The sequence below is a fragment of the Nonomuraea sp. NPDC003727 genome, assembly GCF_053586935.1.
Genome location: NZ_JBSFNE010000001.1, coordinates 1 through 55,599 on the forward strand (window position 1 = coordinate 1; position 55,599 = coordinate 55,599).

At 69.9% G+C, this 55,599-nt stretch carries 56 protein-coding genes, 1 tRNA gene and 1 pseudogene (1 of these 58 only partly in view); 19 read left to right on the forward strand and 39 right to left on the reverse strand.

The window, feature by feature from the left end:
- Positions 1-514: 514 nt before the first annotated feature.
- The 4 genes from ACWDLG_RS00005 to ACWDLG_RS00020 all read right to left on the reverse strand — a co-directional run bounded on the left by ACWDLG_RS00005 (position 515) and on the right by ACWDLG_RS00020 (position 3,240).
- Positions 515-1,012: a hypothetical protein gene (locus ACWDLG_RS00005; RefSeq protein ID WP_449914205.1), complete on the reverse strand. Its 498-nt coding sequence runs from the start codon at positions 1,010-1,012 to the stop codon at positions 515-517.
- Positions 1,009-1,524 (reverse strand): hypothetical protein, encoded by a 516-nt coding sequence (locus tag ACWDLG_RS00010; RefSeq protein WP_449914207.1) that lies wholly within the window; start codon positions 1,522-1,524, stop codon positions 1,009-1,011. Before ACWDLG_RS00010 ends, ACWDLG_RS00005 begins: the two co-directional genes overlap by 4 nt.
- A gap of 88 nt (positions 1,525-1,612) precedes the next feature.
- Positions 1,613-2,614 (reverse strand): ABC transporter ATP-binding protein, encoded by a 1,002-nt coding sequence (locus ACWDLG_RS00015; RefSeq protein ID WP_354913842.1) that lies wholly within the window; start codon positions 2,612-2,614, stop codon positions 1,613-1,615.
- Between the two features lie 98 nt (positions 2,615-2,712).
- The gene (locus tag ACWDLG_RS00020) at positions 2,713-3,240 is read right to left on the reverse strand and encodes a TetR family transcriptional regulator (protein WP_449914211.1); all 528 of its coding nucleotides are present in this window, start codon (positions 3,238-3,240) and stop codon (positions 2,713-2,715) included.
- A 56-nt stretch (positions 3,241-3,296) separates the two neighbouring features.
- On the opposite strand from ACWDLG_RS00020, the gene ACWDLG_RS00025 reads away from it, so the two are divergent.
- A complete protein-coding gene (locus ACWDLG_RS00025) occupies positions 3,297-3,695 on the forward strand; it encodes a nuclear transport factor 2 family protein (RefSeq protein WP_449914212.1) in 399 nt (132 codons plus the stop codon).
- Here the strand turns inward: ACWDLG_RS00025 and ACWDLG_RS00030 are convergent.
- From ACWDLG_RS00030 to ACWDLG_RS00070, 9 genes are all read right to left on the reverse strand, one after another.
- The gene (locus ACWDLG_RS00030) at positions 3,644-3,952 is read right to left on the reverse strand and encodes a hypothetical protein (protein ID WP_449914214.1); all 309 of its coding nucleotides are present in this window, start codon (positions 3,950-3,952) and stop codon (positions 3,644-3,646) included. The two genes, ACWDLG_RS00025 and ACWDLG_RS00030, sit on opposite strands and share 52 nt — an antisense overlap.
- Before the next feature lie 1,892 nt (positions 3,953-5,844).
- Positions 5,845-6,231, reverse strand: a complete 387-nt coding sequence (gene rplL, locus ACWDLG_RS00035) for a 50S ribosomal protein L7/L12 (RefSeq protein WP_354913847.1) — start codon at positions 6,229-6,231, stop codon at positions 5,845-5,847.
- 72 nt (positions 6,232-6,303) lie between these two features.
- Complete coding sequence (gene rplJ / locus ACWDLG_RS00040) at positions 6,304-6,828, reverse strand: 50S ribosomal protein L10 (RefSeq protein WP_354913849.1); 525 nt, start codon at positions 6,826-6,828, stop codon at positions 6,304-6,306.
- 248 nt (positions 6,829-7,076) lie between these two features.
- The gene (locus ACWDLG_RS00045; RefSeq protein WP_449914216.1) at positions 7,077-7,913 is read right to left on the reverse strand and encodes an LppX_LprAFG lipoprotein; all 837 of its coding nucleotides are present in this window, start codon (positions 7,911-7,913) and stop codon (positions 7,077-7,079) included.
- Between the two features lie 1,198 nt (positions 7,914-9,111).
- Complete coding sequence (gene rplA, locus ACWDLG_RS00050; protein ID WP_449914218.1) at positions 9,112-9,831, reverse strand: 50S ribosomal protein L1; 720 nt, start codon at positions 9,829-9,831, stop codon at positions 9,112-9,114.
- 108 nt (positions 9,832-9,939) lie between these two features.
- A complete protein-coding gene (rplK, locus tag ACWDLG_RS00055; RefSeq protein ID WP_327087736.1) occupies positions 9,940-10,371 on the reverse strand; it encodes a 50S ribosomal protein L11 in 432 nt (143 codons plus the stop codon).
- Between the two features lie 184 nt (positions 10,372-10,555).
- Positions 10,556-11,335 (reverse strand): transcription termination/antitermination protein NusG, encoded by a 780-nt coding sequence (gene nusG, locus ACWDLG_RS00060; RefSeq protein WP_449914220.1) that lies wholly within the window; start codon positions 11,333-11,335, stop codon positions 10,556-10,558.
- A 51-nt stretch (positions 11,336-11,386) separates the two neighbouring features.
- The gene (secE, locus tag ACWDLG_RS00065) at positions 11,387-11,635 is read right to left on the reverse strand and encodes a preprotein translocase subunit SecE (protein ID WP_449914222.1); all 249 of its coding nucleotides are present in this window, start codon (positions 11,633-11,635) and stop codon (positions 11,387-11,389) included.
- 76 nt (positions 11,636-11,711) lie between these two features.
- A tRNA-Trp gene (locus tag ACWDLG_RS00070) sits at positions 11,712-11,784 on the reverse strand.
- 164 nt (positions 11,785-11,948) lie between these two features.
- Between ACWDLG_RS00070 and ACWDLG_RS00075 the strand changes: the two genes are divergently transcribed.
- Positions 11,949-13,151 (forward strand): pyridoxal phosphate-dependent aminotransferase, encoded by a 1,203-nt coding sequence (locus ACWDLG_RS00075; protein ID WP_449914225.1) that lies wholly within the window; start codon positions 11,949-11,951, stop codon positions 13,149-13,151.
- A 111-nt stretch (positions 13,152-13,262) separates the two neighbouring features.
- Here ACWDLG_RS00075 and ACWDLG_RS00080 read toward each other — a convergent pair whose 3' ends face one another.
- The 5 genes from ACWDLG_RS00080 to ACWDLG_RS00100 are packed head-to-tail and all read right to left on the reverse strand — an operon-like array spanning position 13,263 to position 17,162.
- Positions 13,263-14,609 carry a hypothetical protein gene (locus ACWDLG_RS00080; RefSeq protein ID WP_449914228.1) on the reverse strand — a complete coding sequence of 449 codons (1,347 nt, stop codon included), beginning with the start codon at positions 14,607-14,609 and terminating at the stop codon, positions 13,263-13,265.
- Positions 14,602-15,096: a SigE family RNA polymerase sigma factor gene (locus ACWDLG_RS00085; RefSeq protein WP_449914230.1), complete on the reverse strand. Its 495-nt coding sequence runs from the start codon at positions 15,094-15,096 to the stop codon at positions 14,602-14,604. The genes ACWDLG_RS00080 and ACWDLG_RS00085 overlap by 8 nt, the downstream gene beginning before the upstream one ends.
- A gap of 56 nt (positions 15,097-15,152) precedes the next feature.
- On the reverse strand, positions 15,153-15,731 hold the full coding sequence (locus ACWDLG_RS00090; protein WP_449914232.1) for a hypothetical protein: 579 nt from the start codon (positions 15,729-15,731) through the stop codon (positions 15,153-15,155).
- A 31-nt stretch (positions 15,732-15,762) separates the two neighbouring features.
- A complete protein-coding gene (locus ACWDLG_RS00095; protein ID WP_449914234.1) occupies positions 15,763-16,671 on the reverse strand; it encodes a PASTA domain-containing protein in 909 nt (302 codons plus the stop codon).
- Entirely contained in the window at positions 16,668-17,162 is a 495-nt protein-coding gene (locus ACWDLG_RS00100) for a SigE family RNA polymerase sigma factor (RefSeq protein ID WP_354913866.1), read from the reverse strand. The genes ACWDLG_RS00095 and ACWDLG_RS00100 overlap by 4 nt, the downstream gene beginning before the upstream one ends.
- A 62-nt stretch (positions 17,163-17,224) precedes the next feature.
- Between ACWDLG_RS00100 and ACWDLG_RS00105 the strand changes: the two genes are divergently transcribed.
- Positions 17,225-18,262 carry an adenosine deaminase gene (locus ACWDLG_RS00105; protein ID WP_449914237.1) on the forward strand — a complete coding sequence of 346 codons (1,038 nt, stop codon included), beginning with the start codon at positions 17,225-17,227 and terminating at the stop codon, positions 18,260-18,262.
- Here ACWDLG_RS00105 and ACWDLG_RS00110 read toward each other — a convergent pair.
- Together ACWDLG_RS00110 and ACWDLG_RS00115 are read right to left on the reverse strand one after the other, a co-directional pair.
- A complete protein-coding gene (locus ACWDLG_RS00110) occupies positions 18,251-19,168 on the reverse strand; it encodes a hypothetical protein (RefSeq protein ID WP_449914238.1) in 918 nt (305 codons plus the stop codon). The genes ACWDLG_RS00105 and ACWDLG_RS00110 overlap by 12 nt on opposite strands.
- A complete protein-coding gene (locus ACWDLG_RS00115; protein ID WP_449914241.1) occupies positions 19,155-19,712 on the reverse strand; it encodes an RNA polymerase sigma factor in 558 nt (185 codons plus the stop codon). Before ACWDLG_RS00115 ends, ACWDLG_RS00110 begins: the two co-directional genes overlap by 14 nt.
- A gap of 94 nt (positions 19,713-19,806) precedes the next feature.
- Here ACWDLG_RS00115 and ACWDLG_RS00120 point away from each other — a divergent pair, with 94 nt between their 5' ends.
- From ACWDLG_RS00120 to ACWDLG_RS00145, 6 genes are all read left to right on the forward strand, one after another.
- The gene (locus ACWDLG_RS00120; protein WP_354913874.1) at positions 19,807-20,541 is read left to right on the forward strand and encodes a class I SAM-dependent methyltransferase; all 735 of its coding nucleotides are present in this window, start codon (positions 19,807-19,809) and stop codon (positions 20,539-20,541) included.
- A 468-nt stretch (positions 20,542-21,009) separates the two neighbouring features.
- Positions 21,010-22,875 (forward strand): acyl-CoA dehydrogenase family protein, encoded by a 1,866-nt coding sequence (locus ACWDLG_RS00125; RefSeq protein ID WP_449914243.1) that lies wholly within the window; start codon positions 21,010-21,012, stop codon positions 22,873-22,875.
- Positions 22,876-23,136: 261 nt separating this feature from the next.
- The gene (locus ACWDLG_RS00130) at positions 23,137-24,414 is read left to right on the forward strand and encodes an extracellular solute-binding protein (protein ID WP_449914246.1); all 1,278 of its coding nucleotides are present in this window, start codon (positions 23,137-23,139) and stop codon (positions 24,412-24,414) included.
- Between the two features lie 63 nt (positions 24,415-24,477).
- Positions 24,478-25,362 carry a carbohydrate ABC transporter permease gene (locus tag ACWDLG_RS00135; RefSeq protein ID WP_354913880.1) on the forward strand — a complete coding sequence of 295 codons (885 nt, stop codon included), beginning with the start codon at positions 24,478-24,480 and terminating at the stop codon, positions 25,360-25,362.
- A complete protein-coding gene (locus ACWDLG_RS00140) occupies positions 25,362-26,207 on the forward strand; it encodes a carbohydrate ABC transporter permease (protein ID WP_354913882.1) in 846 nt (281 codons plus the stop codon). The genes ACWDLG_RS00135 and ACWDLG_RS00140 overlap by 1 nt, the downstream gene beginning before the upstream one ends.
- 325 nt (positions 26,208-26,532) lie before the next feature.
- Positions 26,533-27,678, forward strand: coding sequence for an acetyl-CoA C-acetyltransferase (locus ACWDLG_RS00145; protein WP_449914248.1), 1,146 nt, complete (start codon positions 26,533-26,535; stop codon positions 27,676-27,678).
- Positions 27,679-27,851: 173 nt separating this feature from the next.
- Here the strand turns inward: ACWDLG_RS00145 and ACWDLG_RS00150 are convergent, their stop codons facing one another.
- On the reverse strand, positions 27,852-27,989 hold the full coding sequence (locus ACWDLG_RS00150; RefSeq protein ID WP_354913885.1) for a hypothetical protein: 138 nt from the start codon (positions 27,987-27,989) through the stop codon (positions 27,852-27,854).
- A gap of 250 nt (positions 27,990-28,239) precedes the next feature.
- Between ACWDLG_RS00150 and ACWDLG_RS00155 the strand changes: the two genes are divergently transcribed.
- The gene (locus ACWDLG_RS00155; protein WP_449914250.1) at positions 28,240-29,172 is read left to right on the forward strand and encodes an ADP-ribosylglycohydrolase family protein; all 933 of its coding nucleotides are present in this window, start codon (positions 28,240-28,242) and stop codon (positions 29,170-29,172) included.
- A 146-nt stretch (positions 29,173-29,318) separates the two neighbouring features.
- On the opposite strand, the gene ACWDLG_RS00160 is transcribed toward ACWDLG_RS00155, so the two are convergent.
- The 4 genes from ACWDLG_RS00160 to ACWDLG_RS00175 form a co-directional block, all read right to left on the reverse strand.
- Positions 29,319-30,065 (reverse strand): class F sortase, encoded by a 747-nt coding sequence (locus tag ACWDLG_RS00160; RefSeq protein ID WP_354913889.1) that lies wholly within the window; start codon positions 30,063-30,065, stop codon positions 29,319-29,321.
- A gap of 5 nt (positions 30,066-30,070) precedes the next feature.
- Positions 30,071-31,408, reverse strand: coding sequence for a hypothetical protein (locus tag ACWDLG_RS00165; RefSeq protein ID WP_449914253.1), 1,338 nt, complete (start codon positions 31,406-31,408; stop codon positions 30,071-30,073).
- A 159-nt stretch (positions 31,409-31,567) separates the two neighbouring features.
- Positions 31,568-32,335 carry a class F sortase gene (locus ACWDLG_RS00170; protein ID WP_354913893.1) on the reverse strand — a complete coding sequence of 256 codons (768 nt, stop codon included), beginning with the start codon at positions 32,333-32,335 and terminating at the stop codon, positions 31,568-31,570.
- 13 nt (positions 32,336-32,348) lie between these two features.
- Entirely contained in the window at positions 32,349-33,770 is a 1,422-nt protein-coding gene (locus tag ACWDLG_RS00175) for a hypothetical protein (RefSeq protein WP_449914255.1), read from the reverse strand.
- Between the two features lie 340 nt (positions 33,771-34,110).
- Here ACWDLG_RS00175 and ACWDLG_RS00180 point away from each other — a divergent pair, with 340 nt between their 5' ends.
- From ACWDLG_RS00180 to ACWDLG_RS00190, 3 genes are all read left to right on the forward strand, one after another.
- Entirely contained in the window at positions 34,111-35,538 is a 1,428-nt protein-coding gene (locus ACWDLG_RS00180) for an ATP-binding protein (protein ID WP_449914258.1), read from the forward strand.
- A 103-nt stretch (positions 35,539-35,641) separates the two neighbouring features.
- The gene (locus ACWDLG_RS00185; RefSeq protein WP_449914261.1) at positions 35,642-36,787 is read left to right on the forward strand and encodes an acyl-CoA dehydrogenase family protein; all 1,146 of its coding nucleotides are present in this window, start codon (positions 35,642-35,644) and stop codon (positions 36,785-36,787) included.
- A gap of 15 nt (positions 36,788-36,802) precedes the next feature.
- Positions 36,803-36,964 carry a hypothetical protein gene (locus ACWDLG_RS00190; protein ID WP_354913900.1) on the forward strand — a complete coding sequence of 54 codons (162 nt, stop codon included), beginning with the start codon at positions 36,803-36,805 and terminating at the stop codon, positions 36,962-36,964.
- On the opposite strand, the gene ACWDLG_RS00195 is transcribed toward ACWDLG_RS00190, so the two are convergent.
- From ACWDLG_RS00195 to ACWDLG_RS00205, 3 genes are all read right to left on the reverse strand, one after another.
- On the reverse strand, positions 36,927-37,727 hold the full coding sequence (locus tag ACWDLG_RS00195; RefSeq protein WP_449914264.1) for an alpha/beta fold hydrolase: 801 nt from the start codon (positions 37,725-37,727) through the stop codon (positions 36,927-36,929). The two genes, ACWDLG_RS00190 and ACWDLG_RS00195, sit on opposite strands and share 38 nt — an antisense overlap.
- 16 nt (positions 37,728-37,743) lie before the next feature.
- On the reverse strand, positions 37,744-39,972 hold the full coding sequence (locus ACWDLG_RS00200) for a SpoIIE family protein phosphatase (RefSeq protein WP_449914267.1): 2,229 nt from the start codon (positions 39,970-39,972) through the stop codon (positions 37,744-37,746).
- 120 nt (positions 39,973-40,092) lie between these two features.
- A complete protein-coding gene (locus ACWDLG_RS00205) occupies positions 40,093-40,797 on the reverse strand; it encodes a metal-dependent transcriptional regulator (protein WP_354913906.1) in 705 nt (234 codons plus the stop codon).
- A gap of 77 nt (positions 40,798-40,874) precedes the next feature.
- Between ACWDLG_RS00205 and ACWDLG_RS00210 the strand changes: the two genes are divergently transcribed.
- Positions 40,875-41,504 (forward strand): UdgX family uracil-DNA binding protein, encoded by a 630-nt coding sequence (locus ACWDLG_RS00210; protein ID WP_449914269.1) that lies wholly within the window; start codon positions 40,875-40,877, stop codon positions 41,502-41,504.
- Here the strand turns inward: ACWDLG_RS00210 and ACWDLG_RS00215 are convergent.
- A complete protein-coding gene (locus tag ACWDLG_RS00215; protein ID WP_449914271.1) occupies positions 41,467-42,708 on the reverse strand; it encodes an MFS transporter in 1,242 nt (413 codons plus the stop codon). The genes ACWDLG_RS00210 and ACWDLG_RS00215 overlap by 38 nt on opposite strands.
- Positions 42,709-42,718: 10 nt before the next feature.
- Positions 42,719-43,360, reverse strand: a complete 642-nt coding sequence (gene pdxH, locus ACWDLG_RS00220; protein ID WP_354913912.1) for a pyridoxamine 5'-phosphate oxidase — start codon at positions 43,358-43,360, stop codon at positions 42,719-42,721.
- A 232-nt stretch (positions 43,361-43,592) separates the two neighbouring features.
- Between pdxH and ACWDLG_RS00225 the strand changes: the two genes are divergently transcribed.
- From ACWDLG_RS00225 to ACWDLG_RS00235, 3 genes are all read left to right on the forward strand, one after another.
- Complete coding sequence (locus ACWDLG_RS00225; RefSeq protein ID WP_354913914.1) at positions 43,593-44,699, forward strand: citrate synthase 2; 1,107 nt, start codon at positions 43,593-43,595, stop codon at positions 44,697-44,699.
- 135 nt (positions 44,700-44,834) lie between these two features.
- Positions 44,835-45,944, forward strand: coding sequence for a phosphoserine transaminase (gene serC / locus ACWDLG_RS00230; RefSeq protein ID WP_449914276.1), 1,110 nt, complete (start codon positions 44,835-44,837; stop codon positions 45,942-45,944).
- Positions 45,945-46,169: 225 nt separating this feature from the next.
- Complete coding sequence (locus ACWDLG_RS00235) at positions 46,170-46,775, forward strand: TIGR00645 family protein (protein WP_449914278.1); 606 nt, start codon at positions 46,170-46,172, stop codon at positions 46,773-46,775.
- Between the two features lie 93 nt (positions 46,776-46,868).
- Here the strand turns inward: ACWDLG_RS00235 and ACWDLG_RS00240 are convergent, their stop codons facing one another.
- From ACWDLG_RS00240 to ACWDLG_RS00275, 8 genes are all read right to left on the reverse strand, one after another.
- Positions 46,869-47,492, reverse strand: a complete 624-nt coding sequence (locus tag ACWDLG_RS00240) for a rhomboid family intramembrane serine protease (RefSeq protein ID WP_354913920.1) — start codon at positions 47,490-47,492, stop codon at positions 46,869-46,871.
- 145 nt (positions 47,493-47,637) lie between these two features.
- Positions 47,638-48,405, reverse strand: a complete 768-nt coding sequence (locus ACWDLG_RS00245) for a crotonase/enoyl-CoA hydratase family protein (protein WP_449914279.1) — start codon at positions 48,403-48,405, stop codon at positions 47,638-47,640.
- A gap of 10 nt (positions 48,406-48,415) precedes the next feature.
- Positions 48,416-49,192, reverse strand: a complete 777-nt coding sequence (locus ACWDLG_RS00250; protein WP_354913922.1) for an SDR family NAD(P)-dependent oxidoreductase — start codon at positions 49,190-49,192, stop codon at positions 48,416-48,418.
- 85 nt (positions 49,193-49,277) lie between these two features.
- Positions 49,278-49,616 carry an STAS domain-containing protein gene (locus ACWDLG_RS00255; protein WP_354913924.1) on the reverse strand — a complete coding sequence of 113 codons (339 nt, stop codon included), beginning with the start codon at positions 49,614-49,616 and terminating at the stop codon, positions 49,278-49,280.
- A 135-nt stretch (positions 49,617-49,751) separates the two neighbouring features.
- Positions 49,752-50,513: an energy-coupling factor ABC transporter ATP-binding protein gene (locus ACWDLG_RS00260; RefSeq protein ID WP_449914283.1), complete on the reverse strand. Its 762-nt coding sequence runs from the start codon at positions 50,511-50,513 to the stop codon at positions 49,752-49,754.
- The gene (gene cbiQ, locus ACWDLG_RS00265; protein ID WP_354913927.1) at positions 50,507-51,265 is read right to left on the reverse strand and encodes a cobalt ECF transporter T component CbiQ; all 759 of its coding nucleotides are present in this window, start codon (positions 51,263-51,265) and stop codon (positions 50,507-50,509) included. The genes ACWDLG_RS00260 and cbiQ overlap by 7 nt, the downstream gene beginning before the upstream one ends.
- Before the next feature lie 2 nt (positions 51,266-51,267).
- Positions 51,268-52,275: an energy-coupling factor ABC transporter permease gene (locus ACWDLG_RS00270; protein ID WP_449914287.1), complete on the reverse strand. Its 1,008-nt coding sequence runs from the start codon at positions 52,273-52,275 to the stop codon at positions 51,268-51,270.
- A gap of 73 nt (positions 52,276-52,348) precedes the next feature.
- Positions 52,349-54,145: a glycosyltransferase family 2 protein gene (locus ACWDLG_RS00275; RefSeq protein ID WP_449914289.1), complete on the reverse strand. Its 1,797-nt coding sequence runs from the start codon at positions 54,143-54,145 to the stop codon at positions 52,349-52,351.
- Between the two features lie 342 nt (positions 54,146-54,487).
- Between ACWDLG_RS00275 and ACWDLG_RS00280 the strand changes: the two genes are divergently transcribed.
- Together ACWDLG_RS00280 and ACWDLG_RS00285 are read left to right on the forward strand one after the other, a co-directional pair.
- Entirely contained in the window at positions 54,488-54,856 is a 369-nt protein-coding gene (locus ACWDLG_RS00280) for a hypothetical protein (RefSeq protein ID WP_449914291.1), read from the forward strand.
- 18 nt (positions 54,857-54,874) lie between these two features.
- Positions 54,875-55,027 (forward strand): annotated as a pseudogene (locus ACWDLG_RS00285) (ClpX C4-type zinc finger protein); the annotation flags it as partial.
- Between the two features lie 469 nt (positions 55,028-55,496).
- On the opposite strand, the gene ACWDLG_RS00290 reads toward ACWDLG_RS00285, so the two are convergent.
- Positions 55,497-55,599 carry the end of a helix-turn-helix domain-containing protein gene (locus ACWDLG_RS00290; RefSeq protein WP_354913935.1) on the reverse strand. It continues 869 nt past the right edge of the window, so only the last 103 of its 972 coding nucleotides appear in the window; its start codon lies beyond the right edge, outside the window; its stop codon occupies positions 55,497-55,499.

The window sequence follows — 55,599 nt, forward strand, 5'->3', positions numbered from 1 at the left end:
TCGAGGGGCTCCTGGATGCGCGAAAAGGAAACGCGACGGGGACCGGCGGGTACGGCGGAGGCGTTGCGCGAGGCTGCCAACAGATGTCCTTCCGAGGGCTCGCGGCGGACTGACTACACGCACGCCAGACAACCTCGCAACGTGAGCAAGAGAAGCGGGTCGTCAAAGGGCAGCGCAAAGGGGCAGTGTAGCCGAACGGCACACGCCTGTCCACTTCGCTCTCGCTGCATGCTCCACGTTGTCCGCAGCATCGCCCGTCCGAGCGGAAACGTCAAGCCCGCGAGCCGGACTTTCGGCCAACTCAAAGCCTGGACGCTGGGATTTCTTCCCTTGGTGACAGATGGCTAGCCGTAGGCCCCAAGACGATACCCGCGAGCCGGGGCCGCTAACGCTCTGTCACACCGAGGTCTGAACCCATGCCGACGATCGGTGGAACCGTGACGGATGTACCCGTCTCACAAGGCTCGCTAAACCTGGAATTTGATAACAATTGAATGTCGGGACATGCCCGACATCAACTGCTGCCTACCAAAGTGGAGAGATCGCCCACCAACCACCGCGAACCATCCTTCACCATGACGAGCCGTACCCGATTCTGGATCACCTGCTGCCGTGGTTCGGCATCGCTCTGCGCCTGCTTGGTCGTCCCCATGTTCACGAACAGGAGAACCGACACCCTGTCCGGCGTGGCGTCCTGCACGGCGGCCCCCGCGACGGAGACCTCCTGGACCGTCCGCTGCTCGGTGGCCCGGGGCACGAGCGACCTGCGCAGCTCCTGGTAGCGGCCGGCCAGCTCGCCGGTGGTGAGGGCCTGCGCCCTGGTGAGATCATCCTCGATCGTCCGGTAGTTGTACGACAGCAGGTCGGGCGCCAGCGCCCGGGCCGCGGCCAGCGCCTGCTCCCCCGCCGCCCGCCCCTCGCGCAGCTCGCTCAGCTCCCCGTGCATCCGCAGCGAGACCCAGCCGAGGAAGGTCACGGCCGCGGCGAGCATCGCCGCCATGACGACTCTCACAGCACCTGCTCCGCTTTCGCGACAAGCCAACGGCCGCCGACCTTGGACAGGTCCATCGACCAGCGGTAGTAGCGGTCCTGCTGGGGCGTCCCCGTGCCCTCCCAGCTGATCGTGGAGTCGGCGACGACCAGCACCTTCGCGGCGTCGCCCGCCATCGAGACCATCCCCGAGGCGCGCACGACCCCGGTCTGGACGACCTTGTTGGCGATCGTGGTCTCCCTCAGCTTGGGCGCCCCTGCGTGGTACTCCGCGTAGGCGACACCCGTGGAGGTCGCGAGGATCTTGGCGATGCTGGCGTCGGCGCTCTTGTAGTTGAGCGAGAGCAGGTTGAGCGCGTGGGCCGCCGCGGCGTCGATCGCCGCCCGGCGGTCGGTCGCCGCCGCCTCCTCGTCGCGCAGCTGCGCGCTCAGCCAGAAGGCAAGCCCCGTGACCAGCACGAGGATCGCCGCCAGCGCGACGATCAGCGCGCGCACCACGGTCGCCGACCGGGAGGAGTCAGCACTGCCTGCCATATCGCGGGATCATAACGCTCGACCCATTCGTCCAGGCCCCGAACATCCGGGTGGGCATCGGTGGAGCGTCCCGCCGCACAGCGCCGCGTCAGCGCACGCCGTTCATGTGCGCGTTGACGAGCCGGGGATACTCCTCCAGCCAGTTGCGGCCGCGCTCGTCGACGAAGGAGCCCTGCGGCGGGATCACTCCGTTGGCGGCCAGCCACGAGCCGGGCGGCTTCTGCGTCCGGCGGATGCCGTTGCCGCTGGGCATCAGCTGCGGCGGGATCGGCGGCAGCGCGCCGGGGTCGTGACCCATCTGCGCCTCGGCCTCCAGCTCGGAGACGTCCTTCTCCTCCGACATGCCGATCGGGCCGTGCCTGCGCGCGTTGAGGAACTGCCTGACCACCGGCTCGTCGCTCGACAGCAGCATCTCGCGCGGGCCGAACATCACCAGCTCACGCCGGAACAGCAGCCCGATGTCGTCGGGCACCGTGCGGGCGGTGTTGATGTCGTGGGTGACGATGAGGAACGTCGCCTCGATCTCGGCGTTGAGGTCGACGATAAGCTGGTTGAGATAGGCGGTCCGGACCGGGTCGAGGCCCGAGTCTGGCTCGTCGAACAGGATGATCTCGGGGTCGAGCACCAGGGCGCGGGCCAGCCCGGCGCGCTTGCGCATGCCCCCGGAGATCTCGCCGGGCAGCTTGCCCTCCGCGCCCACCAGGCCCACCAGCTCCATCTTCTCCATGACGATCTGGCGGATCTGCGACTCGCTCTTCTTGGTGTGCTCGCGCAGCGGGAAGGCGACGTTGTCGTAGAGGCTGAGCGAGCCGAACAGCGCACCGTCCTGGAAGAGCACCCCGAACAGCCTGCGCAGCTCGTAGAGCTTGTTCTCGCTGCAGTTGGCCAGATCGTAGCCGTCGATCCAGATGTGGCCGCGGTCGGGACGCAGCAGGCCCACGAGGGTCTTGAGGAAGACCGACTTGCCGGTGCCGGACGGCCCGAGCAGCACGGAGATCTCGCCGGCGGGGAGGGTCAGCGAGACGTCCTCCCAGATGACCTGCCGACCGAACGACTTGGTCAGCCCATCGACCACGACCTCGACGCCCACAGTCACCTTCCCATCGCCGGTGGTAAGGGATCGCTGTTACGGAGCTTCCCGTGAATTGGAATCCATTCCAATAAAACGCCGAGATTGTTACTGGGCGGTTATGTCAGCGCCTGCAACGCCGGGCGGAGCAGCCTGGCCACCTCGTCGGGCGGGACGTCACGCAGCTCGTCGAGGTCGAGGAGCTGATGGCCGATGGTGACGCCGAGCAGTACCAGCGTGATGAGCGCGGCCTTGGGCCTGGCGTCCCCGCCCTCGATCGCCGCGGCGATCCGCTCGATCTGCCCGCTGAACGTGGCCCGCGCCGACGCGGCGGCCTCCGGATGGGTGAGCATCGAGCGCATCACGGCCAGCGAACTCTGGGGCAGCTCGCCCAGCTTGACGCCGAGCGAACCCAGCAGGTCGTCGACCAGCCGCTCGGCGTCGTCGCCCGCCACCTGGACGGCCCGCTCGAACAGGCCCTGCTTGCTGCCGAAATGCTGCATGACCAGGGCCGGGTCGACGCCTGCCGCGCCGGCGACGGCCCTGATCGTGGTGCGTTCGAAGCCTCTTTCGGCGAACAGCGCGCGAGCCGCCTCGAGGATCCGCCGTTCGGTCCTGGCCCTGCGTTCGGCCCGCGTCAGCGTCACGCCGTCACTCTACTGGCCCCTTGTTCGCTCAACGGTTGTTGAGTAAGTTGGCCGGCATGACAGAGATCGTCACGCGCTTCCACGACGCCATGCGCCACATGTCGGCCGACGAACTCGCCGACCTCTACGCCGAGGACGGCGTCCACGAGTTCCCCTTCCGGATGGCGGGGATGGTGCCGCGCTACAACGGCAGAGAGGAGGTCAGGGCCGGATACACGGCCTCATGGGGCGCCAGCCCGGCCGTCGTCGAGGACATCCGCAACGTCGTCGTCCACCAGAGCGTCGACCCCGAGGTGCTCGTGGTCGAGCACGAGACCGCCGTCACGGTGAACGGCCGGCCGTACACGGTGCCCGGACTGCTCGTCCTGCGGGTGCGCGACGGGAAGATCGTCCACACCCGCGACTACATGGACGCCACCGCGGTCTCCGGCCTGCGCTCAGGCCGAACAGGGTGACGCCGCGCCGACCGCGCGCGGTGCAGCTCTCCCGCACCCCGGGCGGTCATCCTGACGGCCCCGCTGCCACCGGTGCGGGCGCTCGGCTCCATGCCGCCGACGAAAGGGTGGATCCTCCCCTCCCGGACCTCCTGCTGGAACCGGGCGAGGGTCGGCGCGGGGTCGGCGCCGTTGCAGCCGCCGGCCACCATGACGGATAGCCCGGCGCCGGCTGCGTTCGTGCCACCAACGACCGCGGTGGGCGCGGTGGCAGCCAATAGCGGTCCCGGCGGTCGTGCCGGTCGTGCCGGTCGTGCCGGTCGTGCCGGTCGTGCCGGTCGTGCCGGTCGTGCCGGTCGTGCCGGTCGTGCCGGTCGTGGCGGTCGTGGCGACGGTGGCGGTGGCGGCGATCAATGGCGGTCGCGGCGATCGGTGGCGGCGATGGCGGCGGTGGCGACCCAAGGTGTACGGCTCGGCGCCCGCCTTGAGCAGCGCGGCGGCCTCGATCGCTGGGTGTCGGAGGAACAGCACCCCGCCCCCGCCTCCGGTCGAGGAGGCCCGGAGCCGTTGCCGCCTAAGAACCCGTGCGGCGGCGCGCCGAATGCCCAGGGATCCGGAAGCACACCGCCCTCGCCGCACATCACCGTCCTCCAGATCTCCCCGTGCTCCCGGACCTCGCCACTCCCCCGGACTTCGCCACCCTCGAACCTAACCATCCGCCGGACTTCGCCACCCTCGGGACCTCACCATCCGCCGGACCTGGCCACCCTCGGAACCTCACCATCCGCCGACCATCGAGACCATCGCCACCGCGAAAATCACTGGAACCACCGCCATCCGGGGTCTACGAGCAACGCCGGAGCCACTCCCGGGGAACAGGGCACGCGCGGGAACCGTCCCCGTCCGGCGCGCTGTGGGGCGCCGGACCGTCGTGGGGGCGGCCGGGCTTTTCGTCGCCATCCCGAAGGATCCACGGGCCGACGTCGCCATCTCAGGGTCGCCCAGGCCGGGGCCATCCCGAAGAGCCCACGAGCCGACGCCACCATCCCCGGACCGCCCACACCGAGGCCATCCCAAAGAGCCCACGAGCCGACGCCGCCATCGCAGGATCGCCGGGGGCTGCCCGTCGAGGGGCCCGCGGTGGGGATCCCGCCCGTGTATGGCGAACCTGCGGTCTCCACCGCATACGCCGCGGCACCCACACCGCGCCCTAGTGCCGTCGGGCCGGCCGAGGCATACGGCCACCAGCGGGCCCGGCTCTCCGCAGAGCTGGAGATCGCGTCCGTACCCCGAACCTATGGAGTCCAACGCTCATGACCCGCCAAACACACCGCCACAGCCACCACTGCGGCCACGCTCACGACCCGGCCTCGGCCTCCCGCCACACCCCAACGACCGTCACCAGCTGGCCGTGGACCCGTCCAGCGGCTCCGACTCCTGACCCCGCGGCGCGAGCCCGCCCCACGTCCTCAACTCCCCGTCGCGCCCCACGCCCCGCCACGCGGCCCGAACCCGCCTCACGACCCTCCCGTAGCCCGAACGCACCCCCAGGCATCGCCGGACAACGCACGGCCGAGACAACGCAGGGCCGAGACAACACGCTGCCGGAAGACAACCGGCGAGCGAAGCGAGCGCCTCACACAACAACGGACGGAATGCGGCCCGGACGGCGTGTGGGCGAGACGACGTGCGACCTGAACGGCAGCGGGCGAGACAGACCGCAGGACGGACGACGTGCGGGCGAGACAGACCGCAGGACGGATGGCGTGCGTGCGAGACAGCGCACAGGCAGGACGGCGCACAGGCGCGACGGCGCGCAGCCTGGACGGCGTGCGGGCAGGACACTCCGCAGGCCGGGCAGCGCACAAGCGGGACAGCGCACAAGCGGGATGGAAGGCAGGCAGGACAGCGCGCCCTGCCGAGAAAGAGGCGGGCTGAGACGGCGAGCGTCACCGGGCAACGCGCGGACGGGACCGGCGGATGACCAGCACCACGGGTGACCAGCACCGCGAGTGGCTAGGACCACGAGTGGCTAGGACCACGAGCGGCCAAGACCGCAAAAGCCGGGACAACCAAAGCCGGGACGAACGAAAAGGCCGGGACAAACAAAAAGAGCGGAACCCACCCGGCACCAGGGTGTGTTCCGCTCTTTTCAGAAAGACGCGCCGTCTTACTTGACGGTGACGGTGGCGCCGGCGCCCTCGAGGGCAGCCTTGGCCTTCTCCGCCTGGTCCTTGTTGACCTTGCCGTCGAAGACCGGCTTGGGAGCGCCGTCGACCAGGTCCTTGGCCTCCTTCAGGCCGAGGGAGGTCAGCGCGCGGATCTCCTTGATGACCTGGATCTTCTTGTCGCCGGCGGCCTCGAGGATGACGTCGAACTCGTCCTGCTCCGCGGCCTCCTCAGCGGCGGCGACCGGGGCGGCAGCGGCGGCGACGGCGACCGGGGCGGCAGCCTTGACGTCGAAGGTGTCCTCGAACAGCTTCACGAACTCGGAAAGCTCGAGGAGGGTCATCTCCTTGAACGCGTCGAGCAGCTCGTCGGTGCTGAGCTTCGCCATGATGTTTCCTCCGTATGGATCTTGCTAAATGGTGTTACGGGACCGCGGTTGAAGTTGCGGCAATCCCCGGTCTTACTCGCCCGCCTCGGCGCGCTTGGCGCGGAGGGCGTCGGCCAGCTGAGCCATGTTGGTGGGCAGCGCGGCGAACACGGCGGCAGCAGCGGACTGCTTCGCCTTCATCGCGCCGGCCAGCTTCGCGAGGAGAACCTCGCGGGACTCGAGGTCAGCGAGCTTGGTGATCTCGGCGGCGTCGAGGGCTTTGCCCTCCATGAAGCCGCCCTTGATCACCAGAAGGGGATTGGCCTTGGCGAAGTCACGCAGACCCTTGGCGGCCTCGACCACGTCGCCCGTCACGAAAGCGACGGCCGTCGGGCCGACCAGCAGCGAGTCGAGACCCGTCACGCCGGCCTCGTTGGCCGCGATCTTGGTCAGGGTGTTCTTCGCCACGGCGAACTTCGCGTTCCCACCGAGCGACTTACGCAGCTCCTTGAGCTGTGCGACGGTGAGACCGCGGTACTCGGTCAGAACGGCGGCGCTGCTGCCCTCGAACTCACTCTTGAGCTCGGCAACCGCTGTCGCCTTGTCCGCCCTCGCCATGGGCCTCCTTCCAGATGTGCCGCCGGCGAAGGTCTCCGAACATGGAACAAGCCCCGGCGCAGGCGCACGGGGCTCACCCATATGGCAGGAACCACACGGGAAGAACTCGCATCTCACCTACGCGGGCCGTCCACATGACGTGGATCCTTCGGTCACCGGGCCTTGAGGCACCCGGCGACGACCGGCGGTCTTTGGCAAGGACCAGAATAGGGGGCGACTCGTCAAGATGCCAAATCGCCCCCGCTGGATCAGTTCGTGTTCTTGGGGAACTCGCCCACCTGGTCGGCGGGCGGCGCGGCGATGGAGACCGGCTCGTTGAAGCCCTTGAAGAACAGGTTCGCGTTGAACTTCGCGCCCTTCTCGTCTCCGGACATGGCCACCTTGCGCGGCAGACCGTCCGTGCCGACCCAGATGTCGAAGGCGACGTTCTGCAGCTCGGCCAGCTGCTGCCTGGCCTGCTCCTGCTCGTCGGCGGGCAGCTGCTGCACGGCCGCGTCCACGGGGAACGTGCCGCTGTAGTGGGTGGCGTCGACGCCGCCGACGCTCTCGGTGCCGACCTGCTTGACGTTCTGGGAGGCGGTGACGAGCTTGGTGACGTTCGCCAGGTCGAACTGCTGGACCTGGTCGAGGAACTGCTTCGCCTCCGCGCCGCCCTCACTGACCGGGACCTTGATCCACGGCTTGGTGGCGCCGAGCATCTTGTTCAGCGCGTCAACCTTCACGTAGACGGTGTCGCCCTGCAGCACCACACGCCCTCCGCCGGGCAGGCTCTGCCCGCCGAAATTCGCGGTGTCGAGCGTCAGGTCGGCGGCCAGCTGCGGCTTGCTCTGGTAGACCATGCGCCCCTGGACCTTGCCCGTGCCCTCCTGAGGATGCGACAGGTCGATCACACCGTCGACGGTGTAGCTGGTGACGTCCTGCGTCCTCTGCGCGGCCTGCTCCAGGACCTCGGCGGCGGCCAGGTTGGCCTGGATGGGGACCGCCACACCCGTCGCGGTCGTTCCGGTCGATCCACAGCCCGCGACCGCGACAAGGGCGGCGGCGCCCGTGGCGGCGACGGCGAGACTAATCCTGCGCTTCAGCATGCCTCTGACACTACGTCGCGGATTCACGCATTTTGGCTTCCCTCGATCAACTCAGGGAAACGCCAGGGTCATCCCTGACTGCCACCCTCCCCGTTCGACCCGCCGCTCGACCTCCCCCACCAGCCCGGACGGCAGGCGACACGCACGCATCCATCTTTCACACGGACCCACAAGTCTCGCTCCTTTCGCTATCTCGGCCACGCGCGAGACTCCGCCCGCCCTTCCCCACAGGCGCCTCCCGACAAGCGTGGGCCTCCGTCCCACCCGATAGGCGCCGGAGTACCTCGATCACACACCCTCTCCCATCCGGCGAGATCCCATCCGTCCGGCACGCGCGTCCCATCCCCCCGGGGGCGCGCGATCCGTCCACCCGGCAGGCGCGATCCGTCCACCCGACGGGCCCGGGATTCCGCCATCCGGCACGCGTCCCGTTCACTGGCAGGCGCGCGATCCGTCCACCCGGCAGGCGCGATACGTCCACCCGACGGGCCCGGGATCCGTCCACCCGGCGGGCCCGGGATTCCGCCCATCCGGCCGGCCGCTGGATCCCGCCCACCGACCCGTACGGCAAGCCCCGCCACGCGCCACCCCAGGCGCGTGGCGGGCGTCTGTCCCGGGATACGCGTCACCGAGCGCGCGTGGCCGGCCGCCGCTACGGAAGGCCGATGAAGGGCCGTCCGTGACGGCGGGACGCGGCTGGGCTCGAGGAGCGTCCCTTCGACGGAGGGCAACCGGTGACCACGGAGGGGCCTGACCCGGCTTGCCGTACAGACCGGCAAACGCCCCGAGCCCCACCACCACGAGGCCGCACACCCAGCGAACATCCCGAGCCCCACCAGCACAGCGCCGCACAGACCGGCAAATGCCCCGAGCCGCACCACCACGAGGCCGCACACCAGTGAACATCCTGAGCCCCACCAGCACAGCGCCGCACAGACCGGCAAGCGCCCCGAGCCCCACCAGCACCAGGGCGCACACAGCAAACATCCCGAGCCCCACCAACACGGAGCCGCACCAGCATGAGGTTGGGCGAGGCAAGGGACGCCGCTCCAAGGGCCGCCGCGCGTGGAAACGCACGGCCTTCGTGCAACGGAGGCCAGGGACAGACGGAGGCCGGAGACAGACGGAGGCGGGGGGTGGGAAAGGGGAAGGCCCCCGCAGGGAGATCCTGCGGGGGCCTTCGAGTGAGAGGAAGGGGTCAGCCCTCGAGCTCGGCGGTCATCGCGCGAGTCACGTTCGGGTCGACGGGAACGCCGGGGCCCATCGTGGTCGAGAAGGTGACCTTCTTCAGGTAGCGCCCCTTGGCCGCGGACGGCTTGAGACGCAGCACCTCGTCAAGGGCGGCGGCGTAGTTCTCGATGAGCTGGCGCTCGTCGAACGACGTCTTGCCGATGATGAAGTGGAGGTTCGCCTGACGGTCGGTGCGGAACTCGATCTTTCCGCCCTTGATGTCGGTCACGGCCTTGGCCACGTCCGGCGTGACGGTGCCGGTCTTGGGGTTCGGCATGAGACCGCGCGGGCCGAGCACGCGGCCCAGGCGGCCGACCTTGCCCATCAGGTCGGGGGTGGCGACGACGGCGTCGAACTCGTTCAGGCGGTTGCCCTTGGCGATGTCGTCGATGAGCTCGTCGGCGCCGACGATGTCGGCGCCGGCCTCGCGGGCAGCCTCGGCACGGTCACCGGTCGCGAAGACCAGGACCCGGGCGGTCTTACCGGTGCCGTGCGGGAGGTTGACCGTGCCGCGCACGATCTGGTCGGCCTTGCGAGGGTCGACACCCAGCCGCAGCGCCACCTCAACGGTGGCGTCGAACTTGGTGGTGGTGGTCGCCTTGGCGAGCCTCGCGGCCTCGGCGGGCGTGTAGAGCTTGTCGCGGTCGACCTGGGCCGACGCGTTCTTGTGCGCCTTGCTGCGCTTCACTTCGGATCTCCTCGGTGGAGTCTGTGGTCACGGGCCAGCGCCTGGCCCTCCCACGGATGGAACAAATGGATTGCTGGGCAGAAGCCCGTCGGGTGACGGTGGTTCTACCTACTCCGCGACCGTGATGCCCATCGACCGGGCGGTGCCGGCGATGATCTTCTCGGCGGCCTCGATGTCGTTGGCGTTGAGGTCGGGCATCTTGGTCTCGGCGATGCTGCGCAGCTGCTCGCGGCTCAGCTTGCCGACCTTGTCCTTGTGGGGGACCGCAGAACCCTTGTCGAGGCCGAGCGCCTTCTTGATCAGCTCAGGCGCCGGGGGCGTCTTCGTGATGAAGGTGAAGCTGCGGTCCTCGAAAATGGTGATCTCAACGGGGATGATGTTGCCCCGCTGGGCTTCGGTGGCAGCGTTGTACTGCTTCACGAAGTCCATGATGTTGACGCCGTGCGGACCGAGGGCGGTACCGACCGGCGGGGCGGGCGTGGCCTGGCCAGCGGGGAGCTGAACCTTGACCAGCGCCGCGATCTTCTTCTTCGGAGGCATGTGTCCTTCTCCGGGTCCTGATCGTGTTGCCGTCCGCTCGCGGGTGCGGGCGGACATGTCGGAAGGCCGTCCTTCGCGTGGACGGCCTGCCGAACGTCTGTGGTCGACGGAAACGAGTGACGGATCGCCGGCGGCTGGCGCACTGCCGGGGTCACGCGTTACCCGTCGAGTGTATGCGAGCCCGTCAGATCTTCGAGACCTGGTTGAACGACAGCTCGACCGGGGTCTCGCGGCCGAAGATCGACACCAGCACCTTGAGCTTCTGCGACTCGGGGCTGATCTCGCTGACCGAGGCGGGCAGCGTGGCGAACGGACCGTCCATGACGGTGACCGACTCGCCGATCTCGAACTCGACGGCCGGGCCCGAGGCGGCCTTGGTGGTGGCCTTCTTGGTCTCCTCCGTCGGCTCGGGCGCCAGCAGCTTGGCGACCTCGTCGAGGCTGAGCGGGCTCGGCTTGTTGGAAAGGCCGACGAAGCCGGTCACGCCGGGCGTGTTGCGCACCGCGGCCCAGGACTCGTCGGTCAGGTCCATCCGGACGAGCACGTAGCCGGGCAGCACGCGCTCCTTCACGGGGACCTTCTTGCCGCTCTTGAACTCCTGGACGGTGTGCGTGGGCACCTCGACCTGGAAGATGTAGTCCTCCATGTTGAGCGACACGTTGCGGCTCTCGATGTTGGACTTCACGCGGTTCTCGTAACCGGCGTAGGAGTGGATGACGTACCACTCGCCGAGCTGTCCGCGCAGGGACTGCTTGAACTCCTCGACGGGGTCGACGGCTTCCTCGGCCTCGTCGGCCTCCTCAGCCTCGTCGACGACGGTCACCGGAGCCTGGTCGGACTCCTCGACGTCGTCGTCGGCCTCCTCGGCCTCATCGAGCTCGGTCTCCTCGACCTCGTCGATGGCCTCCTCGGCGGCGACGTCGTCGTCCCACTCCTCGCGAGGGGTGTCTGAAGTCTCGGACACGGTGACTTTTCCTCTTTCGTCGAATCGAATGGTGCCTTGTCAGGCGTCGGGTCAGCTACCGCCGAAGATCCGCAGGACGCCCTCCGTGAGCAGGGCGTCAAACCCCGACACGATCGCAACCATGATCAGAACGAATACCAGAACGACCGTGGTGTAAGTGATGAGATCCTTACGCGTCGGCCAGATGACCTTGCGCAGCTCGTTGACGACCTGCCGATAGAAAAGGGCGGGCGAAGTGCGCTTCTGCTTCTTCTCGCCGCTCGGCTTGCCTGCGGTCTCGCTGTGCGTGTCGATCGCCACAGTCCTCACCTGATCTGTCGTATCCAACGCAGTTGCGCGGCGCGCTTGCACGCCTTGCTGCGCGGACCGCACTCAGCAGGGCAAGAGGGACTCGAACCCCCAACCGCCGGTTTTGGAGACCGGAGCGCTACCAATTGCGCCATTGCCCTATGTCGTCAACCACACTACATCGATTGACTGCCTGTCCGGACCGATCGCCGCATCGACATGCGGCGGCAGGACCATGCGAAAGTGTACGGGCGAATGACCTCCACGTCGAACCAGAACACGATCGCCCAGGTCGGGACGGCTTGCCCGCACTACGATGGACCCCATGTCCAGCCGCATCTCCGCACGCATCTCCGCGATCTCAGAGTCCGCCACGCTGGCCGTCGACGCCAAGGCGAAGGCGATGAAGGCAGCGGGCCGTCCCGTCATCGGCTTCGGCGCCGGCGAGCCCGACTTCCCCACGCCCGGCTACATCGTCGAGGCGGCGATCGAGGCGGCACGCGATCCGCGCTTCCACAAGTACACGCCCGCGGGCGGCCTGCCCGAGCTGAAGCAGGCGATCGCCGCCAAGACCCTGCGCGACTCCGGCTACGAGGTCGACGCCTCGCGGGTCCTGGTGACCAACGGCGGCAAGCAGGCCGTCTACCAGGCGTTCGCCGCGCTGCTCGACCCGGGTGACGAGGTCCTGGTCGTCGCGCCGTACTGGACGACCTACCCCGAGGCGATCAAGCTGGCCGGCGGCGTGCAGGTCGACGTCGTCACCGACGAGACGACCGGCTACCTGGCCTCCGTCGAGCAGCTGGAGGCGGCCCGCACCGAGCGCACCAAGGTGCTGCTGTTCGTCTCGCCGTCCAACCCGACGGGCGCCGTCTACCCGCGCGAGCAGGTCGAGGCCATCGGCCGCTGGGCGGCCGAGCACGGCCTGTGGGTCGTCACCGACGAGATCTACGAGCACCTGGTCTACGGCGGCACCGAGTTCACCAGCATCGCCACCGCCGTGCCCGAGCTCGGCGACAAGGTCGTCATCCTGAACGGCGTCGCCAAGACCTACGCGATGACCGGCTGGCGGGTCGGCTGGCTCATCGGGCCCGCCGACGTGGTGAAGGCCGCCACCAACCTGCAGTCCCACGCCACCTCCAACGTCGCCAACGTCTCCCAGATGGCCGCCCTCGCCGCCGTCTCGGGCGACCTGTCGGCGGTGGCGGAGATGCGTGAGGCGTTCGACCGGCGGCGCAAGACCATGGTCAGGATGCTCAACGACATCCCCGGCGTGGTCTGCCCCGAGCCGATGGGCGCCTTCTACGTCTACCCGTCGGTCAAGGCCCTGCTCGGCAAGGAGATCAGGGGCCGGCGCCCGCAGACCTCGGCCGAGCTGGCGGAGCTCATCCTGGAGGAGGCGGAGGTGGCGGTCGTGCCGGGCGAGGCGTTCGGCACGCCGGGCTACTTCCGCCTGTCCTACGCGCTGGGCGACGACGACCTGGTCGAGGGCGTCAGCCGGCTGCAGAAGCTGCTGGCCGAGGCGAGCTGAACCGGGGCCCGTCCCCTCTCCTGCCCGGACACCACCCCGGTCGTCAGCACGGCCGTGGTGGTGTCCAGGGTCCGCTCCCGGTCGCCTGCCGGCGAGCCTCCCAGGGCCCCGCTACCGGGCGGGGGCCACCTGGATGCCGCGGGCCACCGCCATGAGGTCGTTGACCAGGTCGTCGCTCACCTGGACCCGCACGCCGTAGCCCGGTCTGGCCGTCCACAGCACCATGCGGCCCCTGGACAGGCCCGTGCCCGTCACGATGTCGCCGACAAGGGCGGGCCGGCTCCCCACGGTCGTCCTTCGCAGACCGCTGAACCTCTCGCTCGTGGGCCACGAGACGTGCGCGAGGTCCTGCGGGGTGCGCGCCCGCTCCCCCTTCACCACCTCGACCAGGACCGAGCTGCCCGCCCTGGTCCACCATCGGCCGCGACCGTCCATGCCGCCGTCCTGCCCTGCCGTGAACCCCGGCGGGAGATGCGTGACGGTGAGCCCCTCGAATCTCAGGGGCAGGCCCCGCGTGGCGGGAACGGGGACGATCCCGGCGAGGACGCGGTCGATCTCGGGTTCGAGGTTCTCGCTCATCCTGAGGACGACCCCGACTCCGGGCTCCTGCAGCCACAGCCGGCCGGTCAGCCGGCTCCTGGCGCCGTTGCGGTAGGCGGGCCTGCCGTTGACGGTCGTGCGCGTCCCGTTCCGCCAGTCCCCGGCGCTCCAGGCGGCCAGCTCGTCCAGCGAGGCCGCGTGCCTGCCCCTGACGACGGTCAGCGTGATCTGCCTCTCGCCCGCTCCGGTCCACGTCTTGGCCGTCTCCCCGTCGCTCCTCATGGTGAAGCTCTCCAGGTGGAGGCGGGGCGGAAGGTAGGAGACGCGCAGCCCTTCCACGACGCCGCCGGCCGGTCCCGTGGGGTCTATCACCTGGAGTTCTTCGGCGATGGTCCGCACCTCGGCGACGTGGTTCGCGCCGACCGTCACCCTGAGGAGCAGCCCCTGACGCTCGCTCCAGAGCAGGTCCGTCCCGCCGGGGGAGATCTTCGCCTGCCGGCCCCGCGTGGACGTCAGCTGCCCTCCGGCCATCAGTCCGGGCGTGTCGAGGCCGTCCGCCCCGCCGTACCTGCTGACTCTCACGAGGTCGGCGCCCGAGCCCCAGGTGAGCGTGCCCGCCAGGAGCCTGCCCTCGCCGGAGTGACCCTGGACCGGCTCGCCCAGGCCGGGAGGGACGTGGCGGACCACGACGTCGTCGAGGCGGCCCGTGGTGCTCGGCGTGGTGGCCACCCGCTGCTCCCCGGGCGCCAGCACCCATCCGGCCAGCGCCAGCGCCGTCGCCGTCGCCACCGCCGCGATCGAGTGCCTGGTACGGCGCCGCCGCCGCGAGCGCCGTACCACCCGTTCCGCGAGGTCGGGGGCGGCGGCGAGATGGGCGGTGTCCTCGGCCATGGCCTGCCGCAGGCTGCTCTCAAACATCGCTCGGCACCTCATCCATGACGATCAGCCCGCGCAGCTTCGCCAGCGCCTTGGCGGTCTGGCTCTTGACCGTGCCGACGGCGCATCCGAGGGTCTCGGCGGTCTGCGCCTCGGTCAGGTCCTCCCAGTAGCGCAGCACCACCACCGCCCGTTGCCGGGGCGGCAGCAGGCGCAGTCCGTCGGCGAGAACCTGACGCAGCTCGACGCCCGAGTCCGCGCCCGCCACCGGCACCTCGGGGAGCGTGCCCATCGGGATGAACCGCAGGACGGCCCGGCGTCTGGCGCGGTTGATCGCGGTGTTCACGATGATGCGCCTGACGTAGGGTTCGGGGTCGACGTCCTTGCGCAGGCGGTGCCAGCTGCGGTAGGCGCGCTCCAGCGCGGTCTGCAGGACGTCCTCGGCCTCCTCGCGCGAGCCGCAGGACAGGTACGCGAGGCGTAAGAGGCTGGTGCCGCGCGCCGCCACGTACTCGGCGAACGCGGTCACTCGGTGGTCTCCATACCCCTTGTGTACGCCTGGGATCGCGGGAGGGTTGCCCCGGATCAGCCGGGCGACCGGACGGAGGCCGCCAGCGGGACGAGCGCGTGGGCCAGGCCGTCGCTGACGCGGATCCAGGCGCCCGTGCCGGTGCGCTCCAGCCAGGCGATGACCATGCCGCCGCCGGGATGCCTGCCGACCAGGGCGGGCCTGCCGCGGACGGTGGTCTTGCGGGGCTTGGCGACGCTGACGCGCTCGCGGTAGGTCTCCCAGTCGGCGGCGACCGTACCGCGCTCGACCTGGACCTCGACGAACGCCGCACCCGAGGCGTAGCGGGCCCAGCCGCCCTCGACGCCGGGCTCGGGCGCGATGGCGCCGCCGCCGGTGCGGGTGAGGCCTGACGGCAGGTAGGTCAGCCAGAAGTTGTCGGCGACGACCGTGATGCCGGGCACTGCCTCGGGCACGGCGGCGGCGACCGGTGGAGCGGGGGTGGAGATGGCGGGCGGGGTGGTGGAGGGCGCGACCCGCCCGAACCCGGAGGCGAAGATGGCGTGGATGGTCAGAACCGTCACCGCCAGGGCGGCGAGAGCGAGCGCGGCGCGCCGTCCCCCGCCCGTGCCGGCGACCAAGTCGTCAGGCGCCATATCTCCTTGGTGCCCACCGACCCCGCCATGGTCACTTCGCGGGGCGCACCCCCTCGGCGATCTTCTTCAGCTCGGCGGTGATCTCCTCCGTGCTGAGCTCCTTCGCCCGGGACGGGCTCATCGCCACCTCGACGGCGAGATCGTCGGTGAGCCTGAAGCCGAGGGTCGGCGTGCAGCAGGGCTCCTTGCGCGGCTGCGCGCCGAGCTTGTCGTAGTCGCCGCCCTCGTCGATGTCGCCGAGGTAGCCCCGCCTGTCGCCGACGTCGACGCGTTCGACGCCCTCGCGCTTCAGGGTGTCGTCGACGCGCGCGCCGGCCTTGCCCTCGTGGACGAAGACCTGGATGCCGTAGTAGCCGTTCGGCTCGTCGGGCAGGTCGTAGGTCGTCGTGTAGGAGGTGCCGCCGGACGGGCCGTCCCACTTGTTGGACCACTTGCCCCACGCCAGACCGTCCGGCACGTAGCCGAGCGTGATGCCGCCGAACGTGCGGCCGTCGCCCAGGTCGCCGAGCGCCTGGGGCGGGGCCTCCCCGAGCAGCAGCCGGACCGTGGAGCCGGAATCCACCTCCGTGCCCGGCTTGGGCTCCTGGCCGAAGACCTTCTCCGCCCCTGTGGCCTTCTCGGCGACGAGGCCGGCCGCCTGCAGCGCCGCCTGCGCCTCCTCGAACGTCTTGCCCGTCATGTCGGGCACGGTCACCTTGGTCAGCACCCGCACGGTCGACGTGCCGTTGGCCACGCCGCTCGACTCGGGCCCCGCGGTCACCGCCATATAGACCGGCACTCCCGCGGCCAGGACGGCGGTGGCCAGCGCGGCGCCCGCCGTACGGAACCTGATGACGTGGGCGCGGTGCCTCCTGCGCACGCCGGCGCCCAGCGTGGGTGCCGCCTTGACCTCGGCCACGCTCGCCGCCATGGCGTCCGCGAGGGCTTCCTCCACCTTCATACGAGCACTCCTTCCTTGACGTTCTCGCGGATTCTGGCGAGCCCCCGCGCCGCCTGACTCTTGACCGTGCCGAGCGAGCAGCCGAGCATCTGCGCCGTCGCGTGCTCGCTCATGTCCTCCCAGTAGCGCAGCACCAGGACGGCCCGCATGCGCGCGGGCAGCTTGCGGAGCTCCGCGATGAGCGCGTCGCGCAGGTCGAGATCGGGTGAGCGGGCCTCCGTCTCGGGCGGCCTGGAGAACGTGATCTCCTGGATGACCTTGCGGCGGCGGGCGGCCGAGATGGCCGTGTTGACCACGATCCTGCGGGCGTACGCGTCGGGGTTGTCGTGCCTGATGCGCGGCCAGTGCCGGTAGACCTTCTCCAGCGCGTGCTGGACCAGGTCCTCCGCGTCGTGCTGGGTGGCCCCGCACACCAGGATCGCGGTACGCAGCAGGGACGTGCTTCGGGCGGCAAGGAACTCGTCGAAAGCCGCCTCGTCTTCTTCCTTCATCAGCGAGATCCCCTTTCGCCCCTCCCAACGCGTCAACCGGGGGTCAGGTTGAGTGGCACCATATGGAAATGCCACGTCCGCTCGCCGCCCTTCCCAAAGCCCACCTTCACCTGCACTTCACCGGGTCGATGCGGCATTCGACGCTGATCGAGCTGGCCAGGGAGCAGGGCCTGCACCTGCCCGACGCGCTGGAGCAGGACTGGCCGCCCCAGCTCCACGCGACCGACGAGCGGGGCTGGTTCAGGTTCCAGCGCCTCTACGACATCGCCAGGTCGGTGCTGCGCCGCGAGGAGGACATCTACCGGCTGGTGCGCGAGGCGGCGCTGGACGAGGCGGCGGAGGGGTCCGGCTGGCTGGAGATCCAGGTCGATCCGTCGGGTTTCGCCTCCAGGTTCGGCGGGCTGACCGCGACGCTGGAGCTGATGCTGGACGCGGTGGCGAAGGCCGCGGCGGAGGCGAAGATCGGCATCGCGACGGTCGTGGCGGCCAACAGGACCAGGCACCCGCTCGACGCCAGGACGCTGGCCAGGCTGGCCACCCAGTACGCGGGCGAGGGCGTGGTCGGGTTCGGCCTGTCCAACGACGAGCGGCGCGGGCGCGCCCGCGAGTTCGACCACGCGTTCAGGATCGCCAAGCGCGCGGGCCTGCTGGCCGTGCCGCACGGGGGCGAGCTGCTGGGCCCGGAGAGCGTCGAGGAATGCGTCCACGACCTCGGCGCCGACCGGGTGGGCCACGGCGTGCGGGCGGCCGAGTCGCCGCGGCTGATGGAACGGCTGGCCGACCGGCAGATCTGCTGCGAGGTGTGCCCCACGTCGAACGTGGGCCTCGGAGTGGTCGAGGACGCGTCGGCGGTTCCGCTGCGGCGCCTGTTCGACGCCGGAGTGCCGATCGCGCTGGGCGCCGACGACCCGCTGCTGTTCGGCGCGCGGCTGCTGCCGCAGTACGAGCTGGCCCGCGAGGTCTACGGCTTCTCCGACGCCGAGCTGGCGGAGCTGGCCAGGCAGTCGATCAGGGCGTCGACCGCGCCGGAGCAGGTGCGCAAGGAGCTGCTGCGGGGAGTGGACGACTGGCTGGCCGCCCCTGATCCCTCAGCGGAGTGAAGCGGCGATCTCCAGCGCCCGCCGCCTGTCCGGCACCCCTTCGAGCCTGACGGCCACCTCGCCGTCGAACCAGACGAGGGTCGGGCCCGCCAGGCGCAGGGGCAGCTCCGTGCCGTCCTCCCGGTCGACGCGGCTGAGCCGGTGCTCCCGGCCGATCCACCAGCCTTCGGCGCCGTCGACGCTGACGTGCTCGGGCCAGGGCTCGCCGAGCTGCTTGACGAAGTAGGGTCCGAGGCCGTCGAACTGGTCGATCCTGGTGCCGCCGGACCAGAACAGGGAGACGATCCGGCCGCCGTCGCTGACCGTGACCCGCTCGGGCTCGCCCAGCTCGGCGGGCACCTTCACCGGGAACGTCACCAGGCTCCGCGCCGCGTCGAGCGTGACGGCCCGCTCCCCCGGCAGCGGCACGGGCGAGGCGGGCGGTGTGCCGTTCTCGCCCACGCGCAGCTCGATGCCGGCCAGCCGCAGGACGTGGACGACGGCCGCCCTGCCCTGCGGGGTGGCCGCGGTGAGCGCGACGACCGCGACCAGGACGGCGGCCACCAGCCCCCACCTGGACCTGCGCCACCCGCGCCGGCCCACGGGCCGGGCGCCAGGCCGCCCCACGGGATCAGTCGCGCGGCCGGGGTCGTCGTCGGCCTCGGGCCCCGGGGCGTGGCCGGAATCGTCGTCGGCCTCGGGCCCCGGATCTCGGCCGGGCTCGGCCTCGGGCCCCGGGGCGTGGCGGGAATCGTCGTCGGCCTCGGGCCGTGGGGCGGGCTGTTCGAGGCGGGCCCGTACGGCGGCGGCCACGTCGGCGGGCGGCGGGGCGGCGGACACGTCGAGGAAGCCGGCCAGGGCCGTCAGCTCCGCCTCGAGGTCGTCGTCCGGCGGTGTCACGCCGGGCTCGTCGTCAGGCGAGGTCACGTCCCACCTCCTCCCTCAGCCTGGCCAGACCGCGATGCGTCCTGGACTTGACCGTGCCGACCGGCCAGTCGAGCACCTGTGCCGTCTCCTGCTCCGACAGCTGCAAGAAGTACCTGCAGACCACGGCTTGCCGTTCCCGATCAGGCAGCTCGCGGACGGCGGCCAGCAGCCGCGCCCTGCGGTCGTCGGCGATCGCCGCGCCCTCCGGGTCGTCGGGCGCCTGCGCCGGGGCGAGCGCGCCGAGCCGCAGCGTCAGCTCCGACCTGCGCCCGCGCGACCTGGTCAGGTTGTGCGTCTCGTTGGCGACGATCCGCAGCAGCCACGGGCGGAACGGCGCGTCCATCCGGAAGCCGCCCAGGTGCCTGAACGCCTTGACGAACGCCTCCTGCACCACGTCGTCGGCCTCGTCGCCCGCGCCGAGCATGGCGGCGGTGCGGTGGGCGAGCGCGCTGTAACGGGCGACCAGCACCTCGTAGGCGGCAAGGTCACCGTCCAGGGATCGGGCTATCGCCTCGGCGTCGTCCATGGGCAGGAGAGATTCCATCGCATGAACGCCGCTTCCGTCCATAACGTGATTGCCAGGGACGACCGGGCACTAGACTGCTGGGCCGACCGGTTTTCCATGGAGGAACGGACTTATGTCATCTGGGTACGACCGCGTGGTGCAACCGGCGGCCGGCGACGAGGCTCTGGAGAACCACCTCGGCGGCGACGAGGCGAAGAACTACCGCCAGTACGAGTTCGACATGGTCGCGCCCCACGTCGGCCGCTCGATGCTCGAGATCGGCTCCGGTCTCGGCCACTTCGCCGAGCAGTTCCTGCCCCGCCTCGACCGGCTCGTGGTGAGCGACTTCGACCCCTACTGCGTCGACCAGCTGCGCAAGCGCTTCGCTGACCGCTCCGACATCGACGTGCTGCACTTCGCGCTCCCGGACCCGGTTCCGATGGAGAAGAAGGTCGACACGGTCGTCATGATGAACGTCCTCGAGCACATCGAGGAGGACTCCGAGGCGCTGCGCTCGCTGGCCCGCGTCGTCACGCCGGGCGGCCGCATCATCATCTGGGTGCCGGGCTACATGCAGCTCTACGGAGACTTCGACAAGAAGGTCGGCCACGTCCAGCGCTACACGCCCAAGACCCTGCGCAGCTCGGTCGCCAAGGCGGGCCTCGACATCGACGTGCTGAAGCCGATCAACTTCCTGGGCGGCATCGCCTGGTGGGCGGCCGTGCGCCGCGGCGGCGTCGGCTACCCCGACCCGCGCCTGGTGAAGATCTACGACCGCACCGTGGTGCCCGCCACCCGGCTGCTCGAGCGCTTCATCCGCCCGCCCTTCGGCCAGACGGTCTTCTGCGTCGCCCGCGTGCCCCGCTGACCCTCTTCCCGTCCAGCCCCCGTACGACCTCTTGCCGGGCGCGCCGTCCAGCCTCCCGTACGGCAAGCCTCGCCACGGCCACCGAGATCACTCGGTGGCCGTCCGTCTTTCACGCGTACTCCAGCAGGACTCCGGCCGGTCGCCGCTACGCCGCCCGTATGGCCGGCCCCGTGGCCGATGCTGAACGCCTGGGCCGCCCCGCCCCGCCGCGCCGAAGCCGCCACGCCGGCCGGCCCGTCGTCTGCCGCCCCGGCCCCGCACGCTCGCCTGCCGTCTCCCTGGAGGGACGCCGGCCCCGCGCGGAGGGTGGGCTGGACCGGGCTTGCCGTACGGGCGCCCGACGACCGGCACCCGCGCACGACGCCCGCCTTGAAGATCCGGCTGAGGGTAACGCCGGCCGGGGATGGTCACGGGCAGGGGTGGGGATCAGAATCCGAAGAGAACGGTGGACGGAGATGGGCGGCCGTTATGACCGAGTACGCGCAGGCGCGAGAGGTGGCGGAGCAGGCCAGGCAGGCCGAATGGGAGCGGCCGAGCTTCGGTAGGCAGCTCTTCCTGGGCGACTTCAGGCTCGATCTGGTGCATCCGATGCCCGCGCTCGACGAATCAGCCACCACGAGGGGCGAGGAGTTCGTCAGGGCGCTGCGGCGCTTCCTCGACCGGCAGGTCGATCCGGCGGAGATCGAGCGGACCGCGGTGGTGCCGGACGAGGTCATCAAGGGCCTGGCGGGCCTCGGCGCGTTCGGGATCACGATCGAGGAGGAGTACGGCGGTCTCGGACTGTCCCACCTGTACTACAGCCGGGCGCTCATGCTGGTCGGCTCCTACTCCCCTGCGCTGTCGGCGCTGCTGTCGGCGCACCAGTCGATCGGGGTGCCGCAGCCGCTGCGGCTGTTCGGCACCGAGGAGCAGAAGCGGGAGTTCCTGCCGCGCTGCGCCCGGGGGGAGATCTCGGCGTTCCTGCTGACCGAGCCGGACGTGGGCTCCGATCCCGCGAGGCTGTCCACGACGGCCGTCCGCGACGGCGACGAGTACGTGCTCGACGGCGTCAAGCTGTGGACGACGAACGGCGTGCTCGCCGATCTGCTGGTCGTGATGGCGAGGACCGGGGAGAGGATCAGCGCCTTCGTGGTGGAGGCCGGCTCGCCCGGGATCACCGTGCAGCGGCGCAACGCGTTCATGGGCCTGCGCGGCATCGAGAACGGCGTCACGCGGTTCGCCGGTGTCCGGGTCCCGGCCAGGAACCGGATCGGCCGCGAGGGCGCGGGCCTGAAGATCGCGCTGACCACGCTCAACACCGGCCGGCTGTCGCTGCCGGCCACCTGCGCGGGCAACGCCAAGTGGGCGACGAAGATCGCGCGGGAGTGGTCCGCCGCCCGGGTGCAGTGGGGGCACCGGATCGGCGAGCACGAGGCGGTGGCGACCAAGCTGGCTTTCATCGCCGCCACCGCCTACGCGCTGGAGGCGGTGACGGACCTGTCGAGCAGGATGGCCGACGACGAGTCCACCGACATCAGGATCGAGGCCGCGCTGGCGAAGCTGTTCGCCAGCGAGATGGCCTGGCGGGTGGGCGACGAACTGGTCCAGATCAGGGGCGGGCGCGGCTACGAGACCGCCGAGTCGCTGGCCGCCAGGGGGGAGCGGGGCGTGCCTGCCGAGCAGGTCCTGCGGGACCTGCGCATCAACCGCATCTTCGAGGGCTCCTCGGAGATCATGCGGCTGCTGATCGCGCGTGAGGCCGTGGACGCGCATCTCTCGGTCGCGGGAGAGCTGGTCGACCCGGGGGCCTCCCGGCAGGACCGGACCAGGGCGTTGAAGCGCGCCGGCGCCTTCTACGCCAGGTGGCTGCCCGGCCTGATGGTCGGCCACGGCACGCTGCCGGTCTCCTACGCCGACTTCGGCCCGCTGGCCCAGCACCTGCGGCAGGCCGAGCGGAGCAGCCGCAAGCTGGCCAGGTCCACCTTCTACGCGATGTCCAGGTGGCGGGGCGCACTGGAGCACCGGCAGTCCTTCCTCGGCAGGATCGTCGACATCGGCGCGGAGCTGTTCGCGATGACCGCCGTCTGCCTGCGCGCCGACGAGGACTCGCGCGATCTCGGCCGCCGCCCGGTGGAGCTGGCCGACGCGTTCTGCCGCCAGGCCGCCGCGCGGGTCGACGCGCTGTTCGAGCGGCTATGGCACAACACCGACGCGCACGACGCCCGGGTGGCGCGCTATCTCCTCGAGGGCCGCTACGCCTTCCTGGAGGAAGGGGTGCTCGACCCGTCCATCGACGGTCCGTGGATCGCCTCCCCCTCGGGTGACGATGACGTACGCCGTCATCTTGGTGCTTGATTAGTAATATAAAAGGCCTTGTTTCACGCAGAATCGTGCAGGATGCTCGACACAGGGCACCCTCGCATCACATCCGGTCTAGACCGCGTCAGCCTTTGTGTTGTGAAACCGAGACCAGCCGGTATAGACCGGCCGCCGAACAGGGGCTTACTCTGACGCAAACGCGCGGAGCCGCGGCCCGCGCGCACCCCCAACCCCTGGGCGGTGTCAGGTGGCTGGTACGGACCAGCGCACCCGTCCGATGAGAAGGCGGTATCTACGGTGAACATCAAGCTTGTGGGCGGCGCCGCTCTCGGCCTTGCCACCATGCTGGTCCTGTCCGCGTGCGGGGGCGGCGGCTCCCAGCCCGCCACCGGCGGCGACTCCACCGGTCAGGCCGGCGGCCAGGTCACGCTGAAGATGGTGGCCGCCGACTACGGCGACAACCCGACGGCCGACAACGCGGGCACGAAGTTCTGGAAGTCGGTCGTGGACCAGTTCCAGGCGGCCAACCCCAACATCAAGGTCGACGTCCAGGTCATCTCCTGGAACGACATCGACAAGCAGGTCGCCACCATGGTCCAGAACGGCCAGGTGCCCGACATCCTCCAGACCGGCGACTACTCCGGCTTCGTCAAGGACGGCCTGCTCTACAAGGCCGACGAGGTCCTGTCGCCCGAGGTGTCGAAGGACATGCTCACCAAGTTCGCCGACTTCGGCAAGGTCGACGGCACCGCCTACGGCATCCCGTTCGTCTCCTCCGCCCGCGCGCTCTTCTACAACAAGGAGCTGTTCGAGAAGGCCGGCGTCGCCGAGCCGCCCAAGACGTGGGACGAGCTCAAGGCCGCGGCGGAGAAGCTGAAGGCGGCCGGCGTCAGCCAGCCGTTCGGCCTGCCGCTCGGCCAGGAGGAGGCACAGGGCGAGTCCTTCCTGTGGATGCTGGGCAACGGCGGCGGCTACACCGACGCCTCCGGCAAGTGGACGGTCAACTCGCCGGCCAACGTCGAGGCGTTCACGTACGTCAAGGGCCTGGTCGACGCCGGCCTCACCACCCCGAACCCGGGCACCAAGGACCGCAAGACGGTCTGGGAGGACTTCGCCGCGGGCAAGGTCGGCATGGTCAACGGCGGCCCCATGTCCATCCCGATCTTCGACAAGGGCGCCGTGAACGGCAAGTACGCCGTCGCCCCGATCGCCGGCAAGACCGGCCCGCTCGACACGACCCTCGGCGTCATGGACTGGATCATGGCGTTCAACAAGAACGGCCACGCCGCCGAGATCAGGAAGTTCTTCGACTTCTTCTACACCGGCGACGCCACCCAGAAGATCGTCGACAACTACAAGCTGCTGCCCGTGACCAACGGCGGCATCCAGAAGCTGTCGGGTGACGAGAAGCTCAAGCCCTTCCTCGACGCGCTGCCCAACGCCAGCTTCTACCCCTTCAAGGACCCCAAGTGGTCCGAGGTGAACACCACGATCAAGCAGACGATCGGCGGGGCCGTCAAGGACGACCCGGCGAAGGTGCTCGGCGACATCCAGAAGGTCGCCGAGGGCAGCTGATCCTCAGGGGTCGGTACGGCCGGCGCTCCCCCGCGCCGGCCGTACCCGTATGGAAGGTTCTTCATGAAAAGGTTGCGCGTCCTGGAGCCCCTGGCATGGGTCGGGCCCGCGGTGGTGCTGATCGCGGTGGTCGTCCTGTGGCCGGTCATCGAGATGGTGCGGACGTCGTTCCTGGAGGTCAGCCGGTTCGGCGTGGTCCGCGGCTGGAACGGCACCGAGAACTACGACAAGCTCTTCGCCGAAACCGACTTCTGGCCGGTGATGTTCCGCAGCCTCGTCTGGGTGGTCGCGGTCGTCGGGTTCACCGTGCTGATCTCGCTGGCGCTGGCTCAGCTGTTCAACCAGAGGTTCCCCGGACGCAAGATCGCCCGGTGGGCGCTCATCGCCCCGTGGGCCGCCTCCGTGCTCATGACGTCGATCATCTTCAAGTGGATGCTCGACCCCGAGGTCGGGATCATCAACCTGATCCGGCGTGACCTCGGGCTGATCCCCGCGATGGGCGGCGCCGACGCCGACCAGCTCGGCCAGGCCGCCACCGCGTTCCCCTGGCTGATCTTCGTGGCGGTGTTCGTGTCGGTGCCGTTCACCACCTACGCGCTGCTGGCCGGCCTGGCCACGATCCCCTCGGACGTCTACGAGGCGGCCAGGATGGACGGCGCCTCCACGTTCAGGACGTACTGGTCGATCACGCTGCCGCTGCTGCGACCGGCCCTCACCGTCGCCGCGCTGATCAACGTGATGAACGTCTTCAACAGCTTCCCGATCATCTGGTCGATGACCCACGGCCAGCCGGGCTACTCCACCGCGACCTCGACGATCTTCATGTTCATCCTCAAGGGCTCGAACATCGGCGAGTCGGCGGCGATGTCGGTGGTGAACTTCGGCATGGTGATCATCCTCACCGCCATCTTCCTCAAGATCTCCAAGTGGAAGCAGGAGGTGGCGTGATGGCCCACTCCCGTGCCGTCACCGGCGGTCCGATGCCGTCGCTCAAGAAGGTGCTGGTCGCCGCCGCGGCCTACCTGATCGCCTTCGTCTTCCTGTTCCCCTACCTGGTCATGCTGCTCACCGCGCTGCGCCCGCAGGCCAGCCTGCGCGAGGCGGCCTACCTCCCGTCGTCGTTCGAGTGGTCCAACCTGCTGAACTTCTGGACCGGCGGCCTGGCCGACAACCTGCTCGTGACGCTGAAGGTGGCGGGGGGCTCGACCCTGCTCGTGCTCCTGGTGGCGCTGCCGGCGGCGTACTACTCGGCCCGGCACAACTTCAGGGGGCGCACGGCGTTCCTGATCCTGGTGCTCATCACCCAGATGTTCCAGCCGACCGCGATGCTCGTCGGCATCTACCGGGAGTTCTTCCAGTTCGGCCTGGTCGACTCGACATGGTCGCTGATCCTGGTCAACGGCGGGTTCAACCTGGCCTTCGCGGTGTGGATCCTCAACGCCTACTTCGCCTCGATCCCGAGGGAACTGGAGGAGGCGGCGTTCATGGACGGCAACGGGCGCTTCGGCGCGCTGTTCAGGATCACGCTGCCGCTGGCGATGCCGGGCGTCATCACCGCGCTGATCTTCACGTTCATCGCCGCGTGGAACGAGTTCGTGGTCGCGCTGACGCTGACGACCAGCCCGGAGAAGCAGCCGCTGACCGTGGCGCTGAACTCCTTCATCGGGCAGTACTCGGTGGACTGGCAGAACCTGTTCGCCGGCTCGGTGATCGCCACCATCCCGGTGATCATCCTGTTCGCGCTGATCGAGCGGAAGGTGGTCGGCGGCCTCACCGCCGGCTCCATCAAGTAGACCCCCTCCCCGCGCCGCCGCCCGCGATCCCTCCGCGCGGGCGGCGGCGCACCCCTTTTCCGAGCTCGGCCTTCGCCCTATTCCGCCTGCCCGGGGCCCTCCCGCCGGTCTGAGGCGCCACCCGGGGGGCCGGCGAGCACGATGTGACGGCGGGGTGCGAAGTCCCGCTGGAGTGCCGTGAAGGACGGGCGGTCAGCGGTGACCACGGTGGCCGTGAGCCCGCCCTGCCGTACGGCGGGGACCCGGGCCGGGACAGGCACAGAGCAAGGTTCTGTTGTAACCTCTCACTGACCGAATGTTGCTCGGTTTGGATCCGGGAGGCACTGTGGCAGAGGCGTACATCGTCGGGGCGGTCCGCACCCCCGTCGGTAAGAAGAAGGGCGGCCTTTCCACCGTCCACCCCACCAACCTGGCGGCGATCACGCTGAAGGAACTCGTCGGCAGGACGGGCGTGGACCCCGCGGCGGTCGAGGACGTCATCATGGGCTGCGTCATGCAGTTCGGCCCGCAGAGCATGGACATCGCGCGCAACGCCTGGCTGAGCGCCGGACTGCCGGAGACGACGGCGGGCGTCACCATCGACCGCCAGTGCGGCTCGTCGCAGCAGTCGATCCACTTCGCCGCCCAGGGCGTGCTGTCCGGCACCCAGGACCTGGTGGTGGCCGCGGGCGTCGAGTCGATGAGCATCGTCCCCATGGGCTCGTCGATCACCGCCGCCCTCGAGAAGGGCATGCCGTTCCCGTTCGGGGACATGTGGGTCGAGCGGTACGGCAAGCAGGAGATCTCCCAGTTCCGCGGCGCGGAGCTGATGTGCGAGAAGTGGGGGCTCACCCGCGAGGACCTGGAGAAGTACGCCTTCGAGTCGCACCAGCGGGCCGCCAAGGCCATCGCGAACGGCTACTTCAAGGACCAGATCGTCCCCGTCAACGGCGTCGAGGACGACGAGGGCCCGCGCGCCGACACCACGCTGGAGAAGATGGCCGGCCTCAAGACGCTGAAGGAGGGCGGCGCCATCACCGCCGCCACCGCCTCACAGATCTCCGACGGCTCGGGCGCCGTGCTCATCGCCTCCGAGCAGGCCGTGCGCGACCACGGACTGACCCCGAGGGCCCGCATCCACCAGCTCGCCCTCCTCGGCGACGACCCCGTCTACATGCTCACCGCGCCCATCCCCGCGACGCGGAAGGCGCTGCGGAAGGCGGGCTTGTCGATCGACGACATCGACGTCACCGAGATCAACGAGGCGTTCGCGCCCGTGCCGCTGGCGTGGATGCACGAGCTCGGCGCCGACCCCGCCAAGGTCAACCCGAACGGCGGCGCCATCGCCCTAGGCCACCCGCTGGGCGGCACCGGCGCGATCCTGATGACCAAGCTGCTGCACGAGCTCGAGCGCACCGGCGGCCGGTACGGCCTGCAGACGATGTGCGAGGGCGGCGGCCAGGCCAACGTCACGATCATCGAGCGCCTCTGACGGACCCGCCGGGCCGGTCGGCGGGAGACTGGCGGGCTTCCCGCATCACACGACCGGCCCGGCGACACACTCCCGCCTCCGGAGAGGTGCAGCCCTCCCGCCTCCGGAAAGATTCGCCTCCGGAGAGAGGTGCGCCGCCCCCCGAGGAAACCGGGGAGCGGCGCACTGCCCACCTACCGCCCCTTGGGCGGGATGCGGCGCGGCGGCGCGATGGGCCGCTGCGGCATCTTGGGCATCTGGCGAGGAACCTGCGGCATCTCCCTGCCGGGCAGAGCGGTGCCGTGCTTCTTCTGGCCTGAACGAACTCGCATGAGTGTGCTCCTTTACGCGACTTGCGACGCGGCCGCATCACGGGTGAAGGCCGGTCTGGCAAGCTCAGCTGCCGCGTCTGAACGGACGAGGTCTGACGGCTGAGTGGCGGTCGGCTGATCAGGTCAGCCCCGCGCGTCACAGGTAAAGGCGCATGTCCATGACAGTAGGCGGTGCCCCCTCTGCCCCGCAACGCATTTATCGGCGGTAGAGGCGGTAGAAATGAGCGGGATGTCGGCGGAGAGGACAGGCATGGACCGGATAGGGCGAGCGGTGGGCGCGGTCGTCGGATCAGCCGTCGGCGACGCGCTGGGGGCACCGTACGAGTTCGGACCGGCGGGCGCGTTCTCCGCCGCGTTCCCCGGCGGCGGCAACATGCGGCCCGGCGGCGGCTGGGAGGCAGGCGAGGCGACCGACGACACACAGATGGCCGTCCACGTCGCCGAGTCGCTCCTCGACCGCGGCACGCTCGATCTGGCCGACGTCTTCGACCGGTTCCGGTGCTGGGCGGCGGCCGAGCCCAAGGACATCGGACTCCAGACCGAGGCGGTCCTGGGTGCCGGCCTGCCCTGGGACCAGGCCGCGGCGGCCCACTTCCGCTCGACGGGACGTGCGGCGGGCAACGGCTCGCTGATGCGGGCCACCCCGTCCGCCGTCCACTTCGCCCGGCACGGCCGCGCCGCCACCATGGACGCCGCCCGGCGCATCTCCGCCCTCACGCACGGCGACCCCGCCGCGGGAGAGGGCACAGCGATCTTCCACGACCTCATCAGGATCGCCCTGGACGGCGGCGACCCCCTCGCCGCGCTGCCGGAGATCCTGGCCCACGTCGAGCCCGACCAACGCGAACGCTACGCGACCGTCCTCGCCCCCGGCTGGCACCCGGATCAAGCCACCGAGGTGAACGGCGCCGTCTGGCCATGCCTCGGCTCGGCGGTGTGGGCGGTGCGCACCACCTCGTCGTACGAGGAGGCGCTGCGCGCGGCCGTCGACGTCGGCGGCGACACCGACACCGTGGCCGCCGTCACCGGCGGGCTGGCGGGCGCCGTCCACGGGATCGACGCGATCCCCGCGCGCTGGCTCGAACCGCTGCACGTGCCGCTGCCCGGCGCCACCCCTGCCCGCGTGCTGCGCGCCGACGACCTGCGCGTCCTCGCCGAACGCCTCGACGCGGCCCCCGCCTAGGCACGACGGAACGGCGGGGCCACCGCCTGAAGCACGACGGAACGGCCGGGCCGTTGCCTAGGCACGATGGAACGGCCGGGCCGTTGTCCAAGGCGCGACGGAACGGCCGGGCCGCCGCCTGGAGCTCGGCGGCGCGGCCGGGCCGTCTAGGAGCGGTGCGAGCTGGTCATCGTCGCGTAGACGATGATGTTGTCCGTGTAGTGCCCGGTCGCGCGGTTGTAGACGCCGCCACACGTGATCAGGTGCAGCTGGGCGTTGGCCTGGTCCCCGTACACGCGCTGCGTCGGGAAGGTCGCCTTCCCCGCCTGCTCGACCCCGCCCACGGTGAACACGGCCGTCGTGCCGTCGCGCCGCTTCACCTCGATGACGTCGCCGTTGCGGATCTCCCCGAGCCTGCTGAACACCGCGCTCCTGGTGCGCGTGTCCTTGTGCCCGAGCATGACCGCCGGGCCCGACTCCCCCGCCGTGGACCCGTGCCGGTACCAGCCCACCAGGTTCGGGTTGTCGATCGGCGGCGTCTGGATCGCGCCCTTGCGGTCAAGGCCGACCGACATGACCGGCGCGTTGATGCCGAGCCGCTTGATGACCACCCTGATCGGGTTCGACGGCTGCATCGGCGGCGCGGGCGTGATCGGCGGCAACGGTGGCGGCACCGTCGGCGGGGCCTCGAACAGCGCCTGCTGCGGCTGGCCCGACGCGATCGCGTCCGGCTGGCTCGACAGCGACAGCGACTGCCGCCCCTCCGCCAGGCCGTACTCCTCGGGGCTCATCAGCATGAACACCAGCCCGACGACCACGGTCAGCACCCCGGCCACCGCGGCGAAGATCAGCGTCGACCGCAGGATCTGGCTGCCGCGATCGTCGTAGGGCGGTTCGGGGTACTGTCCGCTCACCGAGGTCAACCCCGAGGCGCGGTACGGCGGCGCAGCATCAGCCCGCCCACCGCGGCGGCCAGCACGATCAGCGAACCGGTCAGCACGAACATCCGGCCGTCAGGACCCAGCTCGCCACCACCACCGGTCTCGGCGGCGCCCTTCGGCGTCTTGTTCACCTTGCCGTTGCCGCCGACGGGGGTCTGGGTGACGGTCGCGGTGACGGTACGGGTCGGCTTGGCGCTGGCCGAGGGAGAGGGGGACGGCGAAGGCGACGGTGACGGCGAAGGCGACGTCCCGGTCCCGGTCCCCACGGTGAACGAGAAGGGCTTGGGCGCGGGAGAGGCCTGGGCCGTGCACTTGTACTGGAAGCTGCTGGTCGAGGTGCCGAAGTACAGGTCGGCTGCCTTCATCGTCACCGTGCCCGAAGTCGTGGGCTTCACCTTGAGCGTGACCGAGGGGAAGGTGGTGATCGTGGCTCCGGCCGTCGTCGTGCTGAAGGTCGTCTCGCCCGACACCGTGCTGCCGGAGACGCCCGCCCCGCTCACCGACGCGCCAGCGATGAACTTCGTGCCCGCGGTGAACCCGCTCGCCGGTACTGTCAGCTGCGTCGCGCCACTCGCGTAGGTGGCGCTCCAGGAGATGGACTGCTCGACGTTGGCCTGCGCGGAGGTCGGCATGGTCATCGTCACCAGGAGGTTGGTGTCCTTGGCATCGGTGTTCGTGGTGGTCGCGCACTTGTAGGCGACGGTGGTGTCACCCGTGCCACCGGTCCCACCACCCTGCTTAACCGGGACGACCATGCTGGGTGTGGTCCCGCTGGGCGGCACATACGTGCACTCCGTGTCGTCCGACGTGGAGATCGTGAAGTAGAGGCTTCCGCCTTCAGCCGCAGGCACAGGAGAGAACGTCAGCTGGCCTGCAGTCTGCGGTGCGAGGAAGCGGTTGTCCGCGACTTCGGGTGCGTTGAATTCCTGGCCGGCATTCAGTGCAGGGATACTCACGTTGGGCTTCGACACCGTCACGGTCTGCGTGGCAGCACCGGTGACCTTGAGATCACCCTCGATGGTCATCGTTCCAGCCGTAAGTGCTCTTGCAGCCTTGGGCTTCGTGGTGAATGTCCACTTGAGCTCGACCGCAGCCCCAGGCTCGACGGACTCGGGGCCGCTGACGGTTGCCGTCACGGAACTACCGCCGAACGGCCCGCCCGTGCAGGTGAAATTGACCGTCATGGTCGGGGCGCCCGCGGTCGAGGTGGACGCCTCGGCCGGGGACGACAGGCCGAGGACCGATCCGGCGAAGAGAGCCAGCGTTCCCGCGAGCCCCAGGGCAGAGGTCTTCAGGGCGTGGCGACGCCGCGCCAAGGACTTCAGCACTGTCTCTCTCCGTTCCAAACAGCGGGGACCATGTTGACAACTGGCGTAACAGGATTCCAGTCCATGGTCACGATTCGGTAGAGATCCTACGAACTGTCCCTGTGAATCGTCTGCAAACTCCAAAAATCACGACAAATTTCCGCGCCGTTAACCCTTCTTCTTCGACAGGGCGGCGTAGACGACGACGTTGTCCTCGTAGTGGCCGTTCGCGCCGACCAGCCCGCCGCAGGTGATCAGCCGCAGCTGCGCGTTGTCCACGTTCCCGTACACCCGCTTTGTCGGGAACGCCGATTTCTTCACCTGCTCGATCCCGCTGACCGTGAACCGGGTGACCTTCCCGTCGGTGCGGTAGACGTAGATCTGGTCGCCCTTGGCCAGTTCCTTCAGCCGCCTGAACACCGCCGCGCCGTTCTTGGTCGTGGCGTGCCCGTTGATGATCGCCGGGCCCTTCTCGCCCGGCACGGGGCTGAAGCGGTACCAGCCGGTGAGGTTCGGCTTGGACAGCGGCGGCGCCTGCAGCTCACCCTTGGCGTCCACGGTCACGCTGCCGACGAGCGCGTTGACCTTGATCTTGGGGATCCTGATGCGCAGCGGCTTGGCCTTCGCGTTGGGCTTGATGGGCGCCGCGACGGCACCGGCCGGGGCCGGCGGCGGCGCGCTCAGCACGGCGGGCGCCAGCGGCTTGTTCGGCCCCCCCGGCCCGACCGCCGGCAGGACGAACGAGTTCGCCACGTTGTACATCGCCAGGGTCTCGGGGCTCTCCCCCTGCGCCAGGGACGGGGTGGGCCCGGAGCCGTCATCGACCGGGGTGATGAACGACAGCAGTCCCGCCATGATGGCCGCCACGCCACCCAGCGACCCCGCGATCAGCAGCCCGGGAAGGGCCTTGTTCAGCAGTGACTTCTGCTCGGTCATGATCCGCCCTCCCTCAGCGCCGGTTCCCGGCGTGCGCGGCCCGCCGCCGTCTCATTGCCAGCCCGCCTGCCGCGCTGCCGAGCAGCAGCACCGTGCCGCCGGCCATCAGCGCGTACGGCTGCCGCGAAGGCTCGGGCGCCTCACCGGACGGCACGCCGCCGAACGGTGTCTTCTTCACCTGCGCCGCGACGTAGTTGGTCGCCGTCGGCCCGGTCGACGTCTTGACCGTGGGCGTGGCGGTGACGGTCGTGGTGCCGTGCACGCTCACGAGCCGGTCGACCGTGGTCTGGTTCCCGCTGTTGTGGTTGCCGTTGTGGTGGCGCGTAGGGGTGGTCGCCGGGGTCCCCGTGGGCGTCTGCGTGGGGCTGACGGTCGGCGAGATGGTCGGGCTGACGGTGGGGCTGACGGTCGGCGACTGGCCGGGCTTCTCCCTGACCGTCACCTCGACCGACACCGGCGAGCTCACCAGCTTGCAGGAGGCGCGGTGGAAGTCCGTGGGCACCTTGGAGGTGTTGGTCGTCACGATGAACGCGTCGAGCCACGCCTTCTTGGCGCTGCCGTTCTCGATCTTGATGGTGTGCTCGCCGTACGCCAGGTCCTGCGGCGACTCCCACAGCGTGAAACCGCCATTGTGGACCTCGTTGACCGGGTCGTCCTCGGCGTCCCGCGACGGGTCCACCTCGGCCCGCTGCGCGCCGTCCAGGGAGACCTTGACCGGACCGCCCTCACGGTCGTGCGGCCCGATGTACTTCACGCCGGTGCCGATGAACTTCAGCTCGGCCGAGGCGCCCTGGGCGGAGGTCTCGTGGTAGTCGTTGTGGATGTGGTGCTCGGAGGAGAGCCGGTCGTTGAACTCGGTCCACGGGCCGCCGTAGTTGATGGTGTGGAAGCGCGGGTTGTCGCCGTCGTTGCCGTTGTTGACGGTCGCCTCGCCGTCCGGCGGCGCGAAGTCGACGACGATGTCCTTCGGCTCGATCTTGATCACGCCGGCCCTGGTGATCTGCCCGGGGTCGGCGATGCCCGCCGGCAGCGCGAGCTGGTCGTCCATCCGGAGCTTGCTGGAGATCGTGGTCGCGCCCGTCGGCTGAAGCACGCCCTGCCAGGCGCCGGTGATCTGCGCGTTGCCCAGCACGTTCATCTGGGCGCCCGCGGCGTAGTAGCCGGGCGAGGAGAAGCGGCTGCCGTCCTTGTAGGCGATCGACCACTTGAGGTCGAGCGCGCCGCCGACCACGAGATCGGTCGCGAACGTCAGCCGGGTCCGCAGCCTGACCGGCGCGTACTTGGCGATGGTGTAGGTGTTGCCGACGCCGTAGCAGTCGTAGTCGATGACCAGGTCGGCCGGCGCGGCCGAGGCCGGCGTTGACGGTACGACGACGCACAGCCCCGCCACCAGCCCTACCGATCCGGCTGCTAATGCGCTCCGCCAACGAGCCACCGCACACTCCGATCTCACAGAAATCCAGAGGAGATCTTAAGGTTTCAAACACCTGCGACACAGGCGAAAACGGCGACAAGCGGCACTTGTGATGAACCCGTGTCCCACGGTGCCGGACCACGGCGTCCCTCCAGGTCCGCTGATCGTTGGAGTAGATCGCCCAGTGGTCGTGGGCACCGAGCAAGAGGGACAGCACCGCGCGCCGTGACCCCTGCGACGACTCGCATCCGGACGATCTGTCGCAGCCTCCAGGAGCAGTCATCCAAGCGCGATAGTCACCCCCCGCCATCGAAGATAGAAGTACACTTCTAAGAAGTACACTTCTATCTTGCGAGGGGCCATGCTTCCCAAGCCGGAGCGCGTCTTCGCCCGTGACTTCGAATGGCGCCATCTCGCGGCCTTCGCCGAAAGAGCGGGAACCCGGACCCAATTGGGTGTCATCAGCGGGCGCAGGCGCCAGGGAAAGACATTTCTCCTCGAAGCTCTGGCCAGACAGGTCGGCGGCTTCTTCTTCGGAGCGACCGAGGCGACCGAAGCCGAGTCCCTGCGGCTGCTCTCGCAAGCACTGGCCGACTACACGCAGGCGGACGTCCCGGTCCGCTTCGCGGACTGGAACGAGGCCATCAGACACCTTCTCGCCATCAGCGCGGAGAAGGCCGCGCCCATCGTGATCGACGAGTTCCCCTACCTGAGCAATGTCTCACCGGCTCTGACGTCGATCATCCAGCGTGAGATCGATCGAGCGGTTTCCAGAGAGATTCCCGCCTCACTCTTGCTGTGCGGTTCCGCGATGTCCGTCATGGGGGGATTGCTCTCAGGAAACGCCCCCCTTCGCGGCCGAGCGTCGCTCGAACTGGTCGTCCGCCCCTTCGACTATCGGCTCGCGGCACAGTACTGGCGCCTCGACGATCCGCGGCTGGCCGTGCTGGTTCACGCGGTGGTCGGCGGGACCCCCGCCTACCTCCGTTTCGTGAACGACGAGCGGCCTACGTGCCTCGATGACTTCGATGACTGGGTCCAGCGCACGGTGCTCGATCCTGGCACTCCCCTGTTCCGTGAGGCGCGCCATCTCATGGAGGAGGAGGCGAACGTGCGCGACACCGCTCTCTACCATTCGGTGCTCGCCGCCGTGGCGAACGGCAATGCCACCAGAGGCGGTATCGCGAGCTACATCGGCCGTAAAGCCACCGACATCGGGCACCCTCTCAATGTTCTGGAGGACAGCTGCCTGCTGCGCCGCGAGATCGATGCCTTCCGCCCAGGTCGATCCGTGTACCGCGTGTGCGAGCCGCTGGTCAGCTTTTACCAGGTGGTCATGCGCCCCCGATGGGCACTGTTGGAGAGCGGCAGGGCAGCGGCTGTCTGGCAGGATGCGCGGACAAGGTTCAACGGCCAGGTCGTGGGTCCACACTTCGAGGACATGTGCCGCGAGTTCGCCAGAACCGAGTCACTTTTCGGCGAGCTCCCGGGCGAGGTCGCCGCAGGGGTCATCGCCGACACGGCACGCCGAAGCCAGATCGAGGTCGACGTGGTGGTCTTCGCGGCGACCGAGCCGGGAAGGCCGCGACGCATCCTCTCTCTGGGTGAAGTGAAGTGGGGCACCCGTATGGACCAGGGTCACGCCGACCGGTTGGCGCGAGCGCGCGACCTGCTGAGCTCCAAGTACGACGTGCGGGACACCGTCCTCTCCCTGTACGGCGGAGCGGACTTCGACCAGGGCATCAGGGGAGCGCGCACCTTCGACCTGCACGAGCTTTACTCGGCCTAGCAAGCGGGCCTCCGGCGGGCACCTCGCTCGTCCGGCCCGCCGGGAGGCGCGCCGCGGAACAGAATCGTATTCTGGTGCCACACCCCACCATGGAGGCGACCACATGCAGCGAGACCTCTTCGAGGAGGAGCACCTGCTCTTCCAGGAGACCGTGCGCGAGTTCATGGCCCGCGAGGTCCTCCCCCACCATCCGCAGTGGGAGAAGGAGGGAATCGTCCCGAGAGACGTGTGGAAGAAGGCCGGCGAGGTCGGCATGTTCGGCTTCTCCGTCCCCGAGGAGTACGGCGGCGCCGGCGTCACCGACTTCCGGTACAACGCGGTCATCGTCGAGGAGATCATCCGCAGCGGCGCGTCCGGGCTCGGTTTCTCGCTGCACAACGACGTGGTGGCCCCCTACCTGGTCGACCTCACCGACGACGACCAGAAGCAGCGCTGGCTGCCCGGCTTCGTGTCGGGCGAGCTGATCACCGCGATCGCCATGACCGAGCCCGGCGCGGGCAGCGACCTGCAGGGTGTCAGGACGACCGCGGTGCGCGACGGCGACCACTACGTCATCAACGGCCAGAAGACGTTCATCACCAACGGCATCAACGCCGACCTGGTCGTCGTGGTCGCCAAGACCGATCCGGAGCTGGGGGCGCGCGGCACCACCCTGTTCGTCGTCGAGCGCGGCACGGAGGGCTTCACCCGCGGCCGGAACCTCGACAAGATCGGCATGAAGGCGCAGGACACCGCGGAGCTGTTCTTCGAGAACGTCCGGGTCCCGGCGGCCAACCGGCTCGGCGCCACCGACGGCCAGGGCTTCGTCCAGCTCATGAACAACCTCCCCCAGGAGCGGCTGTCCATCGCGGTCGGCGCGGTGGCGGCGGCGGAGGCGGTGCTGGAGCAGACGATCGAGTACTGCAAGACCCGCCATGCCTTCGGCAGGAGCATCGGAAGCTTCCAGAACACCCGGTTCGTCCTGGCCGAGCTGGCCACCGAAACCGAGATCGCCCGCCACTACGTCGACGAGTGCGTCACCGCGCTCAACGCCGGGCGGCTGTCGGTGGTCGACGCGGCGAAGGCGAAGTGGTGGACCACGGAGCTGCAGAACAAGGTGATCGACCGCTGCCTGCAGCTGCACGGCGGCTACGGCTACATGATGGAGTACCCGGTCGCCAAGGCCTGGGTGGACAGCAGGGTGCAGACCATCTACGGCGGCACCACCGAGATCATGAAGGAGATCATCGGCCGTTCCTTCGGGTTCTGACCCATACTGGAGGACATGGAAGGTCTGATCCTCCTGGTTTTCCTGGCGTTGCTGTTCGCCTGGGCCCTCAACCGGGTACGGCGCGCGCTGCGCCTGAACCCGGTCGGCTACGTCGGCGTGGTCGTGGTGTTCGTGATCGTCATGCTGGCCATCTGGGGGCAGACCCTTCGAGGATGACCCTGGCGACCAGCTCGGGCTCGTCGCTCATCGGCAGGTGCCCGCAGCCCTGCAGCAGCTTGACCCGCTGCCCCGACCATTTGGCCGCCCGTACGGCCTGCCGTCGGGGCAGCAGCCGGTCGTGGGCGCCCCAGGCGATCGTGATGGGCGATTTCGGCGGCGCGGGCGGCATCACGTCGGTGAACGCCTCCAGCGTCGGGTGGAAGCCCGGCGCGGCGGCCAGCGCCTGCGTGGCGGCGGCGAGGGCGACCGGGTCGAGCCGGGAGGGCTGGGCGACCAGGAACGAGGCGACGGCGCGTCCGGCGGCCCGGGAGGCCAGCAGGCGCGCGAGCAGCCCGTCGGAGGTGGCCCGCGCGGCCGTCTCCGCCGACGCGCGCAGCGACCTGAGCACGGTCTGGCACCACACCAGCTCGCCGCGCGTCCAGAACCCCGCGGGCGAGAGCGCCGTGGCCGTGGCGACCACGCCTCGGGAAGCCAGCTCCAGCGCGATGTAGCCGCCCAGCGAGTTGCCCGCGACGTGCGGCTCGCGCACGTCCAGCAGCGCGCAGAACGACTCGACCGCGTCGGCCAGCGCCTCGGCCGTGTACGGCGTGCCGGGCGGCAGTTCGGGCGAGTCGCCGAACCCGGGCAGGTCGACGGCGATCACGTCACGGGAGGCGGCGAGCCGGTCCATGACGGGCAGCCACGCCTGCCAGTGATGGCCGATGCCGTGGACGAGGATCAGCGGCGGGCCGCTGCCGCGCCGTTCGAAGGCCAGCTCCATCCCTTGAGTGAACCACTCACCTGCTGCGTGTGGGAATCTCGAACCAGACGGCTTTGCCTTCCTTGGTGGGGCGCGATCCCCATCGCTTGGCCAGCTGGTCGACCAGGTAGAGGCCGCGGCCGCCCTCGTCGTTCTCGCCCGCGCTGCGGATGCGCGGCAGGCGCAGGTCCTGGTCGAACACCTCGACCCACACCGACTCCTCGCCCCTGCGCAGCCTCAGCGTGAAGGTCTTGTCGCCGGCCAGCTCCTCCTCGAAGCCTGGCATGTCCCAGGACTCCTCGAACGGTAGCGGCGGCCCCTCCACGACGAGCTCCCTGCGCGGGATGCTGGCGCTGGCGGCGTGCAGCACGACGTTGGTGACGACCTCGGAGACGAGCAGGCAGGCCAGCTCGGCGCGCTCCTCGGGGACGTTCCAGCCGGTGAACGCCTCGGTGGCCATCCTGCGGGCCTCACCCACCATGATCGGCTGGGCGGGGAAGTCGCGTTCCTCGACGTCGAGGTCGACGGGGCTGGCCCGCAGCACGAGGATCGCCATGTCGTCGTCGATCTCGCCGGGCACCGCGCGGGTGGCGGTGTCGGCGATGCGCTCGACGTTCTCCTTGGTGCAGGCGGCCAGCTTGTCCCTGAGGATGGCCAGCGTCTCCTCGTCGGAGGGTGTCCTGCCGCCGAAGTCGCGCCCCGGCCGCCGGTCGACGAGGCCGTCGGTGTAGAGGACGAGGGCGGCGCCCGGCGGGAGCGTACGGGTCTCTTCCTTGTAGACCAGGTCGGCGTGCATGCCCTTGGCGCGGACGCCGAGCGGCTGGCCGACCTCCTCGATGTTCATCTCCAGGCACTGGCCGTCGTGCAGCAGCAGCGGCGGCGCGTGGCCGGCGTTGGCGAACGACAGCTGCCGCGACCAGGCGTCGTAGACGAGGTACTGGCAGGTGACGATGGGCGGCACGCTGATGTCGGCGCCCGACTCGTCCTGCTCGGGGGTGGCGATGATGCGGGTCCACTCGTCGAGCCTGGCCAGGATCTCGGCGGGCGGCTTGTCGTCCTGGGCGAAGGCGCGCAGCGCGGCGCGCAGCTGGCCCATGATGGCGGCGGCCTTGGCGCCGCGCCCCTCGACGTCGCCGATCACGATGCCGACCCGGCCGGCCGACAGCGGGATCACGTCGTACCAGTCGCCGCCGACCTGGGTCTGGATGCCCTGCCCGTGGGAGGCCAGGGGCGCGGCGGGGTAGTAGCGGACGGCGATGTCGAGGCCGTCGAGGGTGGGCAGCGCCCTGGGCAGCAGGTGCTTCTGGAAGGACTCGGCGGTGTGCCGTTCCTCCTCGAACAGCAGCGCGTTGTCGACGGCGAGGGCGACCCTGGTGGCGATGGCGCCGACGAAGTCGCGGTCGAAGGCGTCGTAGTGGGGGCTGCGCCGGTCGGTGAGGTTGGACAGCCCGAGGTACATCAGCCCGAGCGTCTCGCCGCGCACGCACAGCGGGGCGACCACGGCGGAGGTCATCCCGATCTCACCGCACAGCCGCGCGCTGCCCTCGTGGGGGCTGGGGAAGCTGGTGGAGGCGAAGTCCTCGACGAGGATCGTCTCCTGGCGGCGCATCGCCGTGTCGGCGTAGTGGCCGGCCGGGTAGCGGATCTCCGAGCCGACCGGCTTCCACGTGTCGGGCGGCGGGGTCCAGCCCTGCACGTGCTGGGAGACCCTGCGCACCAGCCGATCGCCTTCCATCAGCTCGATGAAGCAGTGGTCGGCGAACTGCGGCACGAGCATCTCGGCGACCCGCTTGAGCGTCTCCTCGACGTACAGCGAGCCGGCCAGCCGCTCCCCGATGCGCTCGAGCAGGCCGAAGCGGTCCTTCTCGCGCTCGTTGCTGCGCATGGCCTCGCGCGCGGTGATGACGATGCCGGTCACCGAGCCGGAGTCGTGCCGGAGCGGCACGGCCTGGGCCCGCACGTAGATCATCGTGCCGTCGCCGCGCTTGACGTCGAAGGTGCCCTCCCACACGCCGCCCTTGAGCACGTGCTTGGCCAGCTCGACGGCGGCCGGGTGATCCTTCTCCATGATCCCGAGCGAGAGCACCGAGCCCTCCCGCACCGAGCCCTTGCCCTGGCGGCCGAACAGCTTCTCCGCGAACGGGTTCCAGTACAGGAGATTGCTGAAGCGGTCCGTCACCACGACGGCCATCTCGGCGTGGTCGAGGACCGACGACGCCGACAAGAAGTCAGCCGCTTCCTGGGACAGATCCCCCCAACGTTTCATCCGGCGACCACTCCTCGGGGAGGCATGTGCGCAAAGCGAACCACGGGCGCTCCTGCAACAGTCGTGTCCGGGGAGTGGAGGGACTCCCATGCGGGATTCAACCAAGCAGCAGCGCCGCCGTCAGCGCTTGGAGACGAATACGTGCGCGGCGACCTCACGCGGAAGCTCCGCGGGAGTGTTCGTCGCGTCGTTATCACCTGTCACCCGCACACCGTCGTCGCTCGCCGCGAGCGTCACCTCGCGTCCGGGTTGTATCCCAACTTGCTTGAGTTTAAGCATCACAGCGGGATCGCTTTGCACTTGTTCGCTAATTCGACGTACGACAACGGGTATGTCCCTGGCTCCGGCCACGTCGGCCATGCTGGGGAAGGCGGACCAGGCGTCGGACTCGGGGCCGGTGGCGCCCAGCTCCTCCAGGCCGGGAATGGGGTTGCCATGAGGGTCGAAGGTGGGGTTGTCGAGCAGCTTCACCAGCCGTTCCTCCACCGACTCGGACATCACGTGCTCCCAGCGGCAGGCCTCGATGTGCACCTCCTCCCATGGCAACCCGATGACCTGGGTCAGCAGGCATTCGGCCAGGCGGTGCTTGCGCATGACGCGGGTGGCGAGAGTGCGGCCCAGATCGGTCATCGCCAGATGGCGGTCGCCTTCGACGCGGACCAGCCCGTCACGTTCCATGCGGGCGACGGTCTGGCTCACGGTGGGGCCACTCTGCTGGAGCCGTTCGGCGATGCGCGCACGAAGAGGAACGATCCCCTCTTCCTCGAGTTCGTAGATCGTGCGGAGATACATCTCCGTCGTGTCGATCAAGCCGTGTGCGGTCAAGGCTCCTCCCGTCCTGAATGCTACGCCGGTCATGGGGCACAGAAGCCACAGAAACCCTAGTGGGAGAACGACCAGCGATGGCAAAGGACGGCAACACTGGAGCGGCTCGGTTCCTTCCCGAGCATCGCTCCCTACCGGAGCTGCGCGAAGCCGCGGCGCACTGCCAGGGTTGCGATCTCTATCGCAACGCCACCCAGACCGTGTTCGGCGAGGGACCCACGGACGCCCGCTTCATGCTCGTCGGCGAGCAGCCCGGTGACCAGGAGGACCACAAGGGGGCGCCGTTCGTCGGGCCCGCGGGCCGCGTCCTGGACCGGGCACTGGAGGACGCGGGCATCGCCAGGGAGGAGGTCTACCTGACCAACGCCGTGAAGCACTTCTCCTTCACGCTCAGGGGCAAGCGGAGGATCCACCAGAAGCCGACCGTCGCCGAGATCGAGGCCTGCCGGCCGTGGCTCAGCTCGGAGCTCGCCCTGGTCGAGCCGGAGATGATCGTGGTGCTCGGCGCGACGGCCGCCCGCGCCCTGCTCGGCGCCGACTTCAGGGTCAGCCGGCAGCGGGGCGAGGTGCTGGAGCTGGGCGAGGCGCTGGCGGTGGCGACGATCCATCCGTCGGCCGTGCTGCGCGCGCCCGACCGCGAGGAGGCCTACAAGGGGCTCGTCTCCGACCTCACGCTGGCTCGCCGCTCCTGTCCCTGTAGTTCCTGAAGGCCGGTACGGCCAGCCCCACCGCGAGGACGGCCAGCGCGCAGGCCAGGCCGCCGCCCACCCACGCCCCGGTCATGCCGAAGGCCGTGGCGGTGGCTCCCGCGCGCAGGTCGCCGAGGCGCGGGCCGCCCGCCACGACCACCATGAACACGCCCTGCATCCGCCCGCGCATCTCGTCGGGCGCGTGGAGCTGCAGGATCGACTGGCGCCACACCGACGACACCACGTCGGCCATGCCGCCGACGGCCATGAACGTCATGACCAGCCACAGCTCATGCGCCATCCCCGCCGCGGCCACGGCGAGACCCCACACGGCGATGACGATGACCAGCGCGACCCCCTGCCGCCTGATCCTGCCCACCCAGCCGGAGAACAGCGCGCCCACCACCGAGCCGATCGCCATGGCCGAGGTGAGCCAGCCGAGGGCGAGCTCGGAGCCGCCGAAACGATCGGCGACCAGTTCGGGGAACAGCGCTCTCGGCAGCGCGAAGACCATGGCGATGATGTCGACGACGAACGACATCAGCAGGACGGGGCTGGCCATGATGAAGCGCAGCCCCTCCCACACGGCCTCCGCCCCCGGGCGGACGACCACCTTGCTGATCGGTTCGAGCGCCGGCAGCCGCAGCGCCGCGTAGAGGCTCCCGGTGAACAGCACCGCGTCGATGGCGTAGGCGGAGGCGTAGCCGCCCGCCGCGAGCACGACGCCGCCGATCATGGGTCCGAAGACGGCGCCGATGCTGAAGACGAGGGAGTTGAGCGCGTTGGCCGCGGGCACCAGTCCGGGCTCGAGCAACCTGGGGATGATCGCGCCTCTGGTGGAGGAGCTGATCGCGAAGCCGGCCGCGCCGAGCCCGACGGCCACCAGGAGCACGTAGACGTTGCCGAGGCCGAGAGCCGCCTGCACCACCAGCACCAGCGTGCTCAGCCAGGCGACCACACAGCCGATGACCAGCAGCTTGCGCCGGTCCATGGCGTCGGCGACGGCGCCGCCCCACAGCCCGAAGACCACCAGCGGGATCAGGTTGGCCAGCCCCAGCATGCCCACCCAGAAGGAGGACTCCGTCAGTTCCCACACCTGCTGGCTGACCGCCACCACGGTGACCGCCACACCGACGTGGGAGACGGCCTGTCCCCACCACAGTCGCCGGTAGGCGGCGACGCGAAGCGGGCGCGTGTCAACAACAAGGTCCCCGAAAGCCACTCACGGCACATTAGGGGGCAAGCCGCTCCAACTCCCAACCGGAGTGAACCCGCCGATAGCGCAGCCGGTCGTGCATGCGGTCCATCTGGCCCTGCCAGAACTCCACCTCGATCGGCACCACCCGGAAGCCGCCCCAGAAGTCGGGCACGGGCGGCTCCTCCGGCCAGCGGGCGGCGAGCTCGGCGTAACGGTCGTCGAGCTCCTCGCGCGAACGCACGACCGCCGACTGGCGCGAGGCCCACGCGCCGACGCGGGAGCCGTACGGGCGGGAGTTGAAGTAGGCGGCCGAGTCCTCGTGCGACAGGCGGACCACGCTGCCCTCGATCCGGATCTGGCGGCGGATCGGATGCCACGGGAACAGCAGCGAGGCACGCGGGTTCTCGGTCAGGTCGCGCCCCTTGCGCGACTCGTAGTTGGTGAAGAAGACGAAGCCGCGCTCGTCGTAGCCCTTGAGCAGCACGGTCCTGGCGCTCGGCCGGCCTCCTGCCGACGCGGTGGCGACCACCATCGCGTTGGGCTCGGGCAGGCCGGCCTCCAGCGCCTCCTCGAACCATCGAGTGAATTGCGCGATCGGCTCGGCCGCGACGTCAGATTCGAGCAACGGCTGTCCCTCATAGGTACGGCGGAGCCCCGCCAGCGAAGTGACATCCACGACTAGGTATTCTTGCGCGCTTGGTGGCGATCCCACGCACAACCCCCTACCAGCACCGATGGCGTTTCGGCGTGCCCGAAGACGAAGCACGCCCTGTTAGGGGGTTAAATTGACCCGCCGGTATCTCGACATCAACAGAAGCGGACGAGCCCCGGGGATGCGAACACGCGCCCGAGGCGGCCGCGACCATGAGACGGATTGCCCATACGGCAAGAAAGGAAGGCGGCCAAGAATGTCCGACTTCAAACCCGGACTCGAAGGCGTCGTGGCCTTCGAGACCGAGATCGCGGAACCGGACAAAGAGGGAGGGGCCCTTCGCTATCGGGGCGTCGACATCGAAGACCTGGTAGGTCGTGTCCCGTTCGGGCACGTCTGGGGTCTGCTTGTCGACAACAAGTTCCAGCCGGGCCTGCCGCCCGCGGAGCCGTACCCCATCCCGGTCCACTCCGGTGACATCCGCGTCGACGTGCAGAGCGCGCTGGCCATGCTGGCCCCGGCCTACGGCTTCAAGCCGCTGCTCGACATCGACGACGCGCAGGCCCGCGACGACCTGGCGCGCGCGTCCGTGATGGCCCTGTCCTTCGTGGCGCAGTCGGCGCGCGGCCTCGGCCTGCCGATGGTGCCGCAGAGCAGGGTCGACGAGGCCAAGACCATCACCGAGAGGTTCATGGTCCGCTGGCGGGGCGAGCCCGACCCCAAGCACGTCAAGGCCATCGACGCCTACTGGACCTCCGCCGCCGAGCACGGCATGAACGCCTCCACGTTCACCGCCCGCGTCATCGCCTCCACCGGCGCCGACGTGGCCGCCGCGCTCTCCGGCGCTGTGGGCGCGATGTCGGGTCCGCTGCACGGCGGCGCGCCCGCCCGCGTGCTGCACATGATCGAGGGCGTCGAGCAGCTCGGCGACGCCAAGAAGTACGTCCAGAGCGAGCTGGACAAGGGCAACCGCCTGATGGGCTTCGGTCACCGCGTCTACCGCGCCGAGGACCCGCGCGCCCGAGTGCTGCGCCGTACCGCGAAGGAGCTCGACGCTCCTCGCTACGAGGTCGCCGCCGCACTGGAGAAGGCGGCTCTGGAGGAGCTGCACGCGCGCAAGCCCGACCGGGTGCTCGCCACCAACGTGGAGTACTGGGCCGCCGTGGTCCTCGACTTCGCCGAGGTTCCCTCGCACATGTTCACCTCGATGTTCACCTGCGCGCGCACGGCCGGCTGGGCCGCGCACATCCTGGAGCAGAAGCGCACGGGCAGGCTGGTCCGCCCCAGCGCCAACTACGTCGGCCCCGCCACGCGTCCGCTGAGCGACGTCCCCGGCGCCGACGAGGTCGTCGGCACCATCTGACGCCTTTCCCTCGGTAACGGCCCGCTGATCACCAGCGGGCCGTTTGTCGTTCCGTACGGCTCCCGCCGCCCGCCACATGTCTCACATCCCGGACCCGGGACGAGCCACCGGAGTCGGCTCAGTAGGCTTGGGCAGGTGGCTGACATCGTGATTCCCGCTGACATCAAGCCCGCCGACGGCCGCTTCGGCTGCGGGCCATCGAAGGTCCGACCCGAGCAGCTGTCCGCGCTCGCCACCACTGGCGCCGGCGTGATGGGCACCTCCCATCGGCAGAAGCCGGTCAAGAACCTGGTCGGCAGGGTCCGCGCCGGGCTCGCCGACCTGTTCTCGCTGCCGGAGGGCTACCAGGTCGTGCTGGGCAACGGCGGCACCACCGCGTTCTGGGACATCGCCGCCTTCGGGCTGGTGCGCCAGAAGTCGCAGCACCTGTCCTTCGGCGAGTTCTCCTCCAAGTTCGGCGCGGTCGTCAGCAAGGCGCCGTGGCTGGGCGACCCGACCATCATCAAGTCGGAGGTCGGCACCCACCCGGAGGCCGTGGCCGAGGACGGCGTCGACGTCTACGCCCTCACCCACAACGAGACCTCCACCGGCGTCGCGATGCCGATCAGGCGGGTCGGCGGCGACGACGCCCTCGTCCTCGTCGACGCCACCTCGGGCGCGGGCGGCCTGCCCGTCGACATCGCCGAGACCGATGTCTACTACTTCGCCCCGCAGAAGAGCTTCGCCTCCGACGGCGGCCTGTGGATCGCGATCATGTCGCCGCGCGCGCTGGCCCGCGTCGAGGAGATCGCCGCCAGTGGCCGCTACGTGCCGGAGTTCTTCAGCCTGCCCGTCGCCATCGACAACTCGGCCAAGGACCAGACCTACAACACCCCGTCGGTGGCCACGCTGTTCCTGCTGGCCGACCAGCTCGACTGGATGAACGGCAACGGCGGCCTGGCCTGGACCACCTCGCGCACCGCCGACTCCGCCCAGCGCCTCTACACCTGGGCCGAGAAGTCGTCGTTCGCCACGCCGTTCGCCGCCCCCGAGTTCCGCTCGCAGGTGGTCGGCACGATCGACTTCTCCGACACGGTCGACGCCGCCGCGGTGGCCAAGGTGCTGCGCGCCAACGGCATCGTCGACACCGAGCCCTACCGCAAGCTCGGCCGCAACCAGCTGCGCGTCGCGATGTTCCCGGCGATCGAGCCGTCCGACATCGAGGCCCTGACCACCTGCGTCGACTACGTGGTCGAGCGTCTCTAGCCGTCCTTGGCCCGGCGGGCAGGCTCGCCGGGCAACGCGAGCGCGTCCCCCGGCGCCCCGCTCCGCGCGCCCCTCGCCGGCACCGGCAGCCTTTCGGTGCCGGCGGCGGGCGCCTCGAGCGTGAGCCGGGTGACGTGCTCGTTCGCGTGTGCGGGCCCCGAGCGCGTCCACGACCTGAGGCTGCCGGAGCGCGGCCCCACCACTGCGACAGGAGTACAAGGAGTGATGTCCATCTCGGGGCAGCCTGCGAGGAGGAGGCGCGGTCTGGGCCACCTGATGTTCGCCAGCCGGTGGCTGCAGGCGCCGCTCTATCTCGGCCTGATCGTGGCCCAGGGTCTCTACGTGTGGCAGTTCATGGTGGAGCTGTGGCACCTGGGTGACACGATCATCACCGGACACGTCAGCCAGGCCACGGTCGACGCCTTCGGCGGCGTCGACTCGCTTCCCGGCCCCGAGGTCATCGTCATGCTCGCGGTCCTCGGGCTCATCGACGTGGTGATGATCTCCAACCTGCTCATCATGGTGATCGTGGGCGGCTACGAGACGTTCGTCTCGCGCATCGACCTCACCGACCATCCCGACGAGCCCGAATGGCTCTCCCACGTCAACGCCAACGTGCTCAAGGTCAAGCTGGGCACCGCCATCATCGGCATCTCGTCGGTGCACCTGCTCCAGACGTTCATCAGGGCCAAGGACACGCCGTCGGCGACCATGATGTGGCAGACCCTCATGCACCTGGCCTTCGTGGCCTCGGCCATCGGGCTGGCCTACATCGACCGGCTGCTGGCCGCCTCGCCTGCCGAACGCACCAAGGCGCCGGCCGCCCACTGACCCTGGGCGCCGCTCAGCGGGCCGCTGCGGGTCCGGGGGCGGCGCTCACCCATCCGAGGGCCTCGCCCGGCTGATCGGCGGGCCACGGCGGAATCAGAAGGGTTCGGGCGTGCGGCCGATCGCGGACCTGCGCCGCAGCACCCACGCCGCGACGACGCCGCCGACGAGCCCGAACAGGTGGCCCTGCCACGAGATGCCCTGCTCGTTCGGCAGCAGGCCCCACAGCAGCGAGTAGTACGCCGCGGCCACGCCGATGCCCACCACGATGTCGAGCACGCGCCGGTCGAACAGCCCCCGGGCGACCACGAACCCGAAATAGCCGAAGACCAGCCCGCTGGCGCCCACGGTGACCACGCCGGGAGGGGTGGCGACCCAGGTGCCGACGCCGCCGATCACCATGATGATCAGCGTGGCCCACAGGAACCTGCCCAGGCCGCGGAAGGCGGCCAGGAAGCCGAGGACGAGCAGCGGCAGCGAGTTGGCCATGAGGTGGCCGAAGTCGGCGTGCAGGAACGGCGCGAAGAGGATCCCGACGAGGCCGTCGGGAGACCAGGAGACGATGCCGAGCTCGTAGTCGAGGCGGCCGAGCGCGAAGTAGTCGAAGATCTCGACCGCCCACATCACGACGACCATGCCGACGACCAGGAGGAGGGCGCCGAGCGCGCCCTGCAGGAGGCCGCTCGCGCCGCGCCTGGCCGACTCGTAGGGGGAACTCATGCGCTCTCCTGCCGCCGGAGGGAAGGCTTCTCCCCTTACGGTAATGCGGAGCGTCCCCTGCGCGCGGCGCCCGTCTCCCGCGGGACGGCGCCGCCGCACGATGGCGGGGGCTCCTCCCGGCGGCGCGGGAGGAGCCGGGAAGGACCTACTCGCCCCGCCACACCGGCGGGCGCTTCTCGGCGAAGGCCGCCGCGCCCTCCATCGCGTCCTTCGAGCCGAACACCGGGTTGATGATCGGCCCCTGCTTCTCGAACATCTCCTCCAGCGACCAGTCCGCCGACTCGATGACGACGCGCTTGGTCGCCGCCAGCGCCAGCGGCGCGTTCGCGGCGATCGTCCTGGCCAGCTCCAGGGCGCCCTGCAGCGCCGCGCCCGGGGCGGTGATCCGGTTGACGAGGCCGAGCTCGTACAGCCGGGAAGCCGGGTAGTGGTCGCCGGTCAGCGCGATCTCCATGGCCACGTGGTAGGGGATCCGGCGGGGCAGGCGCATGATGCCGCCCGCGCCCGCCACGAGCCCGCGCTTGGGCTCGGGCAGGCCGAACTTCGCCTCGGACGAGGCCACGATCAGGTCGCACGACAGCGCGAGCTCGAAGCCGCCCGCCAGCGCGTACCCCTCGACGGCCGCGATCAGCGGCTTCCTGGGCGGCGACTCGGCGATGCCGCCGAAGCCCCTGCCCTCGATGACGGGCAGGTCGCCGGTCAGGAAGGCCTTGAGGTCCATGCCCGCGGAGAACGTGCCGCCCGCCCCGGTCAGGACGTGGACGGAGACGTCGGAGCGGGAGTCGAGCGCGTCGAGCGCGGCGGCGAGGCCACGGGCGACGGCTCCGTTGACGGCGTTGCGAGCCGACGGGCGGTTGATGGTGATCACCGCGACGCCGTCGGACTCCTCGATCAGTACTTCGTCGGAGGACACGCGCACCTCATCACTTGGGCTGGAAGCGGATACCGCCGTCGAACCTGATGACCTCGGCGTTCATGTAGTCGTTCTCGATCAGCGAGCGCACCAGGTGGGCGAACTCGTCGGGGCGGCCCATGCGCTTGGGGAAGACGACGGGGGCGACGAGCTTGGCCTTGAACTCCTCGGCGGCGTCGCCGGCGAAGCCGTAGATCGGGGTGTCGATGATGCCGGGGCAGATGGTGTTGACGCGCACGCCGATGGCGGCCAGGTCGCGGGCCGCGGGCACGGTCATGCCCACGATGCCGCCCTTGGACGCGGAGTAGGCGAGCTGCCCGGTCTGGCCCTCCAGCGCCGCGACGGAGGCGGTGTTGACGACCACGCCCCTGTGCCCGTCCTCGGAGACGGGCTCGGTCCTGGCGATGGCGGCCGCGCCGATGCGCATGAGGTTGAAGGTGCCGATCAGGTTGACCTCGATGACCTTGCGGTAGCTGGCCAGGCTGTGCGGGGCGCCCTCACGGTTGACGGTGCGCTCGGCCCAGCCGATGCCCGCGCTGTTGACGATCACGCGGACCGGCTTGCCGGTGGCCACGGCCGCGTCGACGGCGGCCTGGACCTCGGCCTCGTCCGACACGTCCGTCCTGACGAAGACGCCGCCGAGTTCGTCGGCGATCGCCTTGCCGCGCTCCTCGTTGAGGTCGGCGATGACCACGGTCGCGCCCTGCCGGGCGAGCTCGCGGGCCGTGGCCTCGCCCAGGCCGCTCGCCCCGCCCGAGATGATTGCTACTGCTCCGTTGACGTCCATGTCACGGACCTTAACGCGAGAACCGAACGAAGTTCTACTTCGAGTGGCTCAAATCTCTCCCCGCCGGTCCGCCCGGCCCCGCCGGTCAGATCGCGCCCACCGCCGTGTCGACGTCGGGGTAGACCTTGATGCGGCGGTCGAGGCCGGTGGTGCGCAGGATGCGGGCCACGGGCGCCTGGGGCGCGGCCAGCGACACGCACCCACCCTCACCCGTCGCCAGGCGCCACGCCTCGATCAGCACCGACAGACCGCTGGAGTCCATGAACGACAGCGCCTGGAGATCGAGCACCAGCCGCGCGCCGTCCTGTTTGATCGCGTCGCGGACCTCGTCACGGAGGAATGGCGCGGTGAAGAGATCGAGCTCACCCTCCACCGCGACCACCACGGCGTCTCCCATGGCATGGCGCGCCAGCCGTAGCTTCATTCGGCCCTCCTCGATGAGCCACTGTACTTCGACATCCCCCGACGAGCGGCATGGACAAACTACGCTCACCAACGTGCGGGCAGCGGAATGCCCGGCCGAGGAGCGCCGCGGACGGCGAGGGCGGCCGCCCGGCGGTCACCCACGCGTCTCGGCGGTCCCGGGAGCCTCAGGGACGGCGAAGCCGTACGGCAGCTCGAGGCGGTGCTCGGCCAGCAGCGCGGAGTCGGACAGCAGGCGGGGGGTCGGCCCGTCGGCGGCGATCACCCCGCCGGACAGGATCAGCGAGCGCTCGCACAGCTCCAGCGCGTACGGCAGGTCGTGGGTGACCATCAGCACGGTCACGTCGAGCGAGCGCAGGATCTCGGCCAGCTCCCTGCGCGCCGCCGGGTCGAGGTTGGACGACGGCTCGTCGAGCACCAGGATCTCCGGCTCCATGACGAGCACGGTGGCCACCGCGACCCGCCTGCGCTGGCCGAAGGACAGGTGGTGCGGCGGCCGGTCGAGATGGTCGGCCATGCCCACCCTGTCGAGCGCGTTCTTGACCCTGTGCTCCAGCTCCTCGCCCCTGACGCCCATGTTGGCGGGGCCGAAGGCGACGTCGTCGCGCACGGTCGGCATGAACAGCTGGTCGTCGGGGTCCTGGAAGACCAGCCCCACCCGCTGCCTGATCTCCTTGAGGGTGTCGGCCCGCACCGGGGTGCCGGCGACGCTGACCGTGCCGTGTCCGGCGGTCAGGATGCCGTTGAGGTGCATGACCAGGGTGGTCTTGCCCGCGCCGTTCGGCCCGAGCAGGGCGACGCGCTCGCCGCGCCCGATCGTGAGGTTCACCCCGAACAGCGCCTGCGTGCCGTCGGGATAGGCGTAGGCGAGCTCGCTCACCTCAAGGGACTTCACCACAGTGACACTCCAAGGACGGCCAGCGCCGTGACGGGCAGGGCCAGCGCGGTCCCCCACTGCCGCCCCGATCCGGAGACATCGTGGATGAGCGGCAGCGAGCCGCTGTACCCCCGGCTGAGCATAGCCAGGTGCACCCGCTCCCCCCGCTCGTAGGAGCGGATGAACAGCGCGCCGGCCGACCTGGCGATCACCGGGATCTGGGTGAGGTTGCGCGCCTCGAAGCCCCTGGCCTCCCGCGCCACCCGCATCCGCCGCATCTCGTCCACGATCACGTCCATGTACCGCAGCATGAACATCGCGATCTGCACCAGCAACGACGGCAGCCGCAGCCGCTGGGCGCCGAGCAGGATCATCCGCGGTTCGGTGGTGGCGGCCAGCAGGATGGAGGCGACGACGCCGAGGGAGGCCTTGGCCAGGATGTTCCACGCCGCCCACAGTCCCGGCACGCTGAGCGAGAGCCCGAGGACCTCGGTCCGCTCCCCCATCCCGATGATCGGGATCGCCAGCGCGAACAGCACGAACGGGATCTCGATCGCCATCCGCCTGACCACGTGGGCGGCGGGCACCCGCGCGACGCCCGCCGTGAGCGCCAGCAGCAGCGCGTAGCAGCCGAAGGCCCAGAAGGCCTCGCGCGGCGTGGCCACGACGACGCCCGCGAAGGCCAGCATCGCCACCAGCTTGCACTGCGGCGGCAGCCGGTGGACGGGCGAGTCGCCGGGCCGGTAGAGCTGGTGGTGGTGCCCCGCGCCCATCTCTAGACCCCGGCTCCCGCGCGGCGGCGGGCCGCGAAGGCGACGGCGCCGGCGACGAGCAGCGTGATGCCGACGCCGACGACCCCCGCGACGCCGACGGGCACGCCGCCGACGTCGCCGTAGTCGGCCAGGGCCCACGAGCCGAACAGGTGGTCGGTGGCCTGGTCGAGGAAGCCCTTGTTCTCGGCGACCGCCTCCAGGCCGTCGGGGTCGGCGGAGGCGAAGAAGGAGACCACGCCGGCCAGCACGAGCGTCAGGCCGACGCCGCCGAGCAGGAACGGCCTGCCGCCGGTGGCGGGCTTGGCCGCGGGGGCCGCGCCGACGGGCGAGGTCGTGCCGTCGGCGCCCTTCAGGACGAGCGGGGCGGCCAGGCCGCGGGCGCCGTAGACCAGGTCGGGCCGTACGGCCAGCACCGCGCCGACGGTCGCGGTGGTGATGAGGGCCTCACCGATGCCGATGAGCACGTGGACGCCACCCATGGCCCCGGCGACGGCGGCGGCGTCGATCGGGGCGGTGCCGCCGACCGCGAACAGCAGCGAGAAGGCCAGCGCGGAGGCGGGCACCGAGACCAGAGCGGCGAGGAAGGCGGCCGCGCCGACCGCCGCCTTGCCCTTCGCCGCCCTGGTGACCAGGCGGAACAGACCCCACCCGACCAGTACGGTGACCACGCCCATGATCACGATGTTGATGCCGAGCGCGGTCAGGCCGCCGTCGGCGAAGAAGACGCATTGGACGAGCAGCACCACGGCCATGCACAACACGCCGGTGTAGGGTCCGACGAGTATCGCGGCCAGCGCCCCGCCCAGCAGGTGGCCGCTGGTGCCGGCGGCGACGGGGAAGTTGAGCATCTGGACGGCGAAGATGAAGGCGGCGACCAGCCCCGCCATGGGCGCGGTGCGGTCGTCGAGCTCCCGCCGGGCGCCGCGCAGGCAGACCGCCACCCCGGCGGCCGCGACGACGCCTGCCGAGACGGATGTAGCGGCATTGAAGAAGCCATCGGGTACGTGCACGACCAAGCCTCCAGTAAGCGGACGAAACTCCCCTACTTTAAGTCAAGGCTTTGCAGTTGCACATGTCTAGCAATTACCCGCGGCGGATCAGCCTTCGCACGAGCGCCCGAGGCGTGATCTTACGGACGACCGTGCTCAGCCTGCCCTTGCCCGCCGTCGCGTACGGCCGGACGCTGCTGCGCACGGGGCCCCGCCACCAGCTGCGCGGCTCGGCCACCGTGCCGGCGTCGACCTCGATCCTGAACCGCGCGGGCGGCCCGCCCAGCTCCAGCTCCAGGTAGGCGTCCCAGGTGCCGGGGGCGAACCTGCCGATCGCGGGCTTGGCCACGAACACGCCGCCGGGCAGCGCCACCACCGGCTCGACGCGCTCCCTGCCGCTGTGGCGCTCCCTCCAGACCAGTTGCTTGACCGCGCCCGCCTCGGGGATCCCGCCGCCGCCCACGGTGATCTCCCCGTCGAGGAGGAGGCGGTGCCCCAGGATCCACCGGGTGCGGGTGAGCCGCGCGCTGCCCGGCACGGTGAGCACGTGCCCGCCGACGTCGACGCTGAGGTTGCCGTTGGTCCTGGTGAAGTACGGCAGCGCCACCGCGCTGCCCACCAGGCGGGGAGCCGGCCTGGTGATGCCGCCGTCGCGGTCGGCGCCCAGCCTGCCCAGGCGGATGACGCCCTCGCACTCGACGGCGACGTAGAAGTCCCACACGCCGGACGACAGCTCGCCGGGGTCGACGCTCGCGATGAAGCCGCCGTCGCCCACGGGGTCGGCCGGCAGGACCAGCTCTCCGCCCTGCTCCTGCCGGGAGCGCAGGACGAGCGCGACACCGCCGGCGGCGTGCTGGCCGTCGAGCGCCGCCTCGCCCTCCACGACCAGCCTGTCGCTCTCCCAACGCAGCCCGGTCAGGCGGCGGCACACGACGGCGGCCTCGATGCCGGCCAGCCGTACGAGCCTGTCGATGTCGTCGAGCGCCGCCAGGCGCTGGCGGTCGGTCGTGGTGAGCCGGTCGGTGACGCCCGGCGTCAGCCACCGGTCGCACAGGACGGCCACCTCGTGGGCGATCTCCTTGCGCCGCATGTCGTCGGCAGCCAGGAAGGGGGCGCCGAGCTGGGCGAAGATGTCGAGCCTGAAGTGGCGGCGGAGCAGGTGGTCGCGCAGCGGCCCCGGCCCGATGTGCGCGGTCATCAGCTCGATGGGCTTGCCGATCATGGCCAGCCAGCCGAGCGGGTCGCGACTGGCCGGCTGCTGCATGATGCTGCTGCCGTCGGGCCTGGCGACCAGGTGGTAGCAGTCGTAGTCGGCCACGACAGAGATGATCTCGGCGTGGCAGTAGGCGTGGACGCTGAAGACGATGTCCTCGCCGATCAGCTGCCCCTCGGCGAACCTGATGCCGTGCCGGTCGAGCATCTCCCTGCGGTAGAGCTTGAAGCAGCTCAGGCTGTTGTAGACGGCGCTGTCGCCCAGGTCGACCCGGTCGGTGCTGTGCAGGAACATCGAGACCGGCGCGCGGCGGCCGTGCCCGACGATCTTGCCGAGCACGATGTCGGCGGCGTTCTTGTCGGCCATGGCGACCATGCGCTCGAGCGCCTCGGGACCGAGGTAGTCGTCGGCGTCGCAGAAGAACACGTAGCGGCCCCGAGCGTGCTCCAGCCCGGTGTTGCGGGGGCCGCCCGCGCCGATCGGGTGCTCCTTGCGCACGACCCTGACCACGCCGCGGTGGTAGTGGGAGTAGAGCTCGAGCAGTTCGGCGCTGCCGTCGGTGGAGCCGTCGTCGACGACGACGATCTCCTTCTTCACCCGCTGGACCAGTGCGGAGGTCAGGCTGCGATCGAGATAGTCACGGCAGTCGCGGACGGGGATGATGACGCTGACGTCCACGCCGCCCTCTTCGCATCCGGTCGGTCGTTCAGCCACAGCCGCGCCCCTCAGCCGTCACGTTCCGCTAGCCCTTGAATTCAGTATGTGACGAGACTGCGGGTTCGCGCGGGCAATCCGGCGTGTTGACGGCTTTACTTTCGGGACAACCGACATATCACCCGGCGATGCAAATTTGCTGATTAAGCAGGGTGAATTGCGGCTCGGCGGGGGCGCTGAATTCCCCTGCGGCGTAGAGATTCATCCCTGCAGGGAACAGTGCCCTACCCCCTGCCCACCTGGGTGATCCCAAGACGGGAATGACGCGTCTACACTCAGGCAACCTTGATCTGAGAGGTGGCGGAAATGGGAACGGAACTCAGCCGTGAGACGACCGAGGATCCAGCCGTGCGCTCCGCCGAGCGCATCGTCTCCTCCGCACGGCTCGCCGAGCTCTACGAGTGCTCGGCACTGCTGCGCCGTACGCGTCAGCGGGCGGAGCAGATCGTGAACGAGGCGCGCGCCATGCTCGCCGAGGCCGAGCTCTACGGCGACCCCATCAGAGTGCTCGCGCTCAGCTCCCAACTCGAGGAGGCGCGCGCCGCCTACCGCAAGATCCTGCAGGCCTACACCACCATTTGCCGCAAGATCGGCGAGGAGCGCAACGCCATCATCATGTCCCAGGTCAAGGAGACCAGAGAAGCCGTGCAGGAGGGCTTGTCAGGTGTCGCCTGACGGGATTACTGTCAGGCCATGCCTGACAGCTGGAAGGACAAGCTCCGCTGCTCGTTCTGCCACAAGAAGAGCGCGGACGTCGGCAAGCTCATCGCGGGCCCGGGAGTGCACATCTGCGACCAGTGCGTCGCCCTCTGCAACGAGATCCTCGAGACAGAGCGCCTCAGCGCGCCGTCGGAGCCGCGCCTGCCCATGTGGGAGGAGATGTCCGTCGAGCAGATCCTCGACCACCTTCCCAAGATCGCGGCGGTCCAGGTGCAGATCGACGACAACCTGCACGACTGGGTGCGCCACCTCCGCACCCGCGACGTGAGCTGGGAACGCATCGGCGCGTCCCTGAACATGACCCGCCAGTCGGCCTGGGAGAGGTTCAGATAACCGGCCCAGGTAACCGTCCGGGTATCCCGTCCGGGTAACCCGTCCGGGTAACCCGTCCGGTAAACCACTGTGACTGCTGGGGCGTCCCCTGATCAGGGAGGCCCACCATGCACGTACTCGAGGGCCTCGCGGCGCCCGACCTGGCCGAGCTCGCGATCGAGCTCCTGCTGGTCGCCGCGCTGCACGAGGAGGCCGAACGGCTCACCGCCGAATGAACGGGCTCCAGCTCCCCGGCCGCCGCCGGGGAGCTGGAGCAGGGGGCTCAGCCGGGAAGACCCGAGTCGAGCCTTCGTTTCTTCAGCGCCAGGTGCAGGTGGAGCCTGGTCATGCCGTCGTCGAGGTCGGCGCCCAGCGCCTCGGCGATG

Bases quoted from the DNA above. Each gene is read 5' to 3' on its own strand.
- ACWDLG_RS00010 (WP_449914207.1), bottom strand. From the start codon at position 1,524: ATGGCAGGCAGTGCTGACTCCTCCCGGTCGGCGACCGTGGTGCGCGCG.
- ACWDLG_RS00280 (WP_449914291.1), top strand. From the start codon at position 54,488: ATGGGAACGGAACTCAGCCGTGAGACGACCGAGGATCCAGCCGTGCGC.
- ACWDLG_RS00095 (WP_449914234.1), bottom strand. From the start codon at position 16,671: ATGAAGGTGGAGGAAGCCCTCGCGGACGCCATGGCGGCGAGCGTGGCC.
- ACWDLG_RS00185 (WP_449914261.1), top strand. From the start codon at position 35,642: ATGCAGCGAGACCTCTTCGAGGAGGAGCACCTGCTCTTCCAGGAGACC.
- ACWDLG_RS00140 (WP_354913882.1), top strand. From the start codon at position 25,362: ATGGCCCACTCCCGTGCCGTCACCGGCGGTCCGATGCCGTCGCTCAAG.
- ACWDLG_RS00155 (WP_449914250.1), top strand. From the start codon at position 28,240: ATGGACCGGATAGGGCGAGCGGTGGGCGCGGTCGTCGGATCAGCCGTC.
- rplL (WP_354913847.1), bottom strand. From the start codon at position 6,231: ATGGCGAAGCTCAGCACCGACGAGCTGCTCGACGCGTTCAAGGAGATG.
- ACWDLG_RS00235 (WP_449914278.1), top strand. From the start codon at position 46,170: ATGTCCATCTCGGGGCAGCCTGCGAGGAGGAGGCGCGGTCTGGGCCAC.
- ACWDLG_RS00255 (WP_354913924.1), bottom strand. From the start codon at position 49,616: ATGAAGCTACGGCTGGCGCGCCATGCCATGGGAGACGCCGTGGTGGTC.
- ACWDLG_RS00100 (WP_354913866.1), bottom strand. From the start codon at position 17,162: ATGAAGGAAGAAGACGAGGCGGCTTTCGACGAGTTCCTTGCCGCCCGA.
- ACWDLG_RS00115 (WP_449914241.1), bottom strand. From the start codon at position 19,712: ATGGAATCTCTCCTGCCCATGGACGACGCCGAGGCGATAGCCCGATCC.
- ACWDLG_RS00195 (WP_449914264.1), bottom strand. From the start codon at position 37,727: ATGGAGCTGGCCTTCGAACGGCGCGGCAGCGGCCCGCCGCTGATCCTC.
- ACWDLG_RS00190 (WP_354913900.1), top strand. From the start codon at position 36,803: ATGGAAGGTCTGATCCTCCTGGTTTTCCTGGCGTTGCTGTTCGCCTGG.
- ACWDLG_RS00210 (WP_449914269.1), top strand. From the start codon at position 40,875: ATGGCAAAGGACGGCAACACTGGAGCGGCTCGGTTCCTTCCCGAGCAT.
- ACWDLG_RS00250 (WP_354913922.1), bottom strand. From the start codon at position 49,192: ATGGACGTCAACGGAGCAGTAGCAATCATCTCGGGCGGGGCGAGCGGC.
- ACWDLG_RS00125 (WP_449914243.1), top strand. From the start codon at position 21,010: ATGACCGAGTACGCGCAGGCGCGAGAGGTGGCGGAGCAGGCCAGGCAG.
- ACWDLG_RS00045 (WP_449914216.1), bottom strand. From the start codon at position 7,913: ATGCTGAAGCGCAGGATTAGTCTCGCCGTCGCCGCCACGGGCGCCGCC.
- ACWDLG_RS00135 (WP_354913880.1), top strand. From the start codon at position 24,478: ATGAAAAGGTTGCGCGTCCTGGAGCCCCTGGCATGGGTCGGGCCCGCG.
- ACWDLG_RS00105 (WP_449914237.1), top strand. From the start codon at position 17,225: ATGGAAATGCCACGTCCGCTCGCCGCCCTTCCCAAAGCCCACCTTCAC.
- ACWDLG_RS00080 (WP_449914228.1), bottom strand. From the start codon at position 14,609: ATGTTTGAGAGCAGCCTGCGGCAGGCCATGGCCGAGGACACCGCCCAT.
- rplJ (WP_354913849.1), bottom strand. From the start codon at position 6,828: ATGGCGAGGGCGGACAAGGCGACAGCGGTTGCCGAGCTCAAGAGTGAG.
- cbiQ (WP_354913927.1), bottom strand. From the start codon at position 51,265: ATGGGCGCGGGGCACCACCACCAGCTCTACCGGCCCGGCGACTCGCCC.
- ACWDLG_RS00090 (WP_449914232.1), bottom strand. From the start codon at position 15,731: ATGGCGCCTGACGACTTGGTCGCCGGCACGGGCGGGGGACGGCGCGCC.
- ACWDLG_RS00120 (WP_354913874.1), top strand. From the start codon at position 19,807: ATGTCATCTGGGTACGACCGCGTGGTGCAACCGGCGGCCGGCGACGAG.
- ACWDLG_RS00200 (WP_449914267.1), bottom strand. From the start codon at position 39,972: ATGAAACGTTGGGGGGATCTGTCCCAGGAAGCGGCTGACTTCTTGTCG.
- ACWDLG_RS00150 (WP_354913885.1), bottom strand. From the start codon at position 27,989: ATGCGAGTTCGTTCAGGCCAGAAGAAGCACGGCACCGCTCTGCCCGGC.
- ACWDLG_RS00025 (WP_449914212.1), top strand. From the start codon at position 3,297: ATGACAGAGATCGTCACGCGCTTCCACGACGCCATGCGCCACATGTCG.
- ACWDLG_RS00225 (WP_354913914.1), top strand. From the start codon at position 43,593: ATGTCCGACTTCAAACCCGGACTCGAAGGCGTCGTGGCCTTCGAGACC.
- ACWDLG_RS00170 (WP_354913893.1), bottom strand. From the start codon at position 32,335: ATGACCGAGCAGAAGTCACTGCTGAACAAGGCCCTTCCCGGGCTGCTG.
- ACWDLG_RS00180 (WP_449914258.1), top strand. From the start codon at position 34,111: ATGCTTCCCAAGCCGGAGCGCGTCTTCGCCCGTGACTTCGAATGGCGC.
- ACWDLG_RS00075 (WP_449914225.1), top strand. From the start codon at position 11,949: ATGTCCAGCCGCATCTCCGCACGCATCTCCGCGATCTCAGAGTCCGCC.
- rplK (WP_327087736.1), bottom strand. From the start codon at position 10,371: ATGCCTCCGAAGAAGAAGATCGCGGCGCTGGTCAAGGTTCAGCTCCCC.
- ACWDLG_RS00240 (WP_354913920.1), bottom strand. From the start codon at position 47,492: ATGAGTTCCCCCTACGAGTCGGCCAGGCGCGGCGCGAGCGGCCTCCTG.